The sequence below is a fragment of the Cupriavidus basilensis OR16 genome (assembly GCF_000243095.1).
Lineage (GTDB): Bacteria > Pseudomonadota > Gammaproteobacteria > Burkholderiales > Burkholderiaceae > Cupriavidus > Cupriavidus basilensis_D.
This window is the reverse complement of sequence record NZ_AHJE01000022.1, coordinates 1-57,671: the sequence shown is the minus strand read 5'-3', so window position 1 is coordinate 57,671 and position 57,671 is coordinate 1. Positions and strand designations below refer to the sequence as shown.

General features: G+C 65.4%; 46 protein-coding genes, 1 tRNA gene and 9 pseudogenes (1 of these 56 running past the window's edge). 7 read left to right on the top strand and 49 right to left on the bottom strand.

Annotated features, from left to right (window positions below):
- A pseudogene (gene ppx / locus OR16_RS09260) lies at nt 1-404 on the bottom strand (exopolyphosphatase) (it extends 1,128 nt beyond the left edge of the window).
- A gap of 144 nt (nt 405-548) precedes the next feature.
- On the opposite strand from ppx, the gene ppk1 reads away from it, so the two are divergent.
- Nucleotides 549-2,672, top strand: coding sequence for a polyphosphate kinase 1 (ppk1, locus tag OR16_RS09255; protein WP_081488725.1), 2,124 nt, complete (start codon nt 549-551; stop codon nt 2,670-2,672).
- A gap of 64 nt (nt 2,673-2,736) precedes the next feature.
- Here the strand turns inward: ppk1 and phoR are convergent.
- From phoR to OR16_RS09200, 11 genes and pseudogenes are all read right to left on the bottom strand, one after another.
- Nucleotides 2,737-4,094 (bottom strand): annotated as a pseudogene (gene phoR / locus OR16_RS09250) (phosphate regulon sensor histidine kinase PhoR).
- Nucleotides 4,095-4,209: 115 nt separating this feature from the next.
- Complete coding sequence (phoB, locus tag OR16_RS09245) at nt 4,210-4,917, bottom strand: phosphate regulon transcriptional regulator PhoB (RefSeq protein WP_006157703.1); 708 nt, start codon at nt 4,915-4,917, stop codon at nt 4,210-4,212.
- Between the two features lie 23 nt (nt 4,918-4,940).
- Nucleotides 4,941-5,645 (bottom strand): phosphate signaling complex protein PhoU, encoded by a 705-nt coding sequence (gene phoU / locus OR16_RS09240; protein ID WP_006157702.1) that lies wholly within the window; start codon nt 5,643-5,645, stop codon nt 4,941-4,943.
- Nucleotides 5,646-5,709: 64 nt separating this feature from the next.
- On the bottom strand, nt 5,710-6,498 hold the full coding sequence (pstB, locus tag OR16_RS09235; protein WP_006157701.1) for a phosphate ABC transporter ATP-binding protein PstB: 789 nt from the start codon (nt 6,496-6,498) through the stop codon (nt 5,710-5,712).
- A 53-nt stretch (nt 6,499-6,551) separates the two neighbouring features.
- The gene (gene pstA / locus OR16_RS09230; RefSeq protein WP_423739644.1) at nt 6,552-7,430 is read right to left on the bottom strand and encodes a phosphate ABC transporter permease PstA; all 879 of its coding nucleotides are present in this window, start codon (nt 7,428-7,430) and stop codon (nt 6,552-6,554) included.
- Between the two features lie 11 nt (nt 7,431-7,441).
- Nucleotides 7,442-8,405: pseudogene (gene pstC / locus OR16_RS09225) on the bottom strand (phosphate ABC transporter permease PstC).
- 315 nt (nt 8,406-8,720) lie between these two features.
- Nucleotides 8,721-9,755 (bottom strand): phosphate ABC transporter substrate-binding protein PstS, encoded by a 1,035-nt coding sequence (gene pstS, locus OR16_RS09220; protein ID WP_006157698.1) that lies wholly within the window; start codon nt 9,753-9,755, stop codon nt 8,721-8,723.
- Between the two features lie 284 nt (nt 9,756-10,039).
- On the bottom strand, nt 10,040-11,386 hold the full coding sequence (gene glmM, locus OR16_RS09215) for a phosphoglucosamine mutase (protein WP_006157697.1): 1,347 nt from the start codon (nt 11,384-11,386) through the stop codon (nt 10,040-10,042).
- Nucleotides 11,387-11,473: 87 nt separating this feature from the next.
- A complete protein-coding gene (folP, locus tag OR16_RS09210; RefSeq protein ID WP_043419098.1) occupies nt 11,474-12,337 on the bottom strand; it encodes a dihydropteroate synthase in 864 nt (287 codons plus the stop codon).
- Between the two features lie 193 nt (nt 12,338-12,530).
- The gene (gene ftsH / locus OR16_RS09205) at nt 12,531-14,414 is read right to left on the bottom strand and encodes an ATP-dependent zinc metalloprotease FtsH (RefSeq protein WP_006157695.1); all 1,884 of its coding nucleotides are present in this window, start codon (nt 14,412-14,414) and stop codon (nt 12,531-12,533) included.
- A 70-nt stretch (nt 14,415-14,484) separates the two neighbouring features.
- The gene (locus OR16_RS09200) at nt 14,485-15,150 is read right to left on the bottom strand and encodes an RlmE family RNA methyltransferase (RefSeq protein ID WP_006157694.1); all 666 of its coding nucleotides are present in this window, start codon (nt 15,148-15,150) and stop codon (nt 14,485-14,487) included.
- Nucleotides 15,151-15,347: 197 nt separating this feature from the next.
- Here OR16_RS09200 and OR16_RS09195 point away from each other — a divergent pair, with 197 nt between their 5' ends.
- Entirely contained in the window at nt 15,348-15,845 is a 498-nt protein-coding gene (locus OR16_RS09195; protein ID WP_006157693.1) for a YhbY family RNA-binding protein, read from the top strand.
- Nucleotides 15,846-15,933: 88 nt separating this feature from the next.
- Here OR16_RS09195 and OR16_RS09190 read toward each other — a convergent pair whose 3' ends face one another.
- The 15 genes and pseudogenes from OR16_RS09190 to gloB form a co-directional block, all read right to left on the bottom strand.
- Entirely contained in the window at nt 15,934-16,437 is a 504-nt protein-coding gene (locus OR16_RS09190) for a DUF4149 domain-containing protein (RefSeq protein ID WP_043419067.1), read from the bottom strand.
- A gap of 11 nt (nt 16,438-16,448) precedes the next feature.
- Complete coding sequence (greA, locus tag OR16_RS09185; protein WP_006157691.1) at nt 16,449-16,922, bottom strand: transcription elongation factor GreA; 474 nt, start codon at nt 16,920-16,922, stop codon at nt 16,449-16,451.
- Nucleotides 16,923-17,123: 201 nt separating this feature from the next.
- Nucleotides 17,124-20,372 (bottom strand): carbamoyl-phosphate synthase large subunit, encoded by a 3,249-nt coding sequence (gene carB / locus OR16_RS09180; RefSeq protein WP_006157690.1) that lies wholly within the window; start codon nt 20,370-20,372, stop codon nt 17,124-17,126.
- 65 nt (nt 20,373-20,437) lie between these two features.
- Nucleotides 20,438-20,916: pseudogene (locus tag OR16_RS09175) on the bottom strand (LysE family transporter).
- A 56-nt stretch (nt 20,917-20,972) separates the two neighbouring features.
- A complete protein-coding gene (gene carA, locus OR16_RS09170) occupies nt 20,973-22,109 on the bottom strand; it encodes a glutamine-hydrolyzing carbamoyl-phosphate synthase small subunit (protein WP_006157688.1) in 1,137 nt (378 codons plus the stop codon).
- Nucleotides 22,110-22,466: 357 nt separating this feature from the next.
- A complete protein-coding gene (locus OR16_RS09165; protein WP_006157687.1) occupies nt 22,467-22,877 on the bottom strand; it encodes a RidA family protein in 411 nt (136 codons plus the stop codon).
- 66 nt (nt 22,878-22,943) lie between these two features.
- On the bottom strand, nt 22,944-23,423 hold the full coding sequence (locus OR16_RS09160; RefSeq protein ID WP_006157686.1) for an acyl-CoA thioesterase: 480 nt from the start codon (nt 23,421-23,423) through the stop codon (nt 22,944-22,946).
- Nucleotides 23,420-24,691 (bottom strand): annotated as a pseudogene (locus OR16_RS09155) (AMP-binding protein); the annotation flags it as partial. The pseudogene OR16_RS09155 and the gene OR16_RS09160, both read right to left, overlap by 4 nt.
- Nucleotides 24,692-24,705: 14 nt before the next feature.
- Nucleotides 24,706-25,869 (bottom strand): acyl-CoA dehydrogenase family protein, encoded by a 1,164-nt coding sequence (locus tag OR16_RS09150; RefSeq protein ID WP_006157684.1) that lies wholly within the window; start codon nt 25,867-25,869, stop codon nt 24,706-24,708.
- A 41-nt stretch (nt 25,870-25,910) separates the two neighbouring features.
- Entirely contained in the window at nt 25,911-26,762 is an 852-nt protein-coding gene (locus OR16_RS09145; protein ID WP_006157683.1) for an enoyl-CoA hydratase family protein, read from the bottom strand.
- A 52-nt stretch (nt 26,763-26,814) separates the two neighbouring features.
- Nucleotides 26,815-27,615: an SDR family NAD(P)-dependent oxidoreductase gene (locus OR16_RS09140; RefSeq protein WP_006157682.1), complete on the bottom strand. Its 801-nt coding sequence runs from the start codon at nt 27,613-27,615 to the stop codon at nt 26,815-26,817.
- Between the two features lie 2 nt (nt 27,616-27,617).
- Nucleotides 27,618-29,969, bottom strand: coding sequence for a bifunctional salicylyl-CoA 5-hydroxylase/oxidoreductase (locus tag OR16_RS09135; RefSeq protein ID WP_006157681.1), 2,352 nt, complete (start codon nt 29,967-29,969; stop codon nt 27,618-27,620).
- Between the two features lie 201 nt (nt 29,970-30,170).
- Nucleotides 30,171-31,793: pseudogene (locus OR16_RS09130) on the bottom strand (AMP-binding protein).
- A gap of 240 nt (nt 31,794-32,033) precedes the next feature.
- Nucleotides 32,034-33,704, bottom strand: a complete 1,671-nt coding sequence (locus OR16_RS09125) for a transglycosylase SLT domain-containing protein (protein ID WP_006157679.1) — start codon at nt 33,702-33,704, stop codon at nt 32,034-32,036.
- A 192-nt stretch (nt 33,705-33,896) separates the two neighbouring features.
- A complete protein-coding gene (gene gloB / locus OR16_RS09120) occupies nt 33,897-34,721 on the bottom strand; it encodes a hydroxyacylglutathione hydrolase (protein WP_006157678.1) in 825 nt (274 codons plus the stop codon).
- 10 nt (nt 34,722-34,731) lie between these two features.
- On the opposite strand from gloB, the gene OR16_RS09115 reads away from it, so the two are divergent.
- The 4 genes from OR16_RS09115 (at nt 34,732) to OR16_RS09100 (ending at nt 37,048) form a co-directional block, all read left to right on the top strand.
- Complete coding sequence (locus OR16_RS09115) at nt 34,732-35,523, top strand: methyltransferase domain-containing protein (protein ID WP_043419065.1); 792 nt, start codon at nt 34,732-34,734, stop codon at nt 35,521-35,523.
- Between the two features lie 117 nt (nt 35,524-35,640).
- Nucleotides 35,641-36,078, top strand: a complete 438-nt coding sequence (gene rnhA / locus OR16_RS09110) for a ribonuclease HI (protein ID WP_043419094.1) — start codon at nt 35,641-35,643, stop codon at nt 36,076-36,078.
- Between the two features lie 52 nt (nt 36,079-36,130).
- Nucleotides 36,131-36,853, top strand: coding sequence for a DNA polymerase III subunit epsilon (dnaQ, locus tag OR16_RS09105; RefSeq protein ID WP_006157675.1), 723 nt, complete (start codon nt 36,131-36,133; stop codon nt 36,851-36,853).
- A gap of 120 nt (nt 36,854-36,973) precedes the next feature.
- Nucleotides 36,974-37,048: transfer RNA gene (locus OR16_RS09100), tRNA-Val, on the top strand.
- A gap of 114 nt (nt 37,049-37,162) precedes the next feature.
- Here OR16_RS09100 and OR16_RS09095 read toward each other — a convergent pair.
- From OR16_RS09095 to OR16_RS09060, 10 genes are all read right to left on the bottom strand, one after another.
- Nucleotides 37,163-37,756 carry a ParB-like protein gene (locus OR16_RS09095; RefSeq protein ID WP_006157674.1) on the bottom strand — a complete coding sequence of 198 codons (594 nt, stop codon included), beginning with the start codon at nt 37,754-37,756 and terminating at the stop codon, nt 37,163-37,165.
- A gap of 120 nt (nt 37,757-37,876) precedes the next feature.
- Nucleotides 37,877-38,017, bottom strand: a complete 141-nt coding sequence (locus OR16_RS43980) for a hypothetical protein (protein WP_158001339.1) — start codon at nt 38,015-38,017, stop codon at nt 37,877-37,879.
- Nucleotides 38,018-38,050: 33 nt separating this feature from the next.
- Nucleotides 38,051-38,335 (bottom strand): hypothetical protein, encoded by a 285-nt coding sequence (locus OR16_RS41100; RefSeq protein ID WP_237716998.1) that lies wholly within the window; start codon nt 38,333-38,335, stop codon nt 38,051-38,053.
- Between the two features lie 216 nt (nt 38,336-38,551).
- The gene (locus OR16_RS09085) at nt 38,552-39,373 is read right to left on the bottom strand and encodes an IclR family transcriptional regulator (protein WP_006157672.1); all 822 of its coding nucleotides are present in this window, start codon (nt 39,371-39,373) and stop codon (nt 38,552-38,554) included.
- A 186-nt stretch (nt 39,374-39,559) separates the two neighbouring features.
- Nucleotides 39,560-39,748: a hypothetical protein gene (locus OR16_RS45510; protein ID WP_237716994.1), complete on the bottom strand. Its 189-nt coding sequence runs from the start codon at nt 39,746-39,748 to the stop codon at nt 39,560-39,562.
- Between the two features lie 89 nt (nt 39,749-39,837).
- Complete coding sequence (locus tag OR16_RS45505) at nt 39,838-40,326, bottom strand: CoxG family protein (protein ID WP_237716993.1); 489 nt, start codon at nt 40,324-40,326, stop codon at nt 39,838-39,840.
- The gene (locus OR16_RS09075) at nt 40,316-40,792 is read right to left on the bottom strand and encodes a (2Fe-2S)-binding protein (protein ID WP_006157671.1); all 477 of its coding nucleotides are present in this window, start codon (nt 40,790-40,792) and stop codon (nt 40,316-40,318) included. The genes OR16_RS45505 and OR16_RS09075 overlap by 11 nt, the downstream gene beginning before the upstream one ends.
- 9 nt (nt 40,793-40,801) lie before the next feature.
- The gene (locus tag OR16_RS09070) at nt 40,802-41,668 is read right to left on the bottom strand and encodes an FAD binding domain-containing protein (protein WP_006157670.1); all 867 of its coding nucleotides are present in this window, start codon (nt 41,666-41,668) and stop codon (nt 40,802-40,804) included.
- Nucleotides 41,661-43,955 carry a xanthine dehydrogenase family protein molybdopterin-binding subunit gene (locus OR16_RS09065; RefSeq protein WP_043419063.1) on the bottom strand — a complete coding sequence of 765 codons (2,295 nt, stop codon included), beginning with the start codon at nt 43,953-43,955 and terminating at the stop codon, nt 41,661-41,663. The genes OR16_RS09070 and OR16_RS09065 overlap by 8 nt, the downstream gene beginning before the upstream one ends.
- Nucleotides 43,956-44,027: 72 nt before the next feature.
- The gene (locus OR16_RS09060) at nt 44,028-45,008 is read right to left on the bottom strand and encodes a Bug family tripartite tricarboxylate transporter substrate binding protein (RefSeq protein WP_006157668.1); all 981 of its coding nucleotides are present in this window, start codon (nt 45,006-45,008) and stop codon (nt 44,028-44,030) included.
- 372 nt (nt 45,009-45,380) lie between these two features.
- On the opposite strand from OR16_RS09060, the gene OR16_RS09055 reads away from it, so the two are divergent.
- Entirely contained in the window at nt 45,381-45,893 is a 513-nt protein-coding gene (locus tag OR16_RS09055) for a MarR family winged helix-turn-helix transcriptional regulator (protein WP_050982927.1), read from the top strand.
- Nucleotides 45,894-45,963: 70 nt separating this feature from the next.
- Here OR16_RS09055 and OR16_RS09050 read toward each other — a convergent pair whose 3' ends face one another.
- The 12 genes and pseudogenes from OR16_RS09050 to OR16_RS08995 all read right to left on the bottom strand — a co-directional run.
- Complete coding sequence (locus OR16_RS09050) at nt 45,964-47,259, bottom strand: MFS transporter (RefSeq protein WP_081488728.1); 1,296 nt, start codon at nt 47,257-47,259, stop codon at nt 45,964-45,966.
- Nucleotides 47,260-47,547: 288 nt separating this feature from the next.
- A complete protein-coding gene (locus OR16_RS09045) occupies nt 47,548-48,504 on the bottom strand; it encodes a PDR/VanB family oxidoreductase (protein ID WP_006157665.1) in 957 nt (318 codons plus the stop codon).
- Nucleotides 48,505-48,588: 84 nt separating this feature from the next.
- Nucleotides 48,589-49,551: a VOC family protein gene (locus tag OR16_RS09040; protein ID WP_006157664.1), complete on the bottom strand. Its 963-nt coding sequence runs from the start codon at nt 49,549-49,551 to the stop codon at nt 48,589-48,591.
- A gap of 51 nt (nt 49,552-49,602) precedes the next feature.
- Nucleotides 49,603-50,920, bottom strand: a pseudogene (locus tag OR16_RS09035) (aldehyde dehydrogenase family protein).
- A gap of 22 nt (nt 50,921-50,942) precedes the next feature.
- Complete coding sequence (locus tag OR16_RS09030; RefSeq protein ID WP_006157663.1) at nt 50,943-51,749, bottom strand: aspartate dehydrogenase; 807 nt, start codon at nt 51,747-51,749, stop codon at nt 50,943-50,945.
- Between the two features lie 12 nt (nt 51,750-51,761).
- A pseudogene (locus OR16_RS09025) lies at nt 51,762-53,496 on the bottom strand (thiamine pyrophosphate-binding protein).
- Nucleotides 53,489-54,292, bottom strand: a complete 804-nt coding sequence (locus OR16_RS09020) for an SDR family oxidoreductase (RefSeq protein WP_006157662.1) — start codon at nt 54,290-54,292, stop codon at nt 53,489-53,491. Before OR16_RS09020 ends, OR16_RS09025 begins: the two are co-directional and overlap by 8 nt.
- A gap of 5 nt (nt 54,293-54,297) precedes the next feature.
- On the bottom strand, nt 54,298-55,128 hold the full coding sequence (locus OR16_RS09015; protein WP_006157661.1) for an IclR family transcriptional regulator: 831 nt from the start codon (nt 55,126-55,128) through the stop codon (nt 54,298-54,300).
- Nucleotides 55,129-55,195: 67 nt separating this feature from the next.
- Nucleotides 55,196-55,732, bottom strand: coding sequence for a cupin domain-containing protein (locus tag OR16_RS09010; protein ID WP_006157660.1), 537 nt, complete (start codon nt 55,730-55,732; stop codon nt 55,196-55,198).
- Between the two features lie 16 nt (nt 55,733-55,748).
- Nucleotides 55,749-56,236, bottom strand: a pseudogene (locus tag OR16_RS09005) (SDR family oxidoreductase).
- Nucleotides 56,229-57,290: an aromatic ring-hydroxylating oxygenase subunit alpha gene (locus OR16_RS09000; RefSeq protein ID WP_006157659.1), complete on the bottom strand. Its 1,062-nt coding sequence runs from the start codon at nt 57,288-57,290 to the stop codon at nt 56,229-56,231. The pseudogene OR16_RS09005 and the gene OR16_RS09000 overlap by 8 nt, the downstream one beginning before the upstream one ends.
- A 111-nt stretch (nt 57,291-57,401) precedes the next feature.
- A partial coding sequence (locus OR16_RS08995) for a recombinase-like helix-turn-helix domain-containing protein (protein ID WP_006157658.1) occupies nt 57,402-57,671 on the bottom strand: 270 nt, incomplete at its 5' end.

The following is a 57,671-nucleotide window of genomic DNA, read 5'->3' as shown; positions in this document are numbered from 1 at the left end:
TCGTGCGAGGCGCCAAGGTAGATCAACCGCGCTTCTTCGCGCCCGGCGATCACTTCAATCGGGAATCCCAGCGCATGCTCGGCCTCGATCAGGAATTCCGAAGCGTTCTTGGCTACCCGCAGCGTATTGGTGGCCACCGCCCGCACCTGGTCTGGGGAGAAATCGCGCAGGCGGTCGCCGAAGCGCCGCAGCGCGTCGATGCCGCGCCGGCGGGCCGGCTGGTCCAGGTACTTGTCCGGCGTCAGGCCCGCGGCCAGGCGCACCGGCTCGCGCAGCGCGTCGACCTGGAATAGCTGGCTGGCTGGCCCGGATGCGGTCAAGCTCTCGTCCACCCGCCCGATCATCAGGCGGAAGCTGTTTGAGCCCATATCGACGGCGGCCAGCAAGCGAGGGGTTTGGTTCATCGCGGTAGGAAATGTGGGTAAAAGCCGCAAGCCGCGGCATCAATAACTGTGTTGGGCAATTGGGTTCGCCCAACCGTAGAAAATATGTCTTTATCATGTCTGTATCGTGACAAAATCACATTGTCATCAATTTGACATGATTCTATGAAAAAGTCGCCGCATTACCAAAAGAAGGTCATGCCAATGTCGACAAGCCCACCCGGCACGCTGCTCAACCGCGAAATGGGCCTACTGGAATTCAACACAAGAGTGATGGCGCAGGCGGCTGACGCCAACGTGCCATTGCTTGAACGTCTGAAGTTCATCTGTATCGTTTCAAGCAATCTGGACGAATTCTTCGAGATCCGCATGGCCGGCTTGAAGGAGCAGATGCGCGACAATCCGTCCGGCATCACGCCCGACGGGCTTTCCTTGCAGCAGGCATACCAGATTGTCACGGAACGCGTGCAAACGCTGGTGGCAATGCAGTATGACATGCTGCAAAACGTGATTTTCCCCCTGCTGGAAAAAGAAGGGGTGTTCTTTCACCTCGCCCCCACCTGGAACGAGGCGCAACGTGAATGGGCGCGCGATTTCTTCATGCGCGAACTCGGCCCGGTCCTGACGCCGATCGCGCTGGACCCGGCCCACCCATTCCCGCGGGTGCTCAACAAGAGCCTGAATTTCGTCATTGAGCTGTCGGGCAAGGATGCCTTTGGCCGGGAGGCCGACCTGGCCATCGTGCAGGCGCCCCGCGCGCTGCCGCGTGTGGTCCGGATGCCCGAGCAGCTCTCGGGCTATCCCTACGGCTTTGTGCTGCTGTCGTCCTTCATGCAAGCCTTCGTGCATGAGCTGTTCCCCGCCATCAAGGTCAACGGCTGCTATCAGTTCCGTGTCACCCGCAACTCTGACCTGTTCGTGTCGGAGGACGATATCACGGACCTGCGCGAAGCACTGCAGGGCGAATTGCCTACCCGCCACTTCGGCGACACCGTGCGTCTGGAAATCTCGGCCGATACCCCGCCGGCCATGGCACGCCGCCTGCTGCTCGAATCCGGCCTGGGCGAGCAGGATGTGTACCGCGTAAGCGGCCCGGTCAACCTGGTGCGGCTGATGCAGATCCCCGACCTGGTCGACCGCCCCGCCCTCAAGTACCCGCCGCACGTGCCGGCGCCGGTCAAGGTGTTTGTGCCCGGCGCGTCGATGTTCGACGCGATCCGCCAGCAGGACGTGCTATTGCACCATCCCTACGAGAGCTTCAGCTCGGTGCTCGACCTGCTGCAGCAGGCTGCCGTCGACCCCGCCGTGGTGGCCATCAAGCAGACCGTCTACCGCACCGGCAACGAGTCGCCGGTAATGGAAGCGCTGATGACCGCGGCGCGCAACGGCAAGGAAGTCACGGTAGTGGTGGAATTGCTGGCACGCTTTGACGAGGAAACCAATATCAACTGGGCCGAGCGGCTCGAATCCGCCGGCGCGCACGTGGTCTATGGCGTGGTTGGCCACAAGTGCCATGCCAAGATGCTGCTGATGGTGCGGCGCGAACTGGAAGGCCCCAAGAGCAAGCAGTTCAAGCTGCGCCGCTACGCCCACCTGGGCACGGGCAACTACCATCCGCGCACCGCGCGGCTGTACACCGACTTTGGCCTGCTCACCGCCAACGAGCAGATCTGCGAGGACGTCCAGCACGTGTTCCAGCTGCTCACCGGTACCGCTGGCACCATCCGCCTGAATCACCTGTGGCAGTCGCCGTTCACCATGCAGAGCAACCTGGTGGAGCATATCCGCGCCGAGGCCCGCAACGCCCGCGCCGGCAAGCCCGCGCGCATCATGGCCAAGATGAATGCCCTGCTGGAGCCATCGATCATCGACGAGCTTTACAAGGCGTCGCGCGCCGGCGTGAAGATCGACCTGATCATCCGTGGCGTCTGCGCACTGCGCCCGGGGGTGCCGGGCCTGTCGGAGCACATCACCGTGCGCTCCATCGTCGGGCGCTTCCTCGAGCATCACCGCGTCTACTACTTCCTGGCCGACGGCGCGGAAGTGGTCTACCTGTCCAGCGCGGACTGGATGGACCGCAACCTGTTCCGCCGCGTCGAAGTGGCATTCCCGGTGCTGGACAAAGTACTGAAGGCGCGGGTCGTCAAGGAGAGCCTACGGGTGCACCTGAACGACAATGCCTCCGCGTGGATCATGCAGTCCGATGGCAGCTACGTCCGCAAGCACACCAAGTCCAAGCAGCCGCACGTCAGCCAGAACGACCTGCTGGCCCTGTTTGGCAGCGCTTGAGGATCGAGAGCGGCATGGCGCGCCATGCCATGCCATCCCAACCCAAACACCGTGAGCGGGCTGGTCAGGCCGCCTTCTGTGGCGACTGGCTAGGCTGCGGCAAGGCGCTTGGCGTATAGCCGCTGCGATCGAACGGGAAGACCACGCGGAACACGCTGCCACGTCCCACTTCGCTGGTGATGCGCAAGTCGGCATGGTGGCGCGACAACACATGCTTGACGATGGCGAGCCCCAGCCCTGTGCCGCCGGTATCGCGAGAGCGGCTGCGATCGACCCGGTAGAAGCGCTCGGTGAGGCGCGGGATATGGTCGGCAGCGATGCCCAGGCCCGTATCGGTGACCGAGAAAATGGCGTGCTCGTTCTCGTACGTCAGCGCAATGCTGATGCGCCCGCCCTCCGGCGTATAGCGCACCGCGTTGGAAACCAGGTTGCCGAAGGCCGACAGCAGTTCACGCTCCGCGCCACGCAGCACGACGGCCGGATCGATCTGCGCCGAGACCTGATGCTCGCCTTGGGACAACGCCTCGGCGTCGTGCACAAGGTGCGCAACCAGCTCGGCCATGTCGATCCGGTCAAGACTTGGCGGCTGCTCGTCGCTTTCCAGCTTGGCCAGCACCAGCAGGTCCTCGACCAGATGCTGCATGCGCATGGACTGCACCAGCATCATGTCGAGGTAGCGGTTGCGATCCTGCTCCGACACGGGCAGGTCGCGCACCGTTTCCAGGAATCCGGTCAGCACCGTCAGCGGGGTCTTGAGCTCGTGCGAGACGTTGGCGACGAAATCCCGGCGCATCGCCTCGGTGTTCTCCACCTTGGTGATGTCGTGCGTCAGCACCAGCTTGCGGTTTTCCCCGTAAGGCAGTATCTGCACGGCGATCACGCTGCGCTTGTGCTCGCCCATGTCGCGCATCACCAGCGGCTCATCGAAACGCTGCAAGTGCAGGTACTGGACGAATTCCGGACGCCGGATCAGGTGGGTGATGCGCTGGCGCACATCGCGCCGCGCGTTGAGGCCGAAATGCTGCTCGGCCACATCGTTGCACCATTCGATCTGGTCGGCGTCGTCCAGCATCAGCACGCCATTGGGCGACGCCTGGATGGCCTGGATGAAGCGGGTATGTTGCTGCTCGACCTGCAGCACCTGGGTGCGCCAGCGCTTGACCAGGCGATGCAGGCGGTAATACACCTCGCCCCACAGCCCCAGCGCGCTGGGAATCTCGCCATACGCAGGCGCATCCAGCACTTTCCAGAGCCGGTTGATCTGGTAGATGTAGTAAAGCAGATGCCCGAGCAGGCCGACGCACAGCACAGCCAGCGCTGGCACGGGACCAAGGACGAAGTAGAGGCCGGCCGAAGCCAGGGCCAGGAAGATCAGGATGGCCGCCCCAGGATGGCCGCCGAACGGGCCCAGATGACGTTCATGAAGAAGTGAGAAGGTCAGGCACGCGGCAAGACCGCATGGGATGCGGTGGAGTGTGCCACGAAACGGGCAACATGCGACAGCCGCCACGCCGGAAACGACGTGGCAAGCCTGGTATCAATGGCTGGGCGCTCGCGCCAGCCGGTAGCCGCTGCCGCGCACCGTCTCGATCATGTTGCTGTAGCCCCCGGGGGTAAGCGCGGCGCGCAAGCGCTTGATATGCACGTCGACGGTCCGCTCTTCCACGAACACGTGATCGCCCCACACCTGGTCCAGCAACTGCGAACGGCTGTGAACGCGCTCCGGGTGCGTCATTAAGAAGTGCAGCAAACGGAACTCGGTAGGACCAAGGTCGAGCTTGATCAGGCCAGAGTCATCCTGGCCGGTGACCCGGTGCGTGGCCGGGTCAAGGCGCAGGCCATTGATGGCAACGACGTCATCAGTCAGTTGCGGGGCGCGGCGACGCAGCACGGCCTTGATGCGGGCCAGCAGTTCCTTGGGAGAGAACGGCTTGGTGACGTAATCGTCCGCGCCGGCCTCGAGTCCCAGCACCTTGTCCTGCTCTTCGCTGCGCGCGGTGAGCATGATGATCGGAATCTGCTTGGTGCGGTCGTTACTGCGCAGTTCCTTGGCGAAGGTGGCCCCCGACTTGCCCGGGAGCATCCAGTCGAGCAGCACCAGGTCGGGCAGCACGTCGCTCATCAGCGACAGCGCCTGCTCGGCGTTATAGGCCCGGATCGGATAGTGTCCCGCGTGTTGCAGGTTGACCGCGATCAGTTCGGCAATCGCGGGTTCGTCTTCGACAACAAGAATGCTGCTTGGCATGTAATTTTCTCCGCGGTGGCGCCTTAACTCAGCGCTTCGCGCTCCATGTCCTCACGCGAGGCGTGGCGGACGTCGGTTCCCTTGACGATGTAGATGATGAATTCAGCGATGTTCTTGGCGTGGTCGCCAATGCGCTCGATCGCCTTGGCGATAAAGAGGAAATCCAGCGCGACCGAGATCGTGCGCGGGTCTTCCATCATGTAGGTGATGAGCTTGCGCACGAACGCGCGGAATTCGTCGTCGATGGCCTTGTCGTCCTTGACGATCCGGGCGGCGGCCACGGTGTCCAGGCGCGCAAAGGCATCGAGCGCCTGGCGTAACAGCGCGATGGCCAGGTCTCCCGAGAGTTTCACCTCGGAATAATTGATCTGGTGGGCGCCCGCGTCTTCCATGATGTGCTTGGTGCGCTTGGCGATCTTCTCCGCCTCATCGCCGGCACGCTCCAGGTTGGTGATGGTCTTGGAAATCGCCATCACCAGGCGCAGGTCGCGCGCGGTCGGTTGCCGGCGCGCGATGATGTTGCCGCAATCGGCATCGATCTCGAGTTCCAAGGCATTCAGGTGCTGCTCGCGCGCGATGACCTGGTCGGCCAGGCCCGCGTCGAACTCCGAAAGCGCCCGCATGGCGTTTTCGATCTGCGACTCGACCAGACCGCCCATCTGCAGCAGTTTCGTGCTGATGGCGTTGAGGTCGGCGTCGAATTGGGTCGACAGATGCTTGTCAGACATGTTGCTCTCCTAGCCGCTCTATTCGTATGCTATGCGTTATCGGCGTGATGCGCGTAACGCTCAATCAGCCGAAACGGCCGGTGATGTAGTCTTCGGTTTCCTTGCGATGCGGCTTGATGAAGATCTTCTCGGTCTCGCCGAACTCGATCAGTTCACCCAGGTACATATACGCGGTGTAGTCCGAGCAGCGCGCCGCCTGCTGCATATTGTGCGTCACGATCACCACCGTGTACTCGTCCTTCAGTTCCGCAATCAACTCTTCAATGCGCCCGGTCGAAATCGGGTCGAGCGCCGAGCACGGTTCGTCGAGCAGGAGCACTTCGGGGCGGATGGCGATGCCTCGGGCGATGCACAGGCGCTGCTGCTGCCCGCCCGACAAGCCATAGCCCGACTGGTTGAGCTTGTCCTTGGCCTCATTCCACAGCGCCGCCTTGGACAGCGCCCATTCCACGCGGTCGTCCATCTCCGAGCGCGACAGCTTCTCGAACAAGCGCACCCCGAAAGCGATATTGTCATAGATCGACATGGGGAACGGCGTGGGCTTCTGGAACACCATGCCAACCTTGGCGCGCAGCAGCGCGATGTCCTGCTTGGCAGTCAGCAGGTTGTCGCCATCCATGTTGATCTCGCCCTCGGCGCGCTGCTCCGGGTACAAGGCGTACATCTTGTTGAAGGTGCGCAACAGCGTCGACTTGCCGCAGCCGGACGGGCCGATAAAGGCCGTCACCTTGCGCTCGGGGATCGACATATTGACGTTCTTCAACGCATGGAACTGGCCGTAGTAGAAGTTCAGGTTGCGCACGTCGATCTTGGCGCGGGTCGTGTCGGGAATGTCGATGACGGTCGAGGTCATGCTCGTCTCTCGCAAAGAATGTTGGGAATGCCGTGCGGCTAGCGCGCTGCCGGTCATTTCTTGAACAGCATGCGTGCCAGGATATTGAGCGCCAGCACACCAACGGTAATCAGGAACACGCCGGCCCAGGCCAGCTGCTGCCATTCGACAAACGGGCTCATGGCGAAGCGGAAGATGGTCACCGGCAGGTTTGCCATCGGCTTGTTCAGGTCGCTGGTCCAGAACTGGTTGGACAAGGCCGTGAACAGCAGCGGCGCGGTCTCGCCGGCGATACGCGCGACCGCCAGCAGCACGCCGGTGACGATGCCTGCGTACGACGACTTCACCGTGATCGACAGCACCATCTTCCACTTGGGCGTGCCAAGCGCGAAGGCGGCCTCGCGCAGCGCGTTCGGGACCAGGTTCAGCATGTTCTCGGTCGTGCGCACCACGATTGGAATCTGCAGCAACGCCAGCGCGCAGATCCCGGCCCAGGCGGAGAAATGCCCCATGCGGGTCACCACCAGCGCGTAGACGAACAGGCCGATCACGATCGACGGCGCCGACAGCAGGATGTCGTTGATAAAACGGATGAGGCTGGCCAGCGGCGAAGTCTTGCCGTATTCGGCCAGGTAGATGCCCGCCAGGATGCCCAGGGGCGTTCCGCACAGGGTGGCCAGGCCAACCATCACGAAGCTGCCGTAGATGGCATTGGCCAGGCCGGCGGTATTCGGCGCTGGCGTCATCTGCGTGAACAGGTCCATCGACAGGCCGCCCACCCCCAGCGAGATGGTGGTCCACAGGATCCAGGCCAGCCAGAACAGGCCGAATCCCATGGCGCCCAGCGACGCGGTCAGGGCATAGAAATTGGTGCGGCGGCGGCGTGCCTGCAGGCGCGTGCGCATGGCATCCGCATCTGGGCTCACGGCCGGAATCGAGGAGGAGGAAGACATCGCGGCTTGGCTCATTTTGCGCCCTCGCTCTTGGCCAGGCGCAGCAGCAGGATCTTCGACAGCGCCAGGACCACGAAAGTGATGAAGAAGAGGATCAGGCCAAGTTCCATCAGCGCGGCGGTATGCAGGCCGGCGCCGGCCTCGGCGAATTCATTGGCAAGCGCCGAAGTAATGCTGTTGCCCGGCGAGAACAGCGAGGCGTTGTCCAGCAGGTTGGTATTGCCGATCACGAAGGTGACCGCCATGGTCTCGCCCAGCGCACGGCCCAGGCCCAGCATCACGCCACCGATCACGCCAGCACGCGTGAACGGCAACACCACGCGCCACATCACTTCCCAGGTGGTGCAGCCTACGCCATAGGCAGATTCCTTGAGCAGCACCGGGGTGACTTCAAACACGTCGCGCATCACCGAAGCGATGTAGGGAATGATCATGATGGCCAGGATCACGCCGGCGCACAGCAGGCCGATGCCCAGCGGCGCGCCCTGGAACAGCTTGCCGATCAGCGGCACCTGGCCAACGGTGGCGGCCAGCGGCTTCTGGAAGTACTCGCCGAAGATCGGCGAGAACACCAGCAGGCCCCACATGCCATAGACGATCGAGGGCACGGCGGCCAGCAGTTCGATGGCGGTGCCGAGCGGGCGGCGCAGCCAGGCCGGCGACAGCTCGGTCAGGAACAGCGCAATGCCAAAGCTGATGGGCACCGCAATGATCAGGGCGATCAGCGACGTGACGATGGTGCCGTAGATCGGCACCAGCGCGCCATAGACGTCCGCTGGTGGATCCCATTCGGCGGTCCACAGGAAGCGCAGGCCAAAGGCCTCGATGGAAGGCCATGCGCTGATCGCAAGTGACACGATGATGCCGCCAAGCAGCAGCAGGGTCACGATGGCGGCGCCGCGTGTCAGGCCAAAACAGGATGTCACCGGTACGGCTAGGCGGCCGCACTGCGGATAGATCGGATGTAGTCGCCATGATGTGGTATTGGAGTTCGTTTAGTTGGCGGCTCGCCGGCTGTGCCGACCGCTCGGGCCGATGGGCCCCTCGCATTGCGTCGTGCGTGCCCGCGCGGGTTGCCGCGTTTGCTGCGCTGCTTCTTTTGGTACTTTTGCTTCTTTGGTTCTTCTACCGATTCAACCGCTTCAACCGCTTCAACCGCTTCTGCTTCTACTGCCTTGCTGTCTTCAATACTGCTGCCACGGTGCTGCTCGCCCGGCGCCTTTTGGGGCGCCGGGCGAGCGCGGCTGTCACGCCAGCCCGCACATGCGGGCCGGGATGGCAGCCAGCCGATCAGTTGTACAGCGCCTTGCCCGAACCGTCCTTGACCGAGTTCTTCCAGGTCGCGCGGATCTGGTTCACCACGGCGTCCGGCAGCGGTACGTAGTCAAGATCGCTGGCCATGTGGCCGCCGCTCTTGTACGCCCAGTCGAAGAACTTCAGCACTTCGGCGCCCTGCGCTGCCTTTTCCTGGTTCTTGTGCACCAGGATGAAGGTCGCGCCGGCGATCGGCCATGCCGTCTTGCCCGGCTCGTTGGTCAGGATCTGGTAGTAGGTCTTGCTCCAGTCGGCGCCTGCCGCTGCTGCCTTGAAACCGTCATCGCCAGGCTGAACCACTGCACCGGCAGCGTTCTTCATGTTCAGGTGGGTCATCTTGTTCTGCTTGGCATAGGCATACTCGACGTAGCCGATGGCGCCGTTCAGGCGTTGCACGAAAGCGGCCACGCCTTCGTTACCCTTGCCGCCGGTGCCACCACCCGGCCAGTTGACCGTGGTGCCCTCGCCTACCGAGCTCTTCCAGTCCGGGCTGACCTTGGACAGGTAGTTGGTGAAGATGAAGGTCGTGCCCGAGCCATCGGCGCGGCGTACCGGCAGGATGTCCTGGCTCGGCAGCTTGGCGTGCGGGTTCAGTGCCTTGATCGCGGGATCGTCCCACTTCTTGATCTTGCCCAGGTAGATGTTCGCCAGCAATTCGCCGGTGATGGTCAGCTCACCCGGCTTGACGCCTTGCAGGTTGATCACCGGCACCACGCCGCCAATCACCGTGGGAAACTGCACCAGGCCTTGCTTGGCCAGTTCTTCGTCCTTCAGCGGCGCGTCGGACGCACCGAAATCGACGGTCTTCGCGCCAATCTGCTTGATGCCGCCGGACGAGCCGATGGATTGATAGTTGACCTTGTTACCCGTTGCTTTCTGGTATGCATCGGCCCACTTGGAATACACGGGCGCCGGGAAAGATGCGCCAGCACCGGTGATTTCCGCCGCGAACGCAGTGCCCGCTACCACCAACGACACGATGCCTGCAACGGCAGTCTTGACCAGCTTCATATGTCCTCCAGAGACATGGTTGGGGAATGACAATTTTTTGACAACTCGAACTTTAAGCCCCGACTATGACAATTCCATGACATCACGAAATCTTCTCTAAAGTTCGCGAGGCCAGCCTCTTTCAGCACATCGATCGGCGCGCCAGCCATGTCCTTCTCACCCGCATCTGGCATTGTGCAATCCCAAAATATCTGCGGTTAATTGCTTTTGATAAAGAAAGAACGCCGGGCAGCAGCCCGGCGTCTCAGCAACAGCTAGTGGCGATGAACCAGAGCCGGCAGCGTTCAGGCCCGCAAAGCGTCCGCCAGCGTCTGCGCTGCCTGCTCGGCGGTCTCGACCTTCTCGGCTTCGACCATCACGCGCACCACCGGCTCGGTCCCCGACGCGCGGATCAATACCCGGCCCCGGCCTTCGAGCTGCGGCTCGATCACGGCGCGCGCCGCGCTCAGGCCCGCGTGGGACTGCCAATCAAAGCCCCTTTCCACGCGCACATTGATCAGCGTCTGCGGGAACAGTGAAACGCCCTCCAGCAATTGCGACAGGGTCTTGCCGCTGCGGCGCAACGCGGCCAGTACCTGCAACGCGGAGACAATGCCGTCGCCAGTGGTGTGGCGATCCAGGCAGAGCAGATGGCCCGAACCCTCGCCGCCAAGCGTCCACTTGCGCTTGTTCAGCTCCTCCAGTACGTAGCGGTCGCCCACCTTGGCACGCACGAACTCCACACCCTGGCGCTTGAACGCGAGCTCCACCGCCATATTGGTCATCAGCGTGCCCACCGCACCCTCCACGGCCTGGCCCGCCTGCAGGCGGTCCTGGACGATCAGGTACAGCAGCTCATCCCCGTTGAACAGGCGCCCATCGCGATCCACCACCTGCAGGCGGTCCGCGTCGCCGTCGAAAGCCAGGCCGAGATCGGCACCATTGGCCTTGACCGCTTCGATCAGTTTTTCCGGAGCCGTCGCGCCATAGCCGGCGTTGATGTTGCGGCCATCCGGCTGGTTGCCGATCGAGATCACGTCGGCGCCGAGCTCATGGAAGACGTGCGGAGCGATGTGATACGCGGCACCATGCGCGCAATCCACCACCAGCTTCAGCTTGTGCAGGTCCTGCTCGTAGGGGAACGTGCTCTTGCAGAATTCGATGTAGCGCCCGGCGGCATCCTCGATGCGGCGCGCACGGCCGAGATCGTCCGAGCGCACGCAGACCATCGGCGCCTCCAACGCTTGCTCGATCGCCAGTTCCACGGCGTCCGGCAGCTTGTCGCCATCGGCGGAGAAGAACTTGATGCCGTTGTCGTAATAAGGGTTGTGGCTGGCGGAGATCACCACGCCCGCCGACAAGCGCAGCGCGCGCGTGAGATAGGCCACGCCCGGTGTCGGCAGCGGTCCGGTCAGCAGCACATTGACGCCTGCCGAGGTGAAGCCGGCTTCCAGCGCGGCCTCCAGCATATAGCCGGAAATGCGCGTGTCCTTGCCGATCAGCACGGTCGGACGCGCCTGGTCTTGCTGCTTCGCGCCATGGGCAAGCACCATGCCCGCCGCATAGCCCAGGCGCATCACGAAGTCGGGCGTGATCGGCGCCTCGCCAACCCTGCCGCGAATCCCATCCGTGCCGAAATACTTGCGTGTCATATGGTCATTCTCCCGTTGTCCAGTGTTGCGGATGCCGAATGCTAAAGGCTAAGCGCGCAATGCTGGATGCCCGCAATCAAAACAAATTTAACTGGCGATTGTTTCATGACGAATGGCCCACCAGGTCTTGAGCGCATCCACAGTTTGTTCCACATCATGCGCACGCACGATGTACGCGCCCCGCTCCGCGGCGCAGACTGCCGCTGCCAGGCTGGCGGCGACCCGCTGCTGCGGCGCACGGCCGCCCAGGATGGCGCCGAGCGTCGACTTGCGCGACAGGCCCACCAGCAGGGGCAGGCCATCCACCGCCAACTGCGCAAGCTGGCCCAGCAGGTGCAGATTATGATCCGGCGTCTTGCCAAAGCCAAAGCCTGGATCGAGGGTGATGCGATCGTCATGCACGCCGGCGGCGCGCAACGCGTCCACCCGCTCACGCAGGAAGCCCGCCACCTCGCCCACCACATCCTGGTACTGGGGCTGCTCCTGCATGGTCTGCGGATCACGCTGCATATGCATCACGCACAGGCCAGCCTGCCCGGCTTGTGCCTCGCTCACCGCCTCGATGGCGCCGGGCATGCGAAAGCCCCAGATGTCATTGATGAGGTCCGCCCCGGCAGCCAGCGCGGCGCGCATGACTTCCGGCTTGTAGGTGTCGATGGACAGCGGCCGGCCGCAGTCGCGCAGCGCCTCGACCATCGGCAGCACGCGCGCCAGCTCCTCGTCCAGCGGCAACGCCGCCGAGCCCGGCCGGCTGGACTCGCCGCCGATATCGATGATGTCCACGCCTTCGGCGATCATGCGCTCGGCATGGCGCAAGGCGGCATCGCGGCCAGCGTGCTGGCCGCCATCGGAAAACGAATCGGGAGTGACGTTCAGGATGCCCATCACCAGCGGACGGCGATCGCGCGCGAAGCGGTAGCGGCCGCACTGGAAACTCAAATCGGTAGAGATCGAAGACAAGATACGAAAAAACGAAAGCGAAGAAAGTTGAAAGAGGCTTTGCGCCTTGCATGCCGGCAAAGAAAAAGCCGGCGCACAAGGCGCCGGCTTCAGGCTTGGTGAACGACCGCAGCAACCACGATTACCACGTCTGCGGCATCCGGCTCACCGGACCACTGACGAGGCTATCGTGCCGGCTATCCGCTCAGGCCGTGGCCGGAGCGTTGGCCGGGGCCACCGGCGAGCCACCCGACGGCGTGTTGCCACCACCGTTCTGGCTGGACGCGCCACGCGGCGGCCGCGGCGGCTTGCCCGCCATGATATCGTTGACCTGGTCCGCATCGATGGTTTCCCATTCCATGAGGGCCGTGGTCATGGCCTCGACCTTGTCGCGGTTCTCTTCGAGCAGGCGCTTGGCCAGGCCATATTGCTCGTCGACGATGCGGCGGATTTCCGCATCGACCTTGACCTGGGTGGCTTCCGACACCGTCTTGGACGACATCTTGCCGAACATGCCATCCTGCTCGGTATCCACGTACACCATGGTGCCCAGCGTGTCGCTCATGCCGAAGCGGGTAACCATGTCGCGGGCCGTCTTGGTGGCGCGCTCGAAGTCATTGGAAGCTCCTGTGCTCATGGCGTTGAGGAAAACCTCTTCCGCCGCGCGGCCGCCAAACAGGATGGCGATCTCGTCGAGCATGTTGTCCTTGTACTTCGAGTACTTGTCATGCTCCGGCAACTGCCAGGTCACGCCCAGTGCCCAGCCGCGCGGCATGATGGTGACCTTGTGCACCGGATCCGCCTTGGGCAGCAGCTTTGCCACAACCGCATGGCCGGACTCGTGGTACGCGGTCGCGCGGCGTTCTTCTTCGCGCATGACCGTGGACTTGCGCTCCGGGCCCATGTAGATCTTGTCCTTGGCGTCCTCGAAGTCCTGCATGTCGACCACGCGCTTGCTGCGGCGGGCGGCGAACAGGGCGGCTTCGTTGACCAGGTTGGCCAGGTCGGCGCCGGAGAAGCCCGGGGTGCCGCGTGCGATCACCGAGGCGTCGACGTCGTTGCCGATCGGCACCTTGCGCATATGGACCTTGAGGATCTGCTCGCGGCCGCGGATATCGGGCAGGCCGACATACACCTGGCGGTCAAAACGGCCCGGACGCAGCAGCGCCTTGTCCAGCACGTCCGAACGGTTGGTAGCGGCGATCACGATCACGCCCGAGTTAGCCTCGAAGCCGTCCATCTCGACCAGCATCTGGTTCAGGGTCTGCTCGCGCTCGTCGTTGCCGCCGCCCATGCCGGCGCCGCGGTGACGGCCGACCGCATCGATTTCGTCGATGAAGACGATGCAGGGTGCCTGCTTCTTGGCGTTCTCGAACATGTCGCGAACACGGGCCGCGCCCACGCCGACAAACATTTCAACGAAATCAGAGCCGGAGATGCTGAAGAACGGCACCTTGGCCTCGCCTGCGATGGCGCGCGCCAGCAGCGTCTTGCCGGTGCCCGGAGGGCCGACCAGCAGCACACCGCGCGGGATGCGGCCGCCCAGCTTCTGGAATTTCTGCGGATCCTTGAGGAAGTCCACCAGCTCGATCACCTCTTCCTTGGATTCATCGCAACCGGCGACGTCCTGGAAAGTGACCGCGTTCTGGTTTTCATCGATCAGGCGCGCACGCGACTTGCCGAAGGAAAAGGCACCGCCCTTCCCGCCGCCCTGCATCTGCCGCATCATGTAGAACCAGAACACGATGATCAGCAGGGTGGGGCCGAGGTAATAAAGGGCCTGCACCAGCATGTTGGGCTCGTCGTCCGCCTTGCCGGTCACCTGGACGCCGAACTTCATCAGGTCGCCAACCATCCAGATGTCGCCCGGCGAGATGATGGTGTACTTCTGCCCTTCCTTGGGCGTCACCACCAGATTGCGGCCTTGCACGTCAACCCGGCCCACCTTGCCGGCCTTGGCATCATCCATGAACTGCGAATAGGTGACGCCTTCCTGCGTGCGGGGCTTGTCGAACTGCTTGAAGACGGTAAACAACACCAGCGCGATCACGAGCCAGATTGCCGCCTTTTGAAACAGGTTGTTATTCAAGGCCAAACTTTGTAATGCAGTGCCCGGCGTCGGGGTAAAAAGCAAATTCATCGAAGCGATAGGCACCGCTTCACCCCGCCGACTTGAGGAAACGCCCAAGAATGAAGGTCTCGGAAGACTTATCGCGTGACGCCTTGGGCTTGCGTTTCGCGACCACCTTGAACTGGCGTTTGAACTTCTCCACGATCTGGCTGTAGCCGCTGCCATGGAAACACTTTACCAGCAATGAGCCCTCCGGCTTCAGATGCGCCTGGGCAAATTCCAGCGCCAGGTCGCATAAGTAATCGATACGAGCCGCATCGGCAAAGGCTACACCGGATAAATTGGGGGCCATGTCCGACAAAACAAGATCGATCTTTGCGCCGCCGGACGCTTGCAGCACGACATCCTCCAACTGGCGGAAAACGTCCTCCTCGCGGAAGTCACCCTGGATGAATGTGACGTCGGCGACAGCTTCCATCGGCAACAGGTCGATGGCGATCACCGCGCCGTCGATGCCGCCGTCCTTGGCGCGCGCAGAGGCCGCCAGCTTGTTGCGGGCGTACTGGCTCCAACTGCCGGGCGCCGCGCCAAGGTCGACAATGACCTGGCCGGGGCGGATCAGCTTGTCCTGCTCGTCGATCTCCTTCAGCTTATACGCTGCGCGGGCCCGATAGCCCTCGCGCTGCGCCATTTTGACGTAGGGATCGTTGATATGGTCGTGCAACCACGCCTGATTGAATTTGTTCTTGGCCATTCCGGAGACATCTGTATGGAGAAAAACGCCGCCGGCCCGCGGCCGCCCGTGCGTTTTTCACTCGTTTTGCTGTTTTTGCAGCCTGACCGCGCCAGTTTGACGGATAATACGCGCCGATTCGCTTTTTCGGCACTTCGGTGTGCCTTGGTTTGCGCACCACTTGCGCGCCCATTTGCGCCCTCGCCTGCGCTTTACTTATGCCCGCTCTTCAACTTATTCCCGCCCAGCGCTCAGAACTCCGCTCCCGTGCCCACGGCCTCAATCCGGTCGTGATGATCGGTGGCGAAGGCCTGACGCGCCCCGTCCTGGCTGAGATCGACCGTAGCCTGGCGTCTCACGACCTGATCAAGATCCGCGTATTCGGCGACGACCGCGAAAGCCGCATCGCCATGTACGAAGCCATTTGCGAAGATCTGGATGCCGCTCCGATCCAGCACATCGGCAAGCTGCTGGTGGTATGGCGCCCGGGCCCGGCTGTCCTGAAGGAAAACCGCCCTCAGGAACTGGGCCGCCTGGCCCCACGCGGCGGCGCCGCCCCGCGCACCGTCACGGTCAAGAAGCCCAGTGCAGCACCCAATCGGCGCCCCAAGCGTTCGCAAGTGACGGTGCTGGGCAATGAGCGCGTCACCGCCGGCGGCAATGTCAAGCGCGCCCGCGTCCGCCCGACCAGCCAGAAGAAGAAAGCGCTCGACTAATGTCGAAGCCATGCCGGCGCGCCCTTCGGGGCCGCTGGCATGGCAGCGGACAGCCCCCTGGTTCGACCCTTCAGCTTATTCGCCGGCCTTATTCGCCGGCCGAGCGCGGCGCCGCTGCGCGCCACACCGTGACCAGCGCAAGCAGGCTGTGCACCAGGTAGAACACGCTCGACACCCCATGCAGCATGCCGAACTGCCCCTTATAGGGCGATTCGGACACGCCCACGCCAAGCGCGGTCGCCTTTTCCTTCAGGTTCTCCATGAAGGGCTGAATGCCGAAATACCCCGCCAGCACACACAGCAGCATGCCCAGCACGAGCCAGCGCAGGCCACGATAGCGTCCTGCGCCCCGGCGGATCATCAGGTTGCACAGCGCCAGTTGCAGCACGCCGACCACCACGCCGAGGATGGCCTCGGTACGGAACAGCTGGCCGGCGATCAAGCCTGCCGTCTCGCGGCTTGGCAGCACGGAAAACAGCGTCGGGGCCACCATGTAGCCCACTGTCCACAGACTGCCTGCCCAGACCACGGTCAGCAGGAGAAATATGCGATGCGGCAGCGGCGGCAGGCTCGAATAAGAGGAAGAGAACACGCAGCCTCGTTTTAGACGTAGCGAACCGTGATGACTTCGTATTCACGCTCGCCGCCAGGGGCCAGCACGATCGCCACATCGCCTTCGAACTTGCCGATCAGCGCACGCGCGATCGGCGAACTGACGGAAATCTTGCCGCTGTCGAGATCGGCCTCGTCATCGCCGACGATCTGGTAGCTCACGGGCTTGCCCGACTCCAGGTCTTCGAGGTCGACGGTCGCGCCGAACACGATGCGGCCGTCGGTATCGAGCTGCGTCGGGTCGATGACCTGCGCCGCCGACAGCTTGGACTCCACTTCGATGATCCGGCCCTCGATAAAGGCCTGCTTTTCCTTGGCGGCGTCGTACTCGGCGTTCTCCGAGAGGTCGCCCTGCGCACGTGCTTCGGAAATGGCGTTGATCACGGCGGGACGTTCGACGGCCTTCAGGCGCTGCAGTTCGACTTTCAGCAGCTCGGCACCGCGCTTGGTAATCGGAATGCTCATGTCTTCGTTCAGCAAAAAAATGAGCCGCAGCGGAGCAGGAGCCATGCGCCGGCATCGCTGCCCGGGGCACTTCCGCTCAACCGCGGCCTTGAGGTTGTCAGGTTGTATCGACGGTTAGATCGACGAAATTGCTGTTAGTTTAGGCCAAGACGGCCGCCCGCAGCAACTGCGGGCGCCCGGGGGCCTTCAGGCGTTACGTCTTCAGGGCAGCGAGGCGTGCAGGCTTTGCAGGTCATAGACCTCCAGGCTCTGCATGTGCTTGAGGCCCTCCACCGCGGCGCGCGCGCCGGCGATGGTGGTGTAGTAAGGCACCCGGCTGGCCAGCGCCGAGATACGGATCGAGCGCGAGTCGGCGATGGCGGTACGGGTTTCGTCCACGGTGGTGAACACCAGTGCCAGCTCGCCGTTCTTGAGCATGTCGACAATGTGCGGACGGCCGTCCTTCACCTTGTTGACCACGCGCACCGGGATGCCGGCGGCTTCGATGGCCGACGCGGTGCCGCGGGTGGCGACAATCGGGTAGCCCATGTCGTGCAACATGCGCGCCACGCCAACCGCGTGCGGCTTGTCGCTGTCCTTGACGGTCAGCAGCACGGTGCCCTTCTCCGGCAGGCGTGAGCCCGCCGCGAGCTGGCTCTTGAAGAGCGCTTCGCCGAAGGTCTTGCCCACGCCCATCACCTCGCCGGTGGAGCGCATCTCTGGTCCGAGCACCGGATCGACGCCAGGGAACTTGTTGAAGGGGAACACCGCTTCCTTGACGCTGAAGTACGGGGGCACCACTTCATCGAACACGCCTTGCGAGTCGAGCGTCTGGCCCGCCATGCAGCGCGCGGCGATCTTGGCCAGCGACAGGCCGGTGGCCTTGGACACGTACGGCACGGTACGCGAAGCGCGCGGGTTCACTTCCAGCACATAGACGACATCTTCGCCGTTCACTTGCTGGATGGCGAACTGCACGTTCATCAGGCCGATCACATTGAGGGCCTTGGCCATCGCCGCGGTCTGGCGCTTGAGCTCGTCCACGGTGGCTTGCGCCAGCGAGTAAGGGGGCAGCGAGCAGGCGGAGTCGCCCGAGTGCACGCCGGCTTGCTCGATGTGCTCCATCACGCCGCCGATAAACACGCGCTGGCCGTCGCATAGGGCGTCGACGTCGCACTCGATGGCGTCGTTCAGGAAGCGGTCCAGCAGCACCGGGGAGTCGTGCGACACCTTGACGGCCTCGCGCATGTAGCGCTCGAGGTCGCGCGGCTCATGCACGATTTCCATTGCGCGCCCACCCAGCACGTACGACGGGCGCACCACCAGCGGATAGCCGATCTCGGTGGCCAGGCGCAGTGCTTCGTCCTCGGCACGGGCGGTGCGGTTGGGCGGCTGACGCAGGCCCAGTTCATGCAGCAGCTTCTGGAAACGCTCGCGGTCTTCCGCGGCATCGATCATGTCGGGGCTGGTGCCGATAATGGGCACGCCGTTGGCCTCCAGGTCCAGCGCCAGCTTCAGCGGGGTCTGGCCGCCGTACTGCACGATCACGCCGACCGGCTTTTCCTTGTCGACGATTTCCAGCACGTCTTCGAGCGTGAGCGGCTCGAAGTAGAGGCGGTCCGAAGTGTCGTAGTCGGTCGACACGGTTTCCGGGTTGCAGTTGACCATGATGGTCTCGTACCCGTCTTCGCGCAGTGCCAGCGCGGCATGCACGCAGCAGTAGTCGAACTCGATGCCCTGGCCGATCCGGTTCGGGCCGCCGCCCAGCACCATGATCTTGCGATTGGTGGTGGGGTCGGCTTCGCACTCGCCATGTTCGGCTTCATACGTGCCGTACATGTACGCGGTGTTGGTGGCGAACTCGGCAGCGCAGGTGTCCACGCGCTTGTACACCGGGCGCACGCCGGCGGCATGGCGCGCAACGCGCACGGCGGCAGGCTCGGCGCCCATCAGCTTGGCCAGGCGGCGGTCCGAGAACCCCTTCTGCTTCAGGTGACGCAGCTCGGCGGCCGACAGGCTGTCCAGCTTGCGTGCCTTGACCAGGGTCTCGGTCTTGACGATGTCTTCGATCTGGGCCAGGAACCACGGGTCGATGTCGGTCTCGGCGTGCACTTCTTCCAGCGACATGCCGATGCGGAAGGCGTCGCCCACGTACCAGATGCGGTCCGGGCCGGCTTCGCCGATTTCCTCGACGATCTCGTCGCGGTCGGTGGACTTGTCGTCCAGGCCGTCCACGCCGACTTCCAGGCCGCGCAGCGCCTTCTGGAACGACTCCTGGAAGGTACGGCCCATGGCCATCACTTCACCCACCGACTTCATCTGGGTGGTCAGGTGGCTGTCAGCCTGCGGGAACTTCTCGAAAGCGAAACGCGGCACCTTGGTGACCACGTAGTCGATCGACGGCTCGAACGAGGCCGGGGTCGCACCGCCGGTGATTTCGTTCTTCAGCTCGTCCAGCGTGTAGCCCACCGCCAGCTTGGCGGCAACCTTGGCGATCGGGAAGCCGGTGGCCTTGGAGGCCAGCGCCGACGAACGCGATACGCGCGGGTTCATTTCGATCACGATCATGCGGCCATCGGCCGGGTTGATCGAGAACTGCACGTTGGAGCCGCCGGTATCGACGCCGATCTCGCGCAGCACCGCCAGCGAGGCGTTACGCAGGATCTGGTATTCCTTGTCGGTCAGGGTCTGGGCGGGCGCCACCGTGATGGAGTCGCCGGTGTGGATGCCCATCGGGTCCAGGTTTTCGATCGAGCAGATGATGATGCAGTTGTCCTTTTTGTCGCGGACCACTTCCATCTCATACTCTTTCCAGCCCAGCAGCGATTCTTCGATCAGCAGTTCGCGGGTCGGCGAGAGATCCAGGCCGCGCTTGCAGATTTCCTCGAATTCCTCGCGGTTGTATGCGATGCCGCCGCCGGAGCCGCCCAGCGTGAACGACGGGCGGATCACGATGGGGTAGCCGCCGGTCGCGGTTTCCTTGGCGATCTGCGTCTGCACGGCCAGCGCTTCTTCCATCGAGTGGGCGATGCCGGACTTGGCCGAACCCAGGCCAATCTTGGTCATCGCTTCCTTGAACTTCTGGCGATCCTCGGCCTTGTCGATCGCTTCCGGCGACGCGCCGATCAGTTCGACGTTGTACTTGTCCAGCACGCCATGGCGATGCAGGTCCAGCGCGCAGTTCAGCGCGGTCTGGCCGCCCATGGTCGGCAGGATGGCGTCGGGGCGCTCTTTTTCAATGATGCGCTCGACCACTTCCCAGGTAATCGGCTCGATGTAGGTCACATCGGCCGTGTTGGGATCGGTCATGATCGTGGCCGGGTTCGAATTCACCAGCACGACCTTGAAACCTTCCTCGCGCAGGGCCTTGCAGGCCTGGGCGCCGGAATAGTCGAACTCGCATGCCTGCCCGATGATGATGGGGCCGGCGCCGATGATCAGGATGCTCTTTATGTCTGTGCGCTTTGGCATTGCACGCTCTCATTATTGGCCGGCCCGCACACTCGCGCGGACCGCACCGGATATCAGGATTCGATTCAGTTCAGGGTGGCCGTCGCCAGCTTGGCGCCGAAGCCGATGAACATGGCGCCTACCCCGCTCGCCATGCCCGCCGACAGGCGTCGTCGGCGGCGAAATGCTTCGGCCAGCCTGGCGCCCACGAAGATGATCGCGGTCAGGTAGGCAAAGCTGCACAACTGGCACACCAGCCCCAGCGCGACAAACGACAGCGCCGGATAGCCGAACTGCGGATCGACGAACTGGATGAAGAAGGAGATGAAGAACAGGATGGCCTTGGGGTTGACGAGGCCACGCCCGCCGCCGACAGCACCATCAGGATGGCGTCCCCCAGGAACACCCCGCAGGCACCCTTGTAGCCTTCGCGCACGCCGCGTTGCGCCGCAACGGATAGCACATACATCGAGTTCGGCCCCGGCAGCAGCACGATAAAAATCGTACCGAGCACAAAGGTCCAGAAATCGGTAATGCCCAGCGCGGTATGCATGAAGGCGTTCATCGGGTCGTCCTGCGGTCTGCTTGTCTACGTAACTTCTCGTCGTGGCTTGAACGTGCTTACTGGCGTGCGTCCGCCATCATCTTGGTGAAGCGGTCGAACAGGTAAGCCACGTCGTTCGGTCCCGGCGAGGCTTCCGGGTGGCCCTGGAAGCAGAATGCCGGCTTGTCGGTCAGCGCGAAGCCCTGCAGCGAGCCGTCGAACAGCGACACGTGGGTGGTGCGCACGTTGGCGGGCAGGGTATCGGCGTCCACCGCGAAACCGTGGTTCTGCGAGGTGATCACCACGCGGCCGTCCTCCACGTCCTTCACCGGATGGTTCGCGCCATGGTGGCCGAACTTCATCTTCAGCGTCTTGGCGCCAACTGCCAGCGCCATGATCTGGTGACCCAGGCAAATGCCGAAGGTGGGGATGCCACGCTCGATGAACTCGCGGGTAGCGCGGATCGCGTAGTCGCAAGGCTCGGGGTCGCCGGGGCCGTTCGACAGGAAGATGCCGTCCGGATTGAGCGCCAGCGCGTCGGCGGCACTGGCTTGCGCCGGCAGCACGGTCACCTTGCAGCCGCGTTCAGCCAGCATGCGCAGGATGTTGAACTTGACGCCGTAGTCAAAGGCCACCACGTGGAAACGCGGCGACTCCAGCTTGCCGTAGCCTTCGCCCAGCACCCATTCGGTCTGGTTCCACTCGTACGGTTCCTTGACCGAAACCACCTTGGCCAGGTCCATGCCGGCCAGGCCGGGGAAGGAGCGCGCCAGGTCGATGGCCTTCTGCACATTGTCCTCGCCAGCGAGGATGCAGCCGTTCTGCGCACCCTTCTCACGCAGGATACGGGTCAGCTTGCGGGTATCGATGCCGGCTATCGCCACCACCTTTTCCTGCTTCAGGTAATGGCCAAGGGAATGTTCCTTGCGGAAATTGGAGGCCAGGAGCGGCAGATCCTTGATGATCAGGCCGGCGGCATGGACTTTCGTGGCTTCGACATCCTCAGCATTGACCCCGACATTGCCGATATGCGGATACGTCAGGGTGACGATCTGCCGGGAATAGCTGGGGTCGGTGAGGATTTCCTGGTAACCGGTCAGAGCGGTGTTGAACACCACTTCGCCGATGGTATGGCCGGAAGCGCCAATGGAATAGCCACGAAAGACCGTGCCGTCTGCAAGCGCGAGAATGGCGGACGGAAAAGACGGTAACACGGGTAGGCTCCTGCTGGATTCACCCCGTGACCGACCTGCTCAACGCCTCTTGCCCCGTTTGTCCGGCGGGGCGACAGGCAGCGCGCGGATCGTCGATTTCGTCGACTGGGCGCGATGCTTGTCGCCGGGGCCGTTCGCTCGGTGCTCGATACGCCACATAAAACAATGCGGCGGAGCCAGGGCGAAAAGGGGGCGGCGGAAGGTGGAATTCGGTAGGCGCTAGGGTGAGGGGTTCTGAAAGCGAAACTTTTGGATTATACCTCGCACCACCCATTTTCTCAAGTTATCAAGGACTTGCGGACGCCTCCACCCTCCTCGAGGCGCCTGGCTGCCCGCCTGGCAGCCAGGCCAACGGCGTCATTGCGCTGCCGGCACCACCGCCGTCACCTCGATCTCCACCTTGGCGCGGGCCTCCACCAGATCGGCCACTTCGACCGCCGTCATGGCTGGAAAATGGCGCCCGATGGTCGCGCGGTAGTGCTCGCCGATGGCGCGGTAGGCCGCCACATATTCCACCTTGTCCTTCACATACCAGGTCATGCGCACGATGTGGTCCGGACGCGCGCCGCCCGCGGCCAGCACCGCCACGATATTGCGCAGCGCCTGGCCTACCTGCTCGGCGAAGTCATCGGTTTCGAACTCGCACTGGCCGTTCCAGCCAATCTGGCCGCCGACGAAGAGCAGGCGGCTGCCCACCTGCAATTCGGTCATGGTGCCGTTCGAGTAGCCGCGCGGCGCGGCCCAGTCTGGTGGCTGGAGAATCTTCATGATCGGTTTTCCGTAAGAAGTGAAAGTGATTGGGATCTTGTTTTCTGTCTTTCTGTCTTTTTGTCTTTAACCAATGCCGCACTGCGCCCCGGACGGGCGCACCGGTGCGGGCGTTGGTGTTGGGGCGTCGGGGGTCAGGAACCGCTCCATGGCCGAGCGCACTTCCGGCGGCAGCGCGCGCGACGCCAGGTGCCCGGTATCGACACACACCAGCCGCTGGGCGATCTCCACGCGGAGGTCTCCAGCCGGCCCAACAAAGCGCACCTGCAAGGAAAAGCTGCTGCGCCCCACTTGCGTCACGCGCAACTCCCGCGTCAACAATTCGCCCAGGCGGCTGGGCGCGACAAAGCGGGTGGACAATGCAGCCGTCGGCACGCCGGCCTGCCCCGCGCCATGCATATCGGCGAAGGACCAGCCAAGGGCATCGCGGAACCAGTCCTCGACCAGGTCGTTGAGCATCTCGAAGTAGCGCGGGAAGAACACGATGCCGGCGGCATCGCAATCCTTGAAGCGCACCCGCACGCTGTTGCCGAAGACCTCGCTCACGACTGTGCCCCGCCCTGCTCCGCCAGCTGCCGCAGGCGGAAGCGCTGCAGCTTGCCAGTCTCGGTACGCGGCAGCGCGTCGACGAAGATCACGCGGCGCGGATACTTGTACGGCGCGATCTCGGCCTTGACGTAGGCCTGCAAGGCGGCAGATGTCTCGTTGCTTGCCGCCACGCCTGGGCGCAGCACCACATAGGCGGCGACAATCTGGCCGCGCTCGGGGTCGGGCATGCCGACCACCCCGCACTCGGCCACCGCCTCGTGGCGCATCAAGGCGCTCTCCACTTCCGGCCCGGCGATGTTGTAGCCGGCCGAGACGATCATGTCGTCGGAGCGCGCCTGGTAGTAGTAATAGCCATCGGCATCGGCCTTGAAGGTGTCGCCCGGCAGGTTCCAGCCGTCCTTCACGTAGCTGGCCTGGCGCGGGTCATCCAGGTAGCGGCAGCCGGTGGGGCCGCGCACCGCCAGCTTGCCGACCGTGCCGTGCGGCAGCGGCTGCATCTGCTCGTCGACGATCTGCGCGATATAGCCGGGCACCACCTTGCCGATAGCGCCGGGGCGCACGTCGGCGCCCGCGCTGGAGATGAAGATGTGCATCATCTCGGTGCCGCCGATGCCGTCGGTCATCTCGATGCCCGTGGCCGCTTTCCAGCTCTGGCGCGTGGCGTCCGGCAGCGCCTCGCCTGCCGACACGCTCTTGAGCAGGCTGGAGATATCGTAGCCCTGCGCCAGCGCTGCCATCTGCCGATAGAAGGTCGGCGCGGTAAACACGATGGTAGCCCGCCAGGACTGGATCAGCGCCAGCAGGCTTTCGGGCGTGAGCCGCTCCGCCAGTACGGTGGAAGCCCCAACGCGCAGCGGGAAGCACAGGATGCCGCCAAGACCAAACGTAAAGGCCAGCGGCGGTGTGCCGCAGAAAATATCGTCCGGGCCAGGCTTGAGCACGTGACGCGGGAACAGGTCGCACATGGCGATCACGTCGCGATGGAAATGCACGGTGCCTTTAGGTTGGCCCGTGGTACCGCTGGTGAAGGCAATCAGGCAGATGTCGTCGGCCGCGGTATCGCAGGCCTCGAAGCTGCCGGGCTTGCCCGCCATGGCTGCCTCCACCGAATCCGCCCCGCTGCCGTTGAAATACAGCGCCTGGGACAGGCTCGGGCAATGGTGCTCGCCACCGGGCTTGAGGTTGGCCTCGAGTTCCTCGCGCAGGCGTTCGTCGCACAGCGCCGCGCTGACTGCCGCGCGGTCGATCACCTGCTTCAGTTCCTGGTTGTGTGTTCTCGCTAGGCGCGATGCTGCGCCAGTGTTTCGCGCGCGATGATCAGCTTCTGCACCTCGGTCGCGCCCTCGTAGATCCGTAGGGAACGGATCTCGCGATACAAGCTTTCCACGCGCGTGCCGACCTTGACGCCGAGGCCACCGAACATCTGCACCGCGCGATCGATCACTTGTTGCGCGTTCTCGGTGGCGACCATCTTGGCCATGGCAGCTTCGCGCGTCGTGCGCACGCCGGCCACATCGCGCAGCCATGCCGCGCGGTAGGTCAGCAAGGCCGCCGAGTCAATGGCCGTGGCCATGTCGCCGATGGCCGCCTGCGTCAGTTGCAGGTCGGCCAGCACGCCACCGAACATCGGGCGCACGGTGGCACGGGCCAGCGCTTCATCGAGCGCGGCGCGGCCGAAGCCCAGTGAGGCGGCAGCCACCGAGGCGCGGAAGATGTCCAGCGTCATCATGGCCACCTTGAAGCCCTGCCCTGCCTCGCCCAGCCTTGCGGCAACGGGCACTCGGCAGTTCTCGAAACGCAGCGTGGCAAGCGGGTGCGGCGCCATCACGTCGATCCGCTCGGCGATGGTCAGGCCCGGGGTGTCCGCATCCACCACAAACGCGGAGATGCCGCGCGCACCCGGCGCCTCGCCGGTGCGAGCGAAGACGCAATAGAAGTCGGCGATGCCGCCGTTGGAGATCCAGGTCTTGACGCCATCGAGCACGTAGTGATCGCCATCGCGCACCGCACGGCATTGCATCGCGGCGACATCGGAACCGGCATCGGGCTCGGACAACGCGAACGCGGCAATCGCCTCACCGCGCGCCACGCGCGGCAGGTAGCGTTCGCGCATGGCGTCGCTGCCAGCCAGCGTGATCGCGCCGCTGCCCAGGCCTTGCATGGCGAAGGCGAAGTCGGCCAGGCCATCATGACGGGCCAGCGTCTCGCGCAGCAGGCACAGCGAGCGCGAGTCGAGCGTATCGAGTGCGCCGCCATGGGCAGCCGGCACGCAGTAGCGCAGCCACCCGGCCACACCGAGCTGGCGCACCAGCGCACGGCAGGCGGCGTCGGTGTCGCTGTGATCGACCTTGAGCGAGGCCGTGGCCCACGCATCGAGCCGTTGCTCCAGTTCGCGGTGCGCGTCGTCGAAGAACGGCAGGGCGAGATAACTCTTGTCAGACATGGCGTGCGTTTCCTCTGCTAATCGGCTAATCGGCTAATCGTTCAGTCGCCTTCGAACACGGGGCGCGTCTTGGCCACGAACGCGTCATAGGCGCGGCGGAAGTCCCTTGTCTGCATGCAGATGGCCTGTGCTTCGGCCTCGGCCTCGATGGCTTCATCCAGGCCCATGTTCCATTCCTGATGGAGCAGCTTCTTGGTCACGCCGTGGGCGAAGGTGGGGCCGGCGGCGACTTGCGCGGCCAGTGCCTGCGCCTCGGCCAGCACAGCGTCCGGCGCATGCAGCGCGTTGAAGAAGCCCCATTGCAGCCCTTCCTGCGCGCTCATCGCGCGGCCGGTGTAAAGCAGCTCGCTCGCTCGTCCCTGCCCGATCACGCGCGGCAGCAAGGAGCACGCGCCCATGTCGGCACCGGCCAGGCCAACCCGCACGAACAGGAAGGCGGTCTTGGCCTGCGCCGTGCCCAGGCGCATGTCGGAGGCCAGCGCCATCATCGCGCCGGCGCCGGCGCAGATGCCGTCGACGGCGCTGATGACCGGTTGCGGGCAGGCCCGCATGGCCTTGATCAGGTCGCCGGTCATGCGCGTGAACTCAAGCAGCTCGGGCATGGTCATGCGCGTGAGCGGGCCGATGATTTCGTGCACGTCGCCGCCCGAGCAGAAGTTGCCGCCGGCGCCGGTGATGACCACGGTCTTGATGTCGGTGGCATAGCACAGGCCGCGGAACAGGTCGCGCAGTTCGGCATAGGAGTCGAAGGTGAGCGGATTCTTGCGCTCGGGGCGGTTCAGCGTCACCGTGCCGACCTTGCCGTCGGCCGAGACCGACCACAGGAAGTGCCGCGGCTGGTAGCCAGCGAAGCTGCGCTTGTGGTGGCGCATGTCCAGTGCTATTTCGCTCATCTCGTTTCTCGCTTGTTCGTTCTGATTCTGGTTGGCTTGGATGCGTCGAGGATCAACCCGCCATGACCTCGCCGCCGGCCACGGCGATCGACTGTCCGGTAATGGCGCTGGCCGATGGCTGGCACAGCCACGCCACGGCGTCCGCGACTTCGTCGGGCTGGACCAGCCGGCCCTGCGGATTGCCCTTGGCCAGTTCGGCGCGGGCCTGCGCCTCGGTGCGGCCGGTCTTGCGCACGATGTTGGCGACCGCGTCGCGCACGATGTCGGTTTCGGTATAGCCCGGGCAGACCGCATTGACGGTGACGCCGCTGCTCGCCGTCTCCAGCGCCAGCGCGCGGGTCAGGCCGATCACGCCGTGTTTGGCCGCGCAATAGGCGCTCACATAGCCATAGCCCACCAGCCCTGCCGTGCTGGCCACGTTGACGATGCGGCCCCAGCCATTGGAGAGCATGTGCGGCAGCGCCGCCTGCATGCAAAGGAAGGTGCCGGTGAGGTTGACCTCGAGCATGGCATGCCACAGCGCAAGATCGGTCTTGCCGAACGGCGCGCTGCGCGCCTGGCCGGCATTGTTGATCAGCAGGTCGATGGGGCCTGCCTTGCCTGCCGCGTCGGCGAAGGCTGCCGCCACGCTGTCGGCCTGCGAAATATCCGCCGCCACGGTGCATAGCATGGCGGGCGACACGACCGCCCCGGCCAGCATATCGGCGGTGGCCGCCAGCGTAGCCGCGTCGCGGCCCAGCAAAGTGACGCTGGCGCCGTGCGAGAGCAGGCGGCGCGCAATGGCTGCGCCGATGCCGCGTCCGCCGCCCGTGACCAGCGCGTGCCGGCCTTGCAGGGAAAGATACGCGTCCATGCTCAGTGATCCTCCGGCTGGCGGGCCTGCTGGGCTAGTTGTGCCGCTCGCTCCAGATTGGTCTCGAGCTGGCGCTTGCCTGCCTGGTATTGCTTGGGCCAGGCCAGGTCGCGATGGCCGAGCCGCGCCGCCTCGTGCATGGTCCACGCCGGATCCGCCAGATGCGGCCGCGCGATCGCGCACAGGTCCGCACGGCCGGCGGCGATGATGCTGTCGACGTGATCCGCCTCGAAGATCGCGCCAACCGCGATGGTGGCGATGCCGGCTTCGTTGCGGATGCGGTCGGCGAACGGGGTCTGGTACATGCGGCCATACACCGGCGCCTGGTCCGGGCTCACCTGCCCGGACGAGCAATCGATCATGTCGGCGCCGGCCGCCTTGAAGGCGCGCGCGATCTGTACCCAGTCGTGGGCCGAGATCCGCACCGACATCGGGCGCTCCTGCGGCCATACGGCACGCACGGCGGCAAAGACCTCCAGCGGGTAGCGCAGCCGCGCTTGCAGCGAGCCGCCGTATTCGTCGCTGCGCTGGTTGGTCAGCGGGGAGATAAAGCTGGAGAGCAGGTAGCCGTGGGCGCAGTGCAGTTCCAGCCAGTCGAACCCGGCTTCGGCGGCGCGCCGCGCGCTGGCCACGAAATCGTCGCGCACGGCGTCCATGTCGGCGCGGCTCATCTCGCGCGGCACTTGCGAGATGCCTGGCATATACGGCAACGGCGAGGCCGACAGCACCGGCCAGTTGCCCTCGGCAAGCGGATAGTCCATCTGCTCCCAGCCGAGTTGCGTGGAGCCCTTGCGCCCGGCGTGGCCGATCTGCATGGCGATACGCGCGTCGCTGTTGGCGTGCACGAAATCGACAATGCGGCGCCAGGCATCGCGCTGCGCGTCGTTCCACAAACCCGGGCAGCCCGGGGTGATGCGCGCATCCGGCGAGGTGCAGGTCATCTCCGCCACCACCATGCCCGCGCCGCCGAGCGCGCGCGCGCCCAGGTGCGTCAGGTGGAAGTCGCCCGGCACGCCGTCCTCGCAGGAGTACATGGCCATCGGCGACACCACCACGCGGTTCTTCAGCGTGACATCGCGCACGCGCAACGGCGTGAACATCGGCGGCACGGCGCGAGCCTCTGCCACCTGCGCGCCGTTAGCGACGTTGGCCGCCGCCTGCCCCGCCAGCCAGCGCTCGAAACCCTCGACGTAGCCGGGGTCCCGCACACGCAGGTTCTCGTGCGAGATACGCTGCGAGCGCGTCAGCAGCGAATAGGCAAACTGCTCCGGCGCCAGGCCGGCATAGCGTTCGACATTCTCGAACCACTCGGTGGAGTTGCGCGCGGCATTCTGGATCTTGAGGACCTCGACACTACGCGTGGCCTGGTAGCGTTCCAGCGCCTGCGGCAGCACATCGGCGCCGCCCGCCCCGGCATCGCGGATATTGTTGGCCAGGTCGATCGCGTCCTCCAGCGCCAGCTTGGTGCCCGAGCCGATCGAGAAATGGGCGGTGTGCGCGGCGTCGCCCATCAGCACCACCGGCACGCGGCGTCCGTCGGCCAGCGTGTTCCATCGCACCCAGGTACCGCAGATCACGCGCGGAAAGCGGATCCAGTTGGCGGAGCCGCGCAGGTGCGTGGCATTGCTGATCAGGGCGTTGCCGTCCAGGTAGCGGGCGAACAAGCGCTCGCAATAAGCCACGCCCTCCTCCTGGCTCATCTGCTCGATGCCGGCGGCGCGCCACACCTCTTCGGGCGCCTCGACAATGAACGTGGAAGTATTGTCGTCGAAACGGTAGGCATGGGCCTGGAACCAGCCATGCTCGGTTTTTTCGAAGGCGAAGGTGAAGGCGTCGAACAGCTTGCGCGTGCCAAGCCAGACAAAGCGGCACTGGCGGGTATCGATATCGGGCTGGAAGGTCTCGGCATAGCGCCCGCGCACGCGGCTGTTGATGCCGTCCGCGGCGATCACGATGTCGGCGTTGTATTGCTGCGCCAGCGCCTGGTCGTCCGTCACGTCGGTCTCGAACACCAGGTGCACGCCAAGCGCCTCGCAGCGCGCCTGCAGGATATTGAGCAGGCGCTTGCGGCCGATGCCGATAAAGCCATGGCCGCCGGAGCGCAGGGTACGCCCGCCGATATGGATATCGATATCGTCCCAGTGATTGAACGCTGCGTTGATCTGTTCCGCGCTGACCGGATCGGCCTGCCTGAGGTTATCCATGGTGGCATCGGAGAACACCACGCCCCAGCCGAAGGTGTCATAGGGACGGTTGCGCTCCACCACGTAGACCTCGTTGGATGGGTCCCGCAGCTTCATCAGCAAGCCGAAGTACAGGCCCGAGGGGCCGCCGCCGATACACAGCACTCGCATTTTTCGTCTCCTGCGTGCCCGTCCACCCTGGAAATCTGGATTCCAGGAGGGCCGGCGGCACATGCGACGCGCGGAAGCGCATCTAGATCATGTTTAAATATTTGATGCTTAAAATATTAGTCGGCATGCGCGCCCCTGGCAAGGACAATCTTTTCCGCAGTGCAGTGCAGCGCCCGCCGGACAGCGGGTGCCGCGCTGCCTTCAGCCTTGCATCGCCTCCTGCAACTGCGCGAGTGCGGTCGGATCCTCAATCGTGGTCAGATCGCCCGGGTCGCGCCCTTCCGCCACCGCCTGCATGGCGCGGCGCAACAGCTTGCCGGAGCGCGTTTTTGGCAGCGCGTTGACAAAGAACACACGCGCCGGGCGCGCCACCGCGCCCAGTTGCTGGTCCACCGTCTTCATCACATTGCCCTCCAGTGCCAGCCGGTCGGCCTGGGTGGCGATGCGGCCCGCATCGCGCACGATGACAAAAGCCATCGCCACCTGGCCCTTGAGCGCATCGTGCACGCCCACCACCGCTACCTCGGCCACCGCCGGGTGCGACGAAATGCTCTCCTCGATCTCGCGCGTGCCGAGCCGGTGGCCCGCCACATTGATCACATCATCGGTACGGCCGAGGATAAAAATATAGCCGTCCTCGTCCTGCACGCCCCAGTCGAACGTCGAATAGCAGCGCCGTCCCGGCACGCCGGACCAGTATGTCTTGACGAAGCGTTCGTCGTCGCCCCACACCGTGGTCATGCAGCCCGGCGGCAGCGGCCCGTCGATGGCGACCACGCCCTTCTGCCCCGGCGGGCATTCGGCGCCGGTGGCCTCGTCGACGATCTTCAGGTCGTAGCCATACACCGGCACGCCCGGCGAGCCGAGCTTGGCCGGCAGCGGGTCGAGGCCGCGCTGGATCGCGATGATCGGCCAGCCTGTCTCGGTCTGCCAGTAGTTGTCCACCACCGGCTTGCCGATGCCCTGCTGGATCCAGCTCGCGGTGGGCTCGTCGAGCGGCTCGCCGGCAAGGAACAGCAGGCGCAGGCTGGACAGGTCGTAGCGCGTGAGCCAGGCGGGGTCCTGCTTCTTCAGCACACGGATGGCGGTGGGCGCGCTGAACATGATGTTGACGCGGTACTGCTCCACCAGCTGCCACAGGATGCCGCCATCCGGGCGGACCGGCGTGCCCTCGTACATGACCGTAGCCATGCCGGCCAGGAGCGGCCCGTAGACGATATAGCTGTGTCCCACCACCCAGCCGATATCGGAGCTGGAAAACATGGTGTCGCCGGCCTTGCCGCAGAAGATGTATTCCATCGAGGCCGCCAGCGCCACCGCGTAACCGCCGGTATCGCGCTGTACGCCCTTGGGCTTGCCGGTGGTCCGGTGGTGCCGGAGGTGTAGAGCACGTAGGACGGCTCGCTCGATTCGAGCCACACGCACGGCACGCGCGCCGCGCCCACGCGCTCGCGCCAGGCACCGTAGTCTTCGTCGCGGCCAGGCGCGAGCGTCATCGGCGCGAGCTGGGCCCAGCGCCTGCAGGATCGCGGCCATGCGGTTGACCTCATCGTGCAGCTCAGCGTAGCTGTAGGTGCGGCGCTGGCCGGTTTCAGTCGACACGTAGATCAGCGCGGCCTGATCCGCGCGCTCGGCCAGGTGGCGGTCGACAGCGTTGTGGCAAAGATTGGTGCGACCGCCGACGAACCACCGGGTAAATGGCGGGCGGCTGTCGTCCAGCACGGTCTCGAACGGGGTTTCCCAGTCAATGCGGCGAGCCTGCTCGGCCCAGAAGCCTTTGGGATCGCTCAGCGAGCGGGCGTGCAGGGCACGGGTAGCCGTCATGGCTTGTCTCCTCCGCTTGGATGCGGGTTGTTGGTTTGTCGCTTTGTCGATATGGATCTATTGCCGCTAGTTTGCCACCACGGCGGCGGCATGGTGGCCGGCATGCCGAGGCCGCTCCGGGCCACCGCCTCCCGCAGTCTGGGCACGCCGCCTTACGCAAGGCTTACCCACGATGCGCCACACCAAGCAAAAGGGCGTGCCATTGGCACGCCCTTGATCTGGCTCAAACCCACCCCCGCTTCAGCGAGCGTGCGTCTTGGCCTTCGCCGGCCCCGTAGCTGATTTGCTGGCCGGCCTGGCGCTGGCCTTGGCCGACGAAACGGTCGGCGCAGGCTTGGCCGATGACCTTGCCGTGGCCGCGGCGCCCTTGCGCGGCGCGGCCTCGACCGTCACGCGCTGGCGCGGCGCGGCACGTCCCTTGGCCGTTCCCCGCGCCGGCTCGGCCCGCACCGGGACCAGCGCGGTAGCGGTGGGAGCCGGCTCGGGCGCGCTGACGAAGCGGGAGCGCGCCGGCACCATCAGCACCAGGCTCTGCCCCGCTACCAGCTTGGTGCCGGAGAGCTTGTTCCAGGACTGCACCTGGCCAGCCGACACGCCATAGCGATGCGCAAGCGTTACCACCGTATCGCGCCGCCCGGCCCGCACCACCACGCGGCGCGCGTCCGGCACATCCGGCTCCATGGCCATCGTGGCGCTTTCAGCCAGCGTGGCGCTGATGTCCTGGTTGTGATCCTCGGAGCGCGGCACTACCACCGTGGAACCGGCCTTCAGCCGCATGCCCTTGGGAATGCGGTTGATCTCGCGAATCGTGTCCGCATCGATATTCAGCCGCGCCGCCAGTGCCTCGATGCGCTCGCGGTTATCCACCGTCACGGCCGTCCAGCTCGACAAGCCGCCACGGTAAGTGTTCAGGTTGTACTGGAAGCGCTCGGCGTTATCGAAAGGCAGCAGGATCTGCGGATTTGCCGCGCCCAGGATCACCGGCCGGTTGAAGGACGGATTGAGCGCCTTGAACTCGTCGAGCGGCAGGTTGGCGAGCTTGGCCGCCAGCTTGACGTCGATGTCGCGCGAGGTGGTTACCGTGACAAAGTACGGGTGGTCCGGGATATCCGGCAGCTTCACCCCATACATCTGGGGATTGGCAATGATGTTCTTGACCGCCTGCAGCTTCGGCACGTAATAGCGTGTCTCGTTGGGCATGCTCAGGCTGGCGTAGTCGGTCGGCAGCCCGCGCGCCTGGTTGCGCGCGATGGCGCGCGACACCGCGCCCTCGCCCCAGTTATACGCGGCCAGCGCCAGTTGCCAGTCGCCGAACATGTCGTACAGCCGTTGCAGGTAATCCAGCGCCGCGTCGGTCGAGGCCAGCACGTCCCGCCGCTCGTCGCGGAACATGTTCTGCTTCAGGTTGTAGCTCTTGCCAGTGCTGGGAATGAACTGCCACATGCCGGCCGCCTTGGCGGTGGACTCGGCCTGCGGGTTGAACGCGCTCTCCACGAACGGCAACAGCGCCAGCTCGGTGGGCATCTTGCGGCGCTCCAGTTCCTCGACGATGTGATAGAGGTAGCGGCTCGAGCGCCCCACCATCCGTTCCATGTATTCCGGGCGCTGCGCGTACCACTGCGTGCGATCGTCAACCAGCGTGCCTTCCAGGTCCGGCATGCCGAATCCGCGGCGGATGCGGTCCCAGATGTCGCTCGACGGCCCGCGCAGCCAGTCCAGGCTACCGCGGTCCACGTTGATGACACCAGCGCTGTTGATCGAATTGAGCGGATCGGGCTTGGAAATTGCGAGCTTGGAAGCGGAGGCGGTCGCTGTGGCGCCATCGGCGCCCTCGGGCGGAGTGGGCGTGCTGGCACACGCTGCAAGCAGCGCAGCACACGCAACTACCGCCAGTAATCGACCAATTTTCATTAAGTTCTCAAATCGTGACGCTAAAAATTTGCCTGATGCTAAGAAAAAGCGGCTTTCGCGTCAATGAAATTCTCCCTGCCGCAGCGCTGGGCCGAGGCCGGCAGGGACGTATCGGGTACGTGAAAAACGCCGTCCCGGCCAAGCGCGCCCAAGGCTTGCAGGCGCACGGAAGGACGTAACGGCAAGCGGGAATCAGCGGAAATTATCTTTCCAGCCGCGCAGCGCGCCAAAGGCCGCCGCGTCATTGCCGGCCACCCCGCCGGCGTGGGCCGCGACCGCCTCGCGCACCGCGGGCACGCGCGAGCGCAGGAAGGGATTGACCTCGCGCTCCTGCCCGATGGTGGTCGGCACGGTCGGCGTGCCGACGGCACGCAACGCGTCCACGCGCGCCTCCCAGGCTGCCAGCTCCGCATTATGCGGCTCCACCGCGCGGGCAAACCGCACATTGCTGCGGGTGTACTCGTGGGCACAGTACACGCGGGTGGCGCCGGGCAGCGCCGCCAGCTTGTCCAGCGACGACAACATCTGCGCCGGCGAACCCTCGAACAAGCGGCCGCAGCCGCTGGCGAACAGCGTATCGCCGCAGAAGACCGACGGGCCTGCGCCCGGCAGGTCCGCCACGTACGCGACATGGCCGGCGGTATGGCCCGGCACGTCGAGCACCTTGAACTGCAGCGACGGGTACGCCACGGTCACGGCGTCGCCCTCGCGCACCGCCACGGTGCGCGCGCCGATGCGCTCGCCGGCCGGGCCAATGACCGGCAACGGGGCGCCATCCGGCGCGGTGGGATGCGCCGCCAGCAAGCCGGCCACCCCGCCCTGGTGATCGCCGTGGTGATGGGTGATTACAATAGCGCCCAGCGTCAGCCCCTCGCGCGCCAGAAAGGCTTCGACCGGCGCGGCTTCGCCCGGGTCGACCACGGCGGCGCAGTGACCGTCGTGGATTGCCCAGATATAGTTATCCTGGAATGCGGGAATCGGCTCCTGGAATGCGGGAATCGGCTCCACCTTCAACATGCGTGCTCCTATGTCCAAGCGTCCGATTATAAATTGGGAAGACTGGCTTGCCTCGCCTCCCGGGCAATACATGCTCCAGTGGGAGCAGGCGCAGTACGACCGGACCGTGGTGGATATCTTCGGCTACCACGCGGTGCAGCTCGGCCTGCCGCACATCGATACCCTGCGCGAGAATCGCATGCCGTTCTCCGCACTGGCCCTTGCCCCCGGCAACGGACCCCATGGCCCTCGGGCCCAGGCCGATGCGCGCCAGTTGCTGTGCCGGTTCGACGAACTACCGTTCGAGACGCAAAGCATCGATTTGATCACCCTGCCCCACATCCTGGAGTTTTCGGAAGACCCGCACGAGGTGCTGCGCGAGGTGTCCCGCGTGCTGATGCCAGAAGGCCGGGTGGTGGTGACCTGCTTCAACCCCATGAGCCTGTGGGGCGCCCGCCAGGGCCTCAAGCGGCTCGGCGCCGATCCCTTCCTGCCCAACGACAGCCAGTCCATCGGCTTTGTGCGCATCAAGGACTGGCTCAAACTGCTGGGTTTCGATATCATCCGCGGCCGGTTCGGCTGCTATTGCCCGCCGTACCACACGGAGCGCTGGCTGCAGCGCGCCGCTTTCATGGAGAAGGCCGGCGACCGCTGGTGGCCCATCTTCGGTTCAGTCTATATGATCTCGGCGGTCAAGCGCGTGCGCAATATCCGCCTGGTCGGCCCCGCCTGGAAGAGCCCCAAGGCCGCGCTGTCGCCCGTCGCCGCGCCGGTGGCGACGCCCACGGGCACCCATGGCAAATCCCCAGGCGACGAGCATTGACGATGCATTGAACGTGCATCAAGCGCCGCTGCCGCCCTCCCCCAATCACCCCGGTCGGCCCCGCCTCGTGGCGGTGCCACCCTTAGCTTAGCCAGATACGCAATGGAACCCAGCGAAATCGAAGACGTCATCATCTATTCGGACGGCGCCTGCAAAGGCAATCCCGGGCGCGGCGGTTGGGGCGCCGTGCTGGTGTCCGGCACCAACGAGAAAGAGTTGTTTGGCGGCGAAGCCCTCACCACCAACAACCGCATGGAAATGACGGCAGTGATCGAGGCCCTGCGCGCACTCAAGCGCCGCTGCCGGATCAAGGTCTATACCGACTCGCAATACGTGCAGAAAGGCATCGGCGAATGGCTGCCGGGCTGGAAGGCCCGCGGCTGGAAGACCGCCGACAAGAAGCCGGTGAAGAACGCCGACCTGTGGCAGGAGATGGACAAGCTCGCCCAGCAGCACGACATTTCCTGGCACTGGGTGCGTGGCCACAACGGCCACCCCGGCAACGAACGCGCCGACGCCCTCGCCAACCGCGGCGTCGACTCGCTCAAGGGATAAAGCCGGCCTGCCCCGGCCCGACTCCTCCGCTCCACCGGTTAGAATGCCCGCCATGCGACAGATCGTTCTCGACACAGAAACCACCGGCCTCAGCGCCGCCACCGGCGACCGGCTGATTGAAATCGGCTGCGTGGAGCTGCTTAATCGCCGCCTCACGGGCAGGCACCTGCACTTCTACGTCAATCCGGAACGCGACATCGACGAAGGCGCGATCGCGGTGCACGGCATCACCGTGGACTTCCTGGCCGACAAGCCCAAGTTTGCGCAAGTGGTCAACGAGATCCGGGACTTCGTCCAGGACGCCGAACTGATCATCCACAACGCGCCGTTCGACCTTGGCTTCCTCGACATGGAGTTCAAGCTGGTCGGGCTGCCGCCATTCCGCGAGCACGCCGGCAACGTGATCGACACCCTGCGCGAAGCGCGCCAGATGTTCCCCGGCAAGCGCAACTCGCTGGATGCCCTGTGCGACCGCCTCGGCGTCAGCAACGCCCACCGCACCCTGCACGGCGCATTGCTCGACGCCGAGCTGCTGGCCGAGGTCTACCTCGCCATGACGCGCGGCCAGAACTCGCTGGTGATCGACATGCTCGACGGCGGCGGCGGCGAGAGCGATGCGGTGGCCGCCACCGACCTCTCCCGCCTCGACCTGCCCGTGCTGATGGCCAGCGAGGCGGAAGCCACTGCCCACCTGGCGGTGCTCAAGCAGCTGGAAAAGGCGAGTGGCGGCAAGGTGGTGTGGAAGGAAGCGCCGCCGGCAACCGAAGCCGCCTAGCCCGTCCGGAATAAGCCCTGGGGATTTTTTTCAGAATTTCCCAGAAAGGGCTTTACAAGATACAAGGGCGCTGACATAATCTTGTTTCTCTGCAGCACAGCAGTAACAGCGCAGCAGCAGGGGTGGTTAGCTCAGCGGTAGAGCACTGCCTTCACACGGCAGGGGTCACAGGTTCAATCCCTGTACCACCCACCAGATTCGCGGGAAACCGCTAGGAACAAGGCCCTCCGGCATACGCCGAGGGCCTTTTTTCTTTGGTGCGAAACATTTTATGGAATGCCCGGCACGGCCCCTTTTGCGTTGTGCTTGCTAGGCCTTGTAGCCCGGCAGACCGGCAGCCAGCTTGCCCCTCGCCAACGTGATGGCTCGCTGGACCGCCGCGTGGAAGTCGGCGCCCAGGTCCTCGACGGCTACGGAGCGGCGAAAGAAGTCCGCCCACACGAACTCCGCAAAAGCGGTCGGCGTCTTGGTGTAGCCACCCGCGTCTCGCACATACCCGGCCAGCGACCGGTAAGGATCGTCGACCAGTTTCTCCAGGTGGTTGGGAACCGCAGCGTAGTAATGCCGCACGCCGTGTTCATCCAGCGGATGAACCCAAAGGTTCTTGTCCATCTCTGCCCAGAAATCGTCGTGCGCGCAAGCAGACAGATCCGCCTCCACGGTGAAAAAGCCGGTCGTGACGCCAGCTTCCAGCGCAGCCCGCCCGAGATGATGGTGATCGGTGATGTAGAGCTTGCCGCCCGGCCCGCTCACCGCCGGGATCGGATGGGCCTGCAGGAACTCGCGTTGCTCCGCCGGCTTTAGCGAGGCCAGGTGTTTCTTCTTGTCCCGCACTTCGATCATGCCCACCGTTAGTTGCGTCGGGTGGAGCTCATGAATCAAGGATTCGCGGACCGCTGGCATGTTGGCTTCCTCTTCATTTTTCGGCACAAGGCAAGATTGGCAGGCATCTTGCCCGCCATCGGCAGGAATAACGGCGTGTGGCCGGAAGGCATGCAAGCCGGCCCCGGGTTTCGCGCGGCGTCAGGTGCGCCGGTAGTGCCGGCGGCAACGCCCGGCAGGTCTGCCCCGGACCTTGGGTTCGCGATGAAAGATCGCCCGGATCGCGAAGGCGTACACCCCAACGATCAGCAGGGCAACGATAAGCAGGGTGAGTACCGGCATGACGGGCTCCTCCGATAGGGCATGCTCCGACGCTCATCGGCCATGACCACCGCCATGACCGCCGCCATGCCCCTCGCCATGACCGCCTTCGTGGCCACCATGACCCTCATGACCTTCGCCGCCATGGCCGTGGCGACCGCCACCGCCGTGGCCACCCCCATGGAAGAATACGGCGCCACCCCCATAGAACCCAGGCCACCAGCCGTAGTCGTAGTAGGGGCCGTAGGGGTAAGCGGGATAGTAAGCGTCGTAGGGAGAAGTGCCATCGGCGAGATAGCCGTAGCCGTAGCCGTAGCTGTCATAAGCAGGCACTGCCACGCACCCGGCCATTATCATGGCCGCGCCCATTGTGAGGCTTTTGATACATGTGCTCATCGCGGATTCCTGACGCGTTCGTGTAGTTAGACACGAATTCCCCAGACACATTCCAGGCTTGCCTGGTTCAATGCCGGGTATGCGCGGCAGGTGGCACCAGCAGCATTGCTTGCCCGCTCCTCCTGGGCGATAACCATGACGCAGGCCAGCGCCAGTGGCCTACAAATTGACCACTGCCCCAACTTCCGACGGCCGATAGTCCAGCAACCGGGAGAGCTCCCCCGCGGCACTCCTCACCTGCTCCACCATGCCATCGAGCCGCCCGGGATCGATCCGCGAAGCCGGGATGGTGGCGCCGAGCGCCGCCACTACCTTGCCGCTGCGGTCCCGCACCGGCGCGGCGATGGTCGAGATGCTGGTTTCAAAGAAACCTTCCTGCAGCACGTAGCCGCGCTGGCGGTCGCGCTGGACCATGTCGAACAGCGCTTCGACGGTCTTGGGTGTGCTGTCCGAGAACACTTCCAGTTGCCGCTCGGGATAGAGCTCGCGCAACGCATCGAGGGTCAGGTCTTCAAGCAGCACGCGGCCAAGCACCGTGGCGTGCGCGGGCAGGCGCGTGCCGACATTGACCGAGCTGGCGAACGGCGTGGGCGCCACCGACTTGGCCACGTAGACGATGGAGCGGCCGTCACGCACCACCAGGTTGCACGGGTAGTTGATCTCGTCGCGCAGCCGGTCGAGCAGCGGCCGGCCGAGTTCGGTCAGCTCGAGCGAGGCGAGATAGTCAAAGCCAAGGCGCAGTACCGCCATGCCGAGCCGGAATTCACGGCCGCCATCGGTGCGCTCGACAAAACCCATCATCTCGAGCGTGGTCAGCAGGCGGAACACGGTGGAGCGCGGGACCTGGAGCCGGCGCGCCAGTTCGGCGGCCGACAGGGTCCGCTCGTTGCGGCTGAACTCGCCCAGCAGGCGCAGGCCGCGTTCAAGCCCCGGCACGATGTACTTGTCCTGGAGATCGGTAGGCTCGAGCGCGTCTGTCATGGTGATATCTCTGCGAATGGAGTGCGTTGGCTTTGCTATATGGTACCGGCTTTGGCTTCGGCCCTGCCCCGCGGCCAGCCCGACGCCGATGGCGCACCTTGCACCCCGGTGCGCCATCGGCGACTGTCCGATATAACACGCCCCGCGCCTATCCTCCAGCACTTCCATTCCCAAAGCCGTGCAGGCTCACTTCAGATAGTCCCGCAGCCAGGCCGCGCACTCGCCAGCGTGCTGTGCCGGCCAGCGCACGGTAATGGTGGCGTTGGGCTGGCGCACTTCGATGCAGATATCCGTGAGCGGGCCCCTGTCCACGCTGGCCGCGGGCGAGAACCAGCGCGACCACCAGCCGGCGCTGCGATTGGGTCTGGCTTGCACGGCGTGAGCCGGGATGGCGGCCGCGCGTGCGGGCGTCTCCTCGATGGCGGAAGCCGGCGAAGCGGCCTGCGCCTCTGCCTCCGTTTGCGCTACAGCCGGCGCAGCGAGCGCGCAGCCGCCCCTGCCTCGGCAGGGGCCACCAAACGCGCCGACAAATTCGTGCCGAACTCCTCCCACATCCGGTCCGCCTTCGTCTTCATCACGCTGAGGCCGAACGTGCCAAGGCGGCCCAGCACGTCCACGTTGATCTTCATGCGCAGCTCGGTCTTGCCGTCGGGCTGCTCGGCGAGGAAGATCTCGCTGGACTGCTTGAGCGAGCTGGCCACGGCGGCATCCTCGCCCGTGCCCTCGCTGCGCAGGTAGTTGGGCGCGCGCATCTCCACGATGGTGGTCTTGATCTTGAAGCGCGCGCTGACAAAGGCGATCTTGACCTGGATGTGCGAGATGTACTCCACATCGCTGACCACCTCGATCGACTGCATGCCCGGCACGCAGCCGCCCATCACGTTGGGATCGAGCAGCAGTGCCCAGACTTGCGCCGGCGCTGCGCCGACGACCAGGGTTTTTTCAATTTCCACGCATCTTCTCCGCGGCGGACAGAATGGATTCGACGATGCCCACGTAGCCGGTGCAGCGGCACAGGTTGCCGTTCAGGCCGGCGCGGACTTCCTCTTCTGTCGGGTTGGGGTTATGCGCCAGCATGGCGCAGGAGGTCATCAGGAAGCCAGGGGTGCAGTAGCCGCACTGCAGGCCGCCGCACGCCATGAAACTTTGCTGCAGCGGGTGCAGTTCGCCGCCGGCGCTGAGGCCTTCGACGGTGGTCACGTCGCGCCCGCGTGCCTGCACGGCAAGCATCAGGCAGGATTTCACGACTTCGCCGTCCACCAGCACGGAGCAGGCGCCGCAGATGCCAGTCTCGCAGCCGCGCTTGGTGCCGGTCAGGTTGAGGTCGTCGCGCAGCAGGTCCGACAGCAGGCGCCGCGCGGGCACTTCCACGCTGTGGGCCTCGCCATTGACGGTGAGTTCGATGTTGATTTTTTGCATGGGGGATCCTTATTCCGCTGCCAGCCCGAACAGCGTGGCGATGCTTCGCCGCGCCACGGTCCGGACCATCTCGCGGCGATAGTCCGCGTTGCCGCGCATGTCGGAGACGGGGTCGATGTCCGCGGCGACCAAGTCCGCCGCTTCGGCGGCCACTTCCGGCGTGATGGCCTTGCCGGCCAGGAACGCCTCGGCACGCCGCAACCGCGTCGGAATCGGCGTGGATGCGCCGACCGCAAGGCGCGCTTCGATACACGTAGCGCCGGTCCGGCGTGCCACCAGCGCCACGCTGGCCAGCGGCCGGTGCTCGGCGGCGGTACGCAGGAAACGCGCGTAATGGCCAACCGCATCCGGCGCCGGCGCGGGGATGCGGATTTCCGTCACCACTTCATCGGGCGCCAGCGCCGTGGTGTAGTAGTCGACCAGGAACGCCTCCATATCCAGCACGCGCTCGCCGTTCCTGCCGTCAAGCACCACCTGCGCCTGCAGCGCCATCAGGCAGCCAGGCGGATCGGTGGCCGGGTCGGCATAGCAAAGGTTGCCGCCGATCGTGCCCTGGTTGCGTACCTGCGGATTGGCCACGCGCGCTGCCATGCTGGCCAGCATGGGGTAATGCGCCTGCACGAGTTCTGAGCGCGCCACCTGCGCGTGCAAGGCCAGCGCGCCGATGCGCAAGCCGCCACGCGCATCGAACTGGATCTGGCGCAGCGCATCGAGCCGGCCGAGCGAGACGAGGTGGCTGGGCGTGAGCATGCGCTGGCGCATGCCGAGCATCAGCGCGGTGCCGCCGGCGATTACCCGGCACTCGTCGCCCAGGTCGGCCAGCAGGCGGCTGGCTTCCTGCACGGAGCCCGGCTCCAGGAATGCAAAATTACGCATGGCGTGCCTCCTCTTCCTTGCGCTCGCGCAGCGCCGCCAGCACTTTCTCCGGCGTGATGGGCAGCGAGGCAATGCGCACGCCGATGGCGTCATAGACCGCATTGGCAATCGCCGCCGCGCCCGGCAGGATCGCGGTTTCGCTGGCGCCCTTGGCGCCATAGGGCCCGTTGGGTTCGTTGGACTCGACCACATCCGTGCGCAATGCCGGCACGGCGTCGGCGGTCGGCATGGTGTAGTCAGCAAAGTTGCCGTTCAGGATGCGTCCGTCCTCGACCTGCACGTGCTCGTACAGCGTCCAGCCGATCGCCTGCACGGTGGCGCCGTGCGTCTGGCCGTGCACGGCCAGCGGGTTGATGGCCTTGCCGCAGTCGTCCGACACGAAGCTGTCGATCAGCGTCACCTGCCCGGTCACCGTGTCCACTTCCACTTCGACGGCCTGCGCCGCGAACGAGTAGGCCGGCGCGATGTTGCCGTAGTAGCTGGCGTCGTGCATGACGGTCGGCGCATCGTAGGTGGCGCGCACCATCAGCCCTTGGCCGCCGTGGCGGAAGATATGCAAGCGCGCGATCTCGGCGAGCGTGGCGCGCTTGGTGTCGTCATTGCGGGCGCGGATCACGCCGTCGAGCAAGTCCAGTTCGTCCTGCGGCACGCCAAGCTTCTCGGCGGCAACGCCCAGCAGGGCCTGCCTGGCCTCGCGCGCGGCCCGCATCACGGCATTGCCGGCGATGATCGTCACGCGCGATGCCAGCGAGCCCAGGCAGAACGGCGCCACATCGGTATCCGGCGCGCTCACGGTGACATGCGACAGCGCAATGCCCAGTTCCTGGGCACAGATCTGGCTGAGCATGGTGTTGGCGCCCTGCCCCATGTCGCACTCGCTGGTGAGCAGCATGACGCGCCCGTCCTCGTTGACCTTGAGCACAATGGTGGAACCGTCCCAGTTTCCCAGCGTGCGGTTGCCGCTGACGTGCATGGCGGCTGCGATGCCAAGGCCGCGCCGGCGCGTGCCGGTTCGCCGCGAGACATCGGCGCGGCGCGCATCCCACTGGATCGCCTCGCGCGTCTGCTCGAGGCATTCCACCAGGCCGCTGCTGCCGATCTTCCAGCCATGCACGCTGGTATCCCCGGAGCGAATGGCATTACGCTTGTGGACTTCGATGGGATCCATGCCGAGCATTTCGGCCAGCATGGTGAGGTGGCTGTTCAGCGGGAACTGCATCTGCTGGCCGCCAAAGCCGCGGAACGCGCCGCGCGGCGGATTGTTGGTGTAGGCGAGCACAGCGCTGGAGCGCACGTTCTCCACGCGATGCATGTTGTCGCTGCGCATGGCGGTCACATGCATCACGTCGCCAGCCAGGCCCGCATAGGCACCGCACTCGGCCACGATGTCGACATCCTTGGCGACGATCATCCCCTGCGCGTCCAGGCCCATCTTCAGCCAGACCCGCGCTGGCACGCTGGAGCGCGCGCCGAGGAAATCCTCGAGCCGATTGTTGACCAAGCGCACCGGGCGGTCGAGCCGCGTTGCCAGCAAGGCCGCGATCAGGCTGTTGCTCTCCTCCACGATCTTGGCGCCAAAGCCGCCGCCGGTGACCGCCTGGATCACACGGATGGTGGACACCGGGCGATCCAGCGCCTCGGCCAGGCGCGCGCGCGCCAGGAACACCGACTGGGTCGAGGCCCAGACCGTGAGCCGGCCATTGCCATCCTGCACGGCCACGGTAGCCATCGGTTCCAGGTAGCCGGGATACTGCGAATGCATGTCGTACGTAGCCTCGTAGACCACCGCGGCGCGGGCGAAGCCGGCTTCGACGTCGCCGCGCTCGATATGCATCTCGTGCGCGATATTGCGCGTGCCCGGGTGCAGCTGCGCCGCGCCATCGGCAAGCGCTGCATCGGGGCTGAAGATGGCGGGCAGCTCCTCGTACTCCACGCGGATCAGGTCCAGTGCATCGCGCGCGGTTTCCTCATCCACGGCGGCCACCGCGGCAACCTCCTCACCCACGTGGCGGACCACGCCAGCGGCAAGAATGCGCTGCTCCTTGCGATGCGTGCCCCACAGCCGCGACGGCGCGTCCTCGCCGGTCAGCACCAGCTTGACGCCCGGCAGCGCGCGCGCCGCCGCGGTGTCGATGCGAACAATGCGGGCATGCGGATACGGGCTGCGCAGCACCTTGGCGTGCAGCATGCCGGCCTGCTTGATGTCGCCCGCATACACGGCCCTGCCCATCACCTTCTCCCGCGCCGTCACTTGCGGCGTGGAGCTTCCCACTGTCGACGTGCTCATGCCGACCTCCTGCTAGTCTGAAAACCACTGAAAACCATCAATCAGCCGGCGCGCGTTCGCACCGGCTTGGCGTCACTCGGCGGAAATGCCGAAATCCTTGATGACCTTGCCCAGCCGCTCGTAGTCGGAGGCGTTGATCTTCTCCAGCACGCCAGGGGCGCCACCCACCGGCACCGCGCCGAAGGTGGCCATCTTCTCGGCGATATCCGGCATCTTGATGATCTCGTTGAGTTGCTCGTTGAGCAGCTTCACCACCTCGGCTGGCGTGCCCTTGGGCGCCATGACGCCGTGCCATGCACCCACCATGACATCCTTGTAGCCAAGCTCGGAAAGCGTCGGCACGTCAGGCAGCAGCGCAGAACGCTTCGGATCGGTCACTGCCAGCGCGAGCAGCTTGCCCGTGTTGAGGTACTGGGCCACCGGCCCCAGCGTCACGTAGGCAAAGTTGACGTGGCCCGCGACGACATCATTGACGGCCGGCGCAACGCCCCGGTAAGGCACATGCTGGATCTTCACGCCGGCAGCGCGGTTCAGCCACTCGCCGGCGATATGCATGGGCGAGCCCGCGCCGGGGCTGGCATACGTCAGCGGCTTGCCGGCCTTCGCCGCGGCCACCATCTCCTGCACGGTCTTGATGCCGGCACCCGGATACGCCACCAGCAGCACGGTCTGCGTGCCGGTCTGGATGACCGGGGTAAAGCCGTGCAGCGCGTCGTAGCTGGAACTGGCCGGGAGCTTGAGCACCATCGGCGCAGTCGAAAACGGGTTCGGCGTGAACAGCAGCGTGTAGCCGTCGGCCGGCGCGCGACCGACCATGGCGTTGCCGACCACGCCGCCGGCGCCCGGCTTGTTCTCCACGATCACCGGCTGCTTGAGGCGCATCGACAGCTTCTCCGCGTACATGCGCGCCATGGAGTCCGTGTCGCCGCCAGGCGGATATGCGACCACGATCGTGACCGGTTTGGTGGGATAGCCAAGCGCAAAGGCGCTGCCACCTCCCAGGGCAATCGCGGCGAGCGCGGTAGCAAGAATGTGTCGGCGGGCAAGGTTCATCTACGGCTCCTGTGGGGGCGCTCCACTTCAGCGGGGAATGGCAGGGTGGGTGCGGGGTTAGGCACGGCTAAGGGACGGGAACGCATGCGATGTGCGTTTTATTAGCGAAACACTTGTTCAGGAGAGGAACACATCAACCATCCTAGATTGTGTTTGTTGACTACTCAACTTACGTTAAACACTAATTGACATATCCATATTTAAAGAAGTTGAAAAAGGGATCGTGATGAGAAGGCGGCGGTACGCCGGAACCCCTATGAGACAATCGGCCCGCCCCAACCCCGATCAGCCGCCGTCCGGCGGTATTTCTTGAAAGACATGGATCCGATGAAGCGCGCAGCCGGCACGGCAGATGACCCCAGCAATACGACGATGCTCCTGGAAACCGATTGCCCTTGGGCGGAGCTGGACGAGCAAGGCAGCGGGCTCGACGTCGACGACTTCCTGACGACGATGCTGAGCCAGCTGGTCAACGCCCTGCGGCGCACCGTCACGCTGCCCTACGCCAAGCAGTTCGCGCTAACGGTGCCCGAGTGGCGCCTGCTGGCACTGCTGGCGCACGCGCGGCGGCTGCCCTTTGCCGAGCTGGTGCCGCAATCCACCTTGGACAAGGCGCTGGTAAGCCGCACGCTGCGGCTGCTGGAAGACCGCGGACTGGTCAAGCTGGATGCCGAGGGCAGCACACCGCGCAAGCGGCTGGTCTGCAGCATCACGGCGGCAGGCCTGGCGCTACATGAGCAAGTGATGCCGCTGGCCAGAAAGGGCCAGGCGGAGGTGATCCGGCTGCTGGAGCCGGAAGAGCGCCGCGCGATGTACCAGGCGCTGAGGAAGCTGCACGGCCTGTGCGTGACGCCCGGGCGCGGCGACGCCGGCGGGGGCGAGTAAGCGCGCGGGAGAACGAACAAAGCCCGTGGCGGCTGGCGCTGCCACGGGCTTCATGTCGTGCGTCGCGGGATCAGGCCTCGAGTTGCTCGAGCACCTTGCCCTTGGTTTCGATGCCTAGGAAGTGGATGGTCAGCGCGGCCACGAACGGTACCGTGGCCAGCGCGTAGAAAGCGGTACTGAGATTGCCCGAGCCGATCGTGCTGGCCACCAGCGTCGGCGCGAAGATCGCCGCCAGCTTCAGCCACGCGCCCCCAAAGCCGCAACCCATGGCGCGGATGCTGGTGGGATACAGCTCCGGCGTGTACACGTAGGCCGTGATGAAGCCGCTCGCCAGGAAGCCGAGCGAGAGCGCGCAGAGCCCGGCCACGACGTACACCGACTCCGCGTGGAACAGGCCGGCCAGCGCCAGCGATATCGCGCACAGGATGAACGAGACGTTGATCACCGGCTTGCGCCCCACCTTGTCGACAATCATCGCGCACACCAGCGAGCCGATCACCCCGAGCACCGATGCGCCCGCGGCCAGGTTCAGCGCCAGCTGCAGCGGCGCGTGATACACCGTCTTGTAGATCGTCGGCAACCAGGTCGACAGCCCGTACTGGATAAAGCCGCAGGTCGCCCACAGCATCCACACCGCCAGCGTGCGGCCGATATAGGCCTTGCTCAGCAGATCCCGGACGCGCCGGCGCGGGTGCTCGCCGGTCATCGCGTCGTACGCGGACACATCGCCCAGCGGCGCCAGCGGCCCCTTGGCCCGCGACTCGAACACCACGAGCGCGCGGTCGGCCTCGGCCAGGCGGCCTTTTTCCGCCAGCCAGCGCGGCGACTCGGGAATGGCCCGGCGCAGGATGAAGAACAGGATGACCGGTGCGCCGCCGATGAAGTACATGACGGTCCAGCCGAACCGCGGCACCAGCCACGCGCCGACTGCGTTGGAGATCAGCAGGCCGATCGGGAACACCACCTCGTATAGCAGCACGAAGCGCCCGCGCCCGTGGGCACGCGTCACTTCGTTGATGTACGTGGCGGCCACCGGCAGCTCACCGCCCAGGCCAAGGCCCTGCACGATGCGCAGCAAGGCAAAGATCTCGAACGAGGGCGCGAAGCCGCAGGCGATGCTCATCAGCCCGATGATGCCCGCGCTCCAGCCAATCGAGTGAAGGCGGCCAAAGCGCTCGGCCAACGCGGGAAACACCAGCGCCCCGATCAGTTGCCCGACGGACGGCGCCGCGATCAGGAAACCGATCTGACCCGGCGTGAGCGACCACATCGAGATCAGCAGCGGCAGCGTGGCGGCGATGGCGATGACGTCGAAACCATCGAAGAACGTGGCCAGGCCGATCAGCAGCCGTGCCCTGACATGCATGCCATTGCTGGGCAGGCGCTCGATGCGGGCGATGATCTCGCCCCGGGTGGTTGCCGCGGGGGCGCCAGTGGCGCGCTCGCCGCCGCCTGCCGTGGTAGTGCTCGATGGGGTCGCCACACCCTCGGCGTTCGCGCTGGCGAACGGGGCCTCTTGTCTCTGGATCAACACGGTGTTTCTCTTCTAAAGTATCCGAGGCAGGCAGCCGCCCCGCGCTGGCGCATTGCCGGACTCGCCCGGCAATGGCCACCACCGTTGGCGCCGCGATGGATGCGGCGCGCGGTGGCGCGCTTAGAGGTCCAGGACCAGGCGCTTGCCTTTGCAGCCTGACACGCAAACCATCATGGTCTGGTTCGACTCGCGCTCGCTCTTGCTGAGCACGCCGTCACGGTGTTCGGGGATGCCTTCGAGCACGCGCGTTTCGCACGAACCGCATACGCCTTCCTTGCAGCTGTGCTCCACCGCGATGCCCGCTTCGAGCAAGGCATCCAGCAGCGACTTGCCTGCCGGCACCTTCAGCTCGCTGCCCGTGCTGGCCAGCGCCACGGTGTACTCGCCGTCCTGCACGGCCGCCACCGACGGGTCGGCGGCGAAGCGTTCGATATGCACTTCGGCATAGCCATGGCCAGCGCAGGCGGCTTCGAAGGCATTGAGCATCGGGCCCGGGCCGCAGCAATAGAAGTGCGTGCTGGCGGCTTGCCCGGCCAGCAGCGCGGACAGGTCCGGCGGGCTGCCCGCCTCGTCGTCGAAGTGCATGCGCACCGCATCGCCGTAGGCGGCCAGTTCGTCCGCGAAGGCGGCTTCCGCGCGCGAACGCGCACAGTAAAGCAACGTGAAAGAACGCCCAAGCTCATGCAGCCGACGCGCCATGCACACGATCGGCGTCACGCCGATACCGCCGGCCACCAGCACCGTGTGGGCCGCACCCTCTTCCAGCGCGAAGTGGTTGCGCGGCGCGGCCACGGTGAGCGTGCTGCCCACCCGCAATTGCTCATGCACGTAGCGCGAGCCGCCACGGCTGCCGCGGTCGAGCAGCACGCCCACCACGTAGCGGTCGCGCGCTTCCGGCGCGCCGCACAGCGAGTAGCTGCGCACCAGGCCATTGCCCAGATGCAGGTCGATATGCGCGCCCGGCGCGTACTCGGGCAAGGCATGCCCGTGCGGATCGCGCAGTTCCACGCTGACGATGCCGCGCGCTTCGAAACGCATGGCCTGCACGCGCAGGCTCAGGGATTGGCTGGTACTCATGGCACTTCCTTCTGTTGCTTCGTGTTGCTTCGTGTTGCTTGTCTTGCCTGTGTTGCCTTTGTTGCCTGCACTGCTACGCCGGACTCAACGCTTTTCCGTCAGGAACTTGCCCTGGGGGCCGCCCGCGTTCTTTTGCCGACGTGTGTTGCCGTCCAGGCCGCCTTCTACCGCCCATTCGGCGAACATGGTCGGGCCCGGCTCGAAATCACGCGGCTCCCATTTGGCATCCAGCTGGTCTTCATCGGCGTAGTACTCGATCAGGCCGCCGGCCGGATTCTTGAAGTACCAGAAATACGCCGACGAAATCGGATGCCGGCCCGGGCCTAGCTGCGTATCCCAGCCGCTGCGCGATACATGCAACCCACCGCCGAACACCTCATGGATATCGCGCACGGTGAACGCCACATGGTTCAGCCCGCTCTTGGCCTGCGGCAACTGCAGCAGGAACAGGTCGTGGTGGCCGCCGTCCGGCGCGCAGCGCAGGAAGGCGCCACGGCCGGGATAGTGGTCCGACGGCACGAAGCCCAGCTTCTCGGTGTAGAAGCGCTCGGTGGCCGCCACGTCCTTGACGAAGAACACCACGTGCCCTACCTCGATCGGCGTGGCGCGTTCGTAGATCGGGCTGCGCTGGTTCATGCGCGGCTTGTCGTTCCATGTGTTCATCGTGGCGCACTCGACTTCGACCTCGCGCTTGCGGGTCAGCTGGAAGCGCACGGCCAGGCCGTTGGGATCGGTACAGCCCACGCGCTCGCCCAGGCTGACAAAGCCCGGCTCGGCGCGAATGGCATCCGCGATCTTGTCCAGCGCGGCCTGCGTGTCCACGCCCCACACCACTTCGCGCAGCGTCGGGCCGTCTTCCATTGCCGCCGGCAGCGCAGGGTCGTCGGTGCGGCGCACCAGCACGCGGCAGCCGTTCAGCGTCTCGAAATCCAGCCCGGCCTCATCCTCGCGCACCAGCGTGAGGCCCCAGTCGGCGAAGAAGCGCCGGCAGGCGTCCAGGTCGTCGGCACCGTAGACGATCTCGTCGATGCCCAGAATCGTGTTCATTACCCTCTCCTGCTGTGTCGCTTGTGCAACGTCCATTGTCGTCGTGCTCGCTTAATTAGCCCACGGCAGCGGTTGTTCATGCATGCCCCAGTACACGCTCTTCTGCTCCATGTACTGCAGGATGCCCAGCCGGCCCTTCTCGCGCCCGAGCCCGCTGTCGCGCCAGCCGCCAAACGGCGTCGAGATCGAGAACTGCTTGTAGGTATTGATCCACACATTGCCAGCCTGCACGGCACGCGCGAAGCGCCATGCACGCTTGTAATCGCGCGTCCACACGCCTGCCGCCAGCGCGTACACGCTGTCGTTGGCCTGGGCGATCAGGTCGTCCTCGTCGTCGAAGGCCATCGCCACCAGCACCGGCCCGAAGATTTCCTCGCATAGCCGTTCTCGCAACCCGCCACCGTGGGACGCACATTCGGACACGCCGAGCGCCACATAGGACTCGATCGAGTCGCGGTGGCGGTCGCTGATCAGCGGCCCCATCTGGGTGCGCTCGTCGGCCGGGTCGCCCACGCGCAGGCGCGCCGCGCCCTCGGCCAGGCGATCCATGAAGGGCTCATACAAGGACCGTGCCACGAACAGGCGCGAGCCCGCGATGCACGACTCGCCCGAGGAACTGAAGATGCCGTACAGCACGCCGTTGACCGCATGGTCCAGGTCCGCATCCTCGAACACCATGGTGGGCGACTTGCCGCCTAGCTCCAGCGACACCGGCATCATCTTGTCGGCGGCGATGTGGGCGATATGGCGTCCCGTGGTGGTGCCACCGGTGAAGGACACACGGCGCACCAGAGGATGCTTGGTGATGGCGTCGCCAATCACCGAGCCCTTGCCGGGCAGCACGCTGATGAGGCCCTTGGGCACGCCGGCTTCCTCGCAGATGGCAGCGAGTTCCAGCGCCATCAGCGGCGTGATCTCGGCGGGTGATCGCCGCCACCACGCCCATGGCTTCATGCACGCTCATGGTGAGGAAATCACCACGCGCGGGCGTAAGCGTCTCCTCCAGCGTCTCGCAGGCGGCCGCGAAGAACTGGAAGGTGCCGGCGGCGCTGGCCACCAACGCGCGCGTCTCGCTGATGGGCTTGCCGTTGTCCAGGCGCTGGCGCTGGGCGAGCGGCTCGGCGCGCGCGCGGATCAGGTCGGCCACGCGATGCAGCACGGCAGCGCGCTCGTGCGGCTTGCGCTGGGCCCAGCCGCTGGTGAGGAACGCGCGATGCGCACCCTGCACAGCCTCTTCCACGTCGTCCAGGCTGGCCGCGTTCAGTTCCGCGATGACTTCGCCGGTGGCCGGGTAGCGCGTGGCGTAGCGTTCGCCGCCGCCCAGGCGCCACTGGCCTGCGATACAGATGGGGAGAATCTCTTGCTTCATGATGATTGCCTTGCTGCGCTGCTTAAATCGACATGGCGTGGGCACGGTTGCCCAGCGCACGCACCACGCTGAACACCGTCAGCGCCGAGGTCTTGGGGTTCGCCGCCAGCGGCTTGCCGCGCATGGTCAGCTCGAAACCACCGAAAGCGCCGCGCGCTTCCACATGGTGCACGTTTTCATCCACGCCCGGATCGGCCAGCAGCTTCACCTGCGTGTGATCCAGTCCGAGCCCGGCCATCGACAGCGTGGCCGCCACATTGGCGTTCTTGGGGTAGAGCCGCGCCGCTTCGCGGGCGGTGCCTTCGAAGATCACCGTCGCTTCGGTCAGCGCGTCGAGATCGAACAGCGCCTCGGCCGGCGTGTCCTTCCACGCGCCGGGCGGCTTGCGCCCGGTGTAGACCACCGAGTCCAGCCCGCCCACGCGCGCTGCCGCCAGTGCGTCGATGGCGCCGATCGCACCGGAGAGCAGTTGCACCTGCGTGCCGCCGCGCCGTGCCGCGGCTTCCAGCCGCTCGGCCAGGCCCGGCTCGGAGAGCGCGCCCACCGACACCACCATGCAAGCGATGCCGCGCTCCAGCGCTGGCACGATGTGTTCTTCCAGCGCATGGTGGCCGGCGCACTCCACCAGCAGGTCGGGCCGTCCATCGGCCTGGCTCAGGCAGGTGGCAACCCGTGCATGCGGCGCCAGCGCGGAGACGTCATGTCGGGCCTGGTCCATCTGGGCCTCGGGCACCACCACCACGTCGAACACCACGTCGGGGTCGCTCTTGAGCAACTCGAGCACACCGCGCCCGATCGCTCCGCATCCCACCATCGACACGTGCAGCATGTTGCGTCTCCCTCAGGCGGTCACGGTGCTGCGTTCGGCCGCGCGTGCGGTCTTCTCGGCGTCGGCATCGGCTTCCTTGTTGACCGGCGGGCCTGCGAATGCGGTCTTGAAGGTGCCGATGGACAACATGTCGATCTCCAGCAGGAACGGGCCAGGTTCGATGGTGGCTTCTTCCAGTGCGGCCCCCACGTCGGCCAGGTCGCTCACGCGGCGATGGCGCAGGGCCAGCGATTGCGACAGCTGCGCGTAGTCCGGCGTATGCAGGTCCACGTAGTGGCGCCGGCCACCGTATTGCGCGTCCTGGATGTTCTTGATCACGCCGTAGCCTTTGTCGTTCATCAGCACGAAGACTACGTCGGCGCGTTCCTGCACAGCGGTAGCCAGTTCACCCAGGTTCAGGATGAAGCCGCCGTCGCCGGCCAGGCAGAACGTCTTCTTGCCGGAAGCCGTCACTGCCGCGCCCACGGCAGCGCCGATGCCCATCGCCAGGCCCTGGCCGATGCCGCCGCCCAGCGCATGCACGCCGGCACGGGAGTCGAAGATACGCAGCTGGCGATTGCCCCAGGTGCTGTTGGAGACGGTCACGTCGCGCACCCAGTTGAAATTGCGGCCGACCGCGCCTTGCAGCGCTTCCACCAGCGCCGAGTACGGGCCCAGGCCGTCGATCAGGCCGCTCATGGCGACTTCATGCGCGCTGCGCAGGTCGGCGGCGAAGTTCGGGTCCACCTTGAGCTTGCCTTCCAGGCGGTCGGCCAGGCCGTGTCGGCCAGGCCGTCGAGTGCCAGCGCCGCATCGCCGCTGGCGAAGTAGTCGCTCTGGTAGCAGCGGCCTTCGGCGGACGCATCGGCATCCACGCGGAACAGCGGGCGTGGCAGCTTCAGTTCGTACTTCAGGGTTTCGTTGCCGCGCAGGCGCGAGCCCACCACCAGCATGGCGTCGCAGGTCTGATAGAACTGCTCCACCGGCTTGTGCAGGTTGAAGGCACCCAGCGAGCGGGGATCGTCTTCCGCCACGATGCCGCGGCCTTGCGTGCTGGTGACGACACCAAAGCCAAGCGCCAGCAGGCGCTTGACCTGCGCGCCGGCGTGGCGGGCGCCACCGCCCAGCCACAGCAGCGGGCGCTTGGCCTTGGCCAGGCGCTCGGCCAGTTCGTCCAGCGCGTGGGCCGAGGGCACGTGGGTGGGAATCGCCAGCGGACGCAGGTCGGTCGGCATCGGGATCAGCGCGGCCTGGATGTCGATGGGGATCTCCACGCTGACGGGGCCGCTCGGCGCGGTCAGCGCGGTTTGCACGGCGAGCTTGATGGTGCTCAGCGCGGTATCGGCGCTGCGGATGCGGAACGCGGCCTTCGAGATGGCCTTCAGCATGGTCAGCTGGTCCGGCGCCTCGTGGATGTAGGCCAGGCTCTGATCCAGGTACGGCGTTTCGATCTGGCCGGTCAGGTGCAGCAGCGGCGTGCCGGCGGTGAGCGCTTCCACCATGGCGCCGGCGGCATTGCCTGCAGCCGTGCCGGTGCTGGTCAGGCAAACGCCCAGGCCACCCGTGGTGCGGGCGCAGGCATCGGCCATATTGGTGCCGCCGGCTTCACCGCGCCGGGCACGAAGCGGATGTTGCCACGCTCGCCCATCGCGTCGAGGATGGGCATGTTGTGGATCGAGATCACGCCGAACGCTGCCTTGACGCCGCATTGTTCGAGGAAGGCGGCGATGGCATAGCCGACCGTGACTTGTTGTTGTTCGTTACGCATGACGGGAAAGTCCTCCGGAAATATCGATATGGCTGCCCGTGGTGTACGAAGACAACGGCGAGGCAAGGAACAGGATCGCGCGGGCGGCTTCCTGCGGCAGGCCAAGACGGCCAAGTTGAATATGCTTTTGCTGCGCCAGGCGCGCGGTCCATGCGGCCCAGTCGAGGTCGCGCTCGGTTTCCGGGCGCGCTTCGAAACGTCGGCGCCACTGGCCCGACTCGACCAGGCCGAGCAGGATGCCATTGACGCGGATGCCCTTGGGGGCGAATTCGGTGGCCAGCGAGCGCACCAGGTTATGCACGCCGGCACGCGCTGCCGAGGTCGCGACCATATGCGGCTCGGGTTGTACGGCCAGCAGCGAGTTCACGCAGACGATGGCGCCGCTGTCCGAACGCTCCAGCTGCGCGAGGAACGCACGCGTGGCATGGATCACCGAGAAGAACTTGAGTTGCAGCTCTTCGAGCCATGCTGCGTCTTCCGTGCTGGCGAAAGTGGAAACGCGCCCCTGCCCGGCGTTGTTGACCAGCATGTCGGCCGGGCCGAGCGCGGCCTCGCTCGCCGCGGCAAACGCTGCCACCTGCGCGGGGTCCAGCACGTCGCACGCGGCGGCAAACAGGCGGGCTTCGGGAAAGCGTGCACGCAGCCGGCTCTGCGCGTCGCGCAGGCGCGCTTCGTTGCGCCCGCACAGCGCCACCGCGGCGCGCGCTTCCAGCAGCAGTTCTACAGTGGCCAGGCCGATGCCCGAGGATCCACCCGTGACGACGGCAACCTTGCCGTCGAGTTCAATCATGGACATCGTCCTTACTCCCGATACAGGTTGACCACCTTGCCGTGCTCGCGCGGCCGGTAGTCCAGCAGGCGAGACAGCTCGCCCGCGGTGTCTCTGACTTTCTCTTCCATCGTGTCCAGCTGCGCCGGATCGATGCGCGAAGCCGGAATGGTCACGCCCAGCGCCGCCACCACCTTGCAGCTGCGATCGCGCACCGGCGCCGCGATGGTCGAAATGCTTGCCTCGAAGAAGGCCTCCTGCAGGACTACCCCCCGCTCGCGATCCCGCTGCACCATCTCGAACAGTTCCTCGACCGTACCCGGCGTGCTGGCCGAGAATGCCTCCAGGCGCGGCTCGGGATAGAGCTGGCGCAACTCGGCCAGCGTCAGGTCCTCGAGCAGCACGCGCCCAAGCACGGTGGCATGCGCCGGCAGGCGGGTGCCGACCGTGACCGAACTGCTGAACGGCGTGGGCGCAACCGACTTGGCCACATAGACAATCGAGCGGCCATCGCGCACCACCAGGTTGCACGGGTAGCGAATGTCGTCACGCAGCCGGTCCAGCAGCGGGCGGCCCAGCTCCGTGAGCTCCAGCGAGGCCAGGTACTCGAAACCCAGCCGCAGCACGGCCATGCCAAGGCGGTAGTCGCGCCCGCCGTCGGTGCGTTCGACAAACCCCATCGACTCCAGCGTGGCCAGCAAGCGGAACACGGTTGAGCGGGGAACCTTGAGCCGGCGCGCCAGGTCCGCCGCGGACAAGGCGCGGTCGCGGCGGCTGAACTCGGCCAGCAGGCGCAGGCCGCGTTCCAGTCCGGGCACGATGTACTTGTCCTGGCTGTCTTCCGGAAGGCGTTCTTGAGTCATGAGAGGTTTGTGTTTCAGTTGGTCCGGCGCACGGCCACGGTTGCTTTGGCGCGCCGGCTTTTCGCTTTCAGCGCTTGACCTTGGTGAGCGGATGCTCGGGCGGGTATGTCGGCGTGATGGGCTTCTTGGCGCCGAGCATCACGCACATCAGCGCGTCTTCCTCGCCGATGTTGATTTCCTCGCGGTACACGCCCGGCGGCACCGACACCAGGTCGCGGTCGGTCAGGATGGTTTCGAAACGCTCGCCGTCCTTCTCCAGGATCAGCTTGATCTTGCCGCGCATGACGAAGAAGACTTCTTCGACATCCGTGTGCAGGTGCGACGGGCCTTCGTGGCCGGCCGGGATGATCATGGTCGAGAAGGTGAAGTTCTCGGACGGCACGGTGTTGGTATCGGTGGCCACGCCGGTGCCGCCGGTGCCGAGGTAGCGCATCTGCGCGCGGCGGTACTTGGGATCGTAGTCAGCCTGGAACTTCAGCGCGTCCCAGTCGTAGCGGCGGGTGGAGAAGCGCGCGACGCGGCTCTCCATCCACTGGTCGAAGGAAGCGCCGGACGGCTGCTCCCAGGAACGCTTGATGTTGTCTTGTTGGGAAAGATCGCTCATTTGGATTCCTTCTAGCTCAGTGCATGACGAAGCCGCCGTTGACGGCCAGCGTCTGGCCCGTCACGAAGCGCGACAGGTCGGAGAGGGCGAACAGCACGGCCCCGGATACATCCTCGGGTAGCTGCTCGCGGGAAATCGCGCGTTGCTCGCGATAGAGGTCGCGCCTCTTCTGGGGCACGTATTCGGTTGCCTCCACCAGGGTCAGCTCACCGCGGCATTGTTGACGAGGCCGTCCAGGCCGCCCAGCCCGGCTGCCGCGGCGGTGGCGCAGGCCGTCACCGATTCGGGGTTGCCCAGGTCGAGCGCAAACGGCAGCGCCTTCAGCCCGCGGGCCTGCAGCGCGGCCGCTTCCTCATGCAGGCGGTCTGCGAGGATGTCCGCCATGGCGACGGCGGCGCCGGCTTCGGCAATCGCGGTGGCAAACGCAAGGCCAAGCCCGCGCGCCGCGCCGGTCACCAGCACGCGGCGGCCGGCCAGCAGGTTGTGGCGATCGATCTCAGGCATGGTTTGCCACCCCGGCCGCGCCTGCCGGCTTCAGCATCGCGACCGGCTCATCCGCGACTTCCTGGTCGGCGCGGCGGCGCAGCAAGCGGCGCACCCGGGTGATGCCAACATCGTGCTGGTACAGCATTTCATGCTCGCGCGCGTTCGGCGCCATCATTTCCAGCACCACGCGGTCCTGCTCCAGCACGTCCCAGTGCAGGCCTTCCAGCCGGTTGCGATACAGGAAGCGCCAGACATCGCGCTCCCAGCCCTGCACGTGGCGGGTGCGCCAGAAGAACACCATGCAGTGCTCCTCATCCACCGGCGTGGCGATACCGACGATGCCGAACGGGCCGCCAGGACCCACCTTGGCGCGATAAGGAATCGCCAGGCGCAACCACATCGTGCCGGTCTCGCCGAACTCCACCCAGTCGAAGTTCACGCCACGCTGGCCGGTCTTCTCGAACACCAGGCCGGTATCGGTCTCGCGCACGGCCATCACGGCCTGCTTTTCGCCGGCGGCCATCGAGTGCGACACCGCGTGCAGGTAGGCGCCGTGCATCGGGTCCATGACGTTGTCGATGGCGTAGCGGTAGTTGCAGTCCCAGTGCGCCACGCACAGGAAGTCGGTGTGCTCGTCGCTTTCCAGTTCTTCCGGCAGGCGCAGCGCATCGGCTTCGGCGAGAGCGCGCTCACCGAACCACAAAAAGATGGCGCCGGCCTTTTCCTGCACGGGGTAGCTGCGCACGCAGGTCTTGCCCTCAAGCGGGCAACTGTCCACCGCCGGCACGCTCTTGACCTGGCCATCGCCGCCGACTTCCACGCCGTGGTACCAGCAGGCCACGCGATCGCCAAGGTTCCAGCCCATCGACAGGCGCGCGCCGCGGTGCGGGCAGCGATCCTCCAGCGCATGCACCTGGCCTTCGCCATCGCGCCACAGCACGATGTTCTGACCCAGGCGGGTAATGCCGATCGGTGCATGCGTGACCGCCCACGCTGCCGATACCGGATACCAGTAGTTATGCAGTCCGGTGTTCAGGCGCGCCTCAGCACGCGCTTGCTTGTTCGATTCCATTGTTTGCTCTCTTGCGGGTACCGGATCGGATCGCTGTTTCCAGGGGAAGCGTTTGGTTTCGCTGCCCGTCGCGACGCAACCGCGTTGTTGTTCGTTCGTTGCCAGTCAGCTTCAGGCGCCCAGGCGGCGCATTTCCGCGAGGAAGCGCGCTTCCGTCCAGGCTTGGCCATCCGCGCCCAGCAAGCCAGCCTGGTTGAACGCGCGCACGATGTCTTCGGGGCTTTTCGCGCCAGCTTCGAAGGCGGCCTCCAGCGCATCGCCCAGCGCGTCTTCATAGGCGGTGGGCACCGCGGCGCGGGTCTGCCACACGATGTTGGCCACCTTGCCGGGCTGCTCGATGTGGCCCTTGCCGGCGACATTGTTCGGAGCCGGACGCTCCCG

Excerpts from the sequence above, each read along its gene's own strand:
- ppk1 (WP_081488725.1), top strand. The coding sequence starts at position 549 with ATGAAAAAGTCGCCGCATTACCAAAAGAAGGTCATGCCAATGTCGACA.
- phoB (WP_006157703.1), bottom strand. The coding sequence starts at position 4,917 with ATGCCAAGCAGCATTCTTGTTGTCGAAGACGAACCCGCGATTGCCGAA.
- phoU (WP_006157702.1), bottom strand. The coding sequence starts at position 5,645 with ATGTCTGACAAGCATCTGTCGACCCAATTCGACGCCGACCTCAACGCC.
- pstB (WP_006157701.1), bottom strand. The coding sequence starts at position 6,498 with ATGACCTCGACCGTCATCGACATTCCCGACACGACCCGCGCCAAGATC.
- pstA (WP_423739644.1), bottom strand. The coding sequence starts at position 7,430 with ATGTCTTCCTCCTCCTCGATTCCGGCCGTGAGCCCAGATGCGGATGCC.
- pstS (WP_006157698.1), bottom strand. The coding sequence starts at position 9,755 with ATGAAGCTGGTCAAGACTGCCGTTGCAGGCATCGTGTCGTTGGTGGTA.
- glmM (WP_006157697.1), bottom strand. The coding sequence starts at position 11,386 with ATGACACGCAAGTATTTCGGCACGGATGGGATTCGCGGCAGGGTTGGC.
- OR16_RS09200 (WP_006157694.1), bottom strand. The coding sequence starts at position 15,150 with ATGGCCAAGAACAAATTCAATCAGGCGTGGTTGCACGACCATATCAAC.
- OR16_RS09195 (WP_006157693.1), top strand. The coding sequence starts at position 15,348 with ATGCCCGCTCTTCAACTTATTCCCGCCCAGCGCTCAGAACTCCGCTCC.
- greA (WP_006157691.1), bottom strand. The coding sequence starts at position 16,922 with ATGAGCATTCCGATTACCAAGCGCGGTGCCGAGCTGCTGAAAGTCGAA.
- carB (WP_006157690.1), bottom strand. The coding sequence starts at position 20,372 with ATGCCAAAGCGCACAGACATAAAGAGCATCCTGATCATCGGCGCCGGC.
- OR16_RS09165 (WP_006157687.1), bottom strand. The coding sequence starts at position 22,877 with ATGAAGATTCTCCAGCCACCAGACTGGGCCGCGCCGCGCGGCTACTCG.
- OR16_RS09150 (WP_006157684.1), bottom strand. The coding sequence starts at position 25,869 with ATGTCTGACAAGAGTTATCTCGCCCTGCCGTTCTTCGACGACGCGCAC.
- OR16_RS09145 (WP_006157683.1), bottom strand. The coding sequence starts at position 26,762 with ATGAGCGAAATAGCACTGGACATGCGCCACCACAAGCGCAGCTTCGCT.
- OR16_RS09140 (WP_006157682.1), bottom strand. The coding sequence starts at position 27,615 with ATGGACGCGTATCTTTCCCTGCAAGGCCGGCACGCGCTGGTCACGGGC.
- OR16_RS09135 (WP_006157681.1), bottom strand. The coding sequence starts at position 29,969 with ATGCGAGTGCTGTGTATCGGCGGCGGCCCCTCGGGCCTGTACTTCGGC.
- OR16_RS09125 (WP_006157679.1), bottom strand. The coding sequence starts at position 33,704 with ATGAAAATTGGTCGATTACTGGCGGTAGTTGCGTGTGCTGCGCTGCTT.
- gloB (WP_006157678.1), bottom strand. The coding sequence starts at position 34,721 with ATGTTGAAGGTGGAGCCGATTCCCGCATTCCAGGAGCCGATTCCCGCA.
- OR16_RS09115 (WP_043419065.1), top strand. The coding sequence starts at position 34,732 with ATGTCCAAGCGTCCGATTATAAATTGGGAAGACTGGCTTGCCTCGCCT.
- dnaQ (WP_006157675.1), top strand. The coding sequence starts at position 36,131 with ATGCGACAGATCGTTCTCGACACAGAAACCACCGGCCTCAGCGCCGCC.
- OR16_RS09095 (WP_006157674.1), bottom strand. The coding sequence starts at position 37,756 with ATGCCAGCGGTCCGCGAATCCTTGATTCATGAGCTCCACCCGACGCAA.
- OR16_RS43980 (WP_158001339.1), bottom strand. The coding sequence starts at position 38,017 with ATGCCGGTACTCACCCTGCTTATCGTTGCCCTGCTGATCGTTGGGGTG.
- OR16_RS09085 (WP_006157672.1), bottom strand. The coding sequence starts at position 39,373 with ATGACAGACGCGCTCGAGCCTACCGATCTCCAGGACAAGTACATCGTG.
- OR16_RS09075 (WP_006157671.1), bottom strand. The coding sequence starts at position 40,792 with ATGCAAAAAATCAACATCGAACTCACCGTCAATGGCGAGGCCCACAGC.
- OR16_RS09070 (WP_006157670.1), bottom strand. The coding sequence starts at position 41,668 with ATGCGTAATTTTGCATTCCTGGAGCCGGGCTCCGTGCAGGAAGCCAGC.
- OR16_RS09065 (WP_043419063.1), bottom strand. The coding sequence starts at position 43,955 with ATGAGCACGTCGACAGTGGGAAGCTCCACGCCGCAAGTGACGGCGCGG.
- OR16_RS09060 (WP_006157668.1), bottom strand. The coding sequence starts at position 45,008 with ATGAACCTTGCCCGCCGACACATTCTTGCTACCGCGCTCGCCGCGATT.
- OR16_RS09055 (WP_050982927.1), top strand. The coding sequence starts at position 45,381 with ATGCTCCTGGAAACCGATTGCCCTTGGGCGGAGCTGGACGAGCAAGGC.
- OR16_RS09050 (WP_081488728.1), bottom strand. The coding sequence starts at position 47,259 with ATGCATGTCAGGGCACGGCTGCTGATCGGCCTGGCCACGTTCTTCGAT.
- OR16_RS09045 (WP_006157665.1), bottom strand. The coding sequence starts at position 48,504 with ATGAGTACCAGCCAATCCCTGAGCCTGCGCGTGCAGGCCATGCGTTTC.
- OR16_RS09040 (WP_006157664.1), bottom strand. The coding sequence starts at position 49,551 with ATGAACACGATTCTGGGCATCGACGAGATCGTCTACGGTGCCGACGAC.
- OR16_RS09030 (WP_006157663.1), bottom strand. The coding sequence starts at position 51,749 with ATGCTGCACGTGTCGATGGTGGGATGCGGAGCGATCGGGCGCGGTGTG.
- OR16_RS09020 (WP_006157662.1), bottom strand. The coding sequence starts at position 54,292 with ATGTCCATGATTGAACTCGACGGCAAGGTTGCCGTCGTCACGGGTGGA.
- OR16_RS09015 (WP_006157661.1), bottom strand. The coding sequence starts at position 55,128 with ATGACTCAAGAACGCCTTCCGGAAGACAGCCAGGACAAGTACATCGTG.
- OR16_RS09010 (WP_006157660.1), bottom strand. The coding sequence starts at position 55,732 with ATGAGCGATCTTTCCCAACAAGACAACATCAAGCGTTCCTGGGAGCAG.
- OR16_RS09000 (WP_006157659.1), bottom strand. The coding sequence starts at position 57,290 with ATGGAATCGAACAAGCAAGCGCGTGCTGAGGCGCGCCTGAACACCGGA.